General features: G+C 65.0%; 40 protein-coding genes and 3 pseudogenes. 17 read left to right on the top strand and 26 right to left on the bottom strand.

Translation table 11 applies throughout. The features are described from left to right. Positions 1–1735 precede the first annotated feature (1735 nt). Positions 1736–2649: pseudogene (locus tag ACWEJ6_RS41025) on the bottom strand (IS982 family transposase). 157 nt (positions 2650–2806) lie between these two features. On the opposite strand from ACWEJ6_RS41025, the gene ACWEJ6_RS41020 reads away from it, so the two are divergent. Further along, positions 2807–2935: a hypothetical protein gene (locus tag ACWEJ6_RS41020; RefSeq protein WP_452431003.1), complete on the top strand. Its 129-nt coding sequence runs from the start codon at positions 2807–2809 to the stop codon at positions 2933–2935. 494 nt (positions 2936–3429) lie between these two features. Here the strand turns inward: ACWEJ6_RS41020 and ACWEJ6_RS41015 are convergent, their stop codons facing one another. The 4 genes from ACWEJ6_RS41015 to ACWEJ6_RS41000 form a co-directional block, all read right to left on the bottom strand. Then, entirely contained in the window at positions 3430–3588 is a 159-nt protein-coding gene (locus ACWEJ6_RS41015) for a hypothetical protein (protein ID WP_452431001.1), read from the bottom strand. A gap of 196 nt (positions 3589–3784) precedes the next feature. Beyond that, the gene (locus tag ACWEJ6_RS41010; RefSeq protein WP_452431013.1) at positions 3785–4273 is read right to left on the bottom strand and encodes a very short patch repair endonuclease; all 489 of its coding nucleotides are present in this window, start codon (positions 4271–4273) and stop codon (positions 3785–3787) included. A gap of 323 nt (positions 4274–4596) precedes the next feature. Next, positions 4597–5904, bottom strand: coding sequence for a DNA cytosine methyltransferase (locus ACWEJ6_RS41005; protein WP_452430999.1), 1308 nt, complete (start codon positions 5902–5904; stop codon positions 4597–4599). Positions 5905–5993: 89 nt separating this feature from the next. Further along, positions 5994–6887, bottom strand: a complete 894-nt coding sequence (locus tag ACWEJ6_RS41000) for an Eco29kI family restriction endonuclease (protein ID WP_452430997.1) — start codon at positions 6885–6887, stop codon at positions 5994–5996. A 176-nt stretch (positions 6888–7063) separates the two neighbouring features. Between ACWEJ6_RS41000 and ACWEJ6_RS40995 the strand changes: the two genes are divergently transcribed. From ACWEJ6_RS40995 to ACWEJ6_RS40985, 3 genes are read left to right on the top strand one after another with little or no spacing between them, the layout of a single operon-like run. After that, positions 7064–9400 (top strand): ATP-binding protein, encoded by a 2337-nt coding sequence (locus tag ACWEJ6_RS40995; RefSeq protein ID WP_452430995.1) that lies wholly within the window; start codon positions 7064–7066, stop codon positions 9398–9400. A gap of 9 nt (positions 9401–9409) precedes the next feature. Continuing rightward, positions 9410–11071: a DEAD/DEAH box helicase family protein gene (locus ACWEJ6_RS40990; protein ID WP_452430993.1), complete on the top strand. Its 1662-nt coding sequence runs from the start codon at positions 9410–9412 to the stop codon at positions 11069–11071. Between the two features lie 2 nt (positions 11072–11073). Then, the gene (locus ACWEJ6_RS40985; RefSeq protein ID WP_452430991.1) at positions 11074–11664 is read left to right on the top strand and encodes a hypothetical protein; all 591 of its coding nucleotides are present in this window, start codon (positions 11074–11076) and stop codon (positions 11662–11664) included. Here ACWEJ6_RS40985 and ACWEJ6_RS40980 read toward each other — a convergent pair. From ACWEJ6_RS40980 to ACWEJ6_RS40970, 3 genes are read right to left on the bottom strand one after another with little or no spacing between them, the layout of a single operon-like run. Then, positions 11630–13399 (bottom strand): hypothetical protein, encoded by a 1770-nt coding sequence (locus ACWEJ6_RS40980; RefSeq protein WP_452430989.1) that lies wholly within the window; start codon positions 13397–13399, stop codon positions 11630–11632. The two genes, ACWEJ6_RS40985 and ACWEJ6_RS40980, sit on opposite strands and share 35 nt — an antisense overlap. Positions 13400–13412: 13 nt before the next feature. After that, complete coding sequence (locus ACWEJ6_RS40975) at positions 13413–16457, bottom strand: helicase-related protein (protein ID WP_452430987.1); 3045 nt, start codon at positions 16455–16457, stop codon at positions 13413–13415. Next, the gene (locus tag ACWEJ6_RS40970) at positions 16444–17346 is read right to left on the bottom strand and encodes a sigma-70 family RNA polymerase sigma factor (RefSeq protein ID WP_452430985.1); all 903 of its coding nucleotides are present in this window, start codon (positions 17344–17346) and stop codon (positions 16444–16446) included. Before ACWEJ6_RS40970 ends, ACWEJ6_RS40975 begins: the two co-directional genes overlap by 14 nt. Before the next feature lie 816 nt (positions 17347–18162). Here ACWEJ6_RS40970 and ACWEJ6_RS40965 point away from each other — a divergent pair. Next, a pseudogene (locus tag ACWEJ6_RS40965) lies at positions 18163–18837 on the top strand (glutamate--tRNA ligase); the annotation flags it as partial. Further along, positions 18831–18953: a hypothetical protein gene (locus ACWEJ6_RS40960; RefSeq protein WP_452430983.1), complete on the top strand. Its 123-nt coding sequence runs from the start codon at positions 18831–18833 to the stop codon at positions 18951–18953. The pseudogene ACWEJ6_RS40965 and the gene ACWEJ6_RS40960, both read left to right, overlap by 7 nt. A gap of 304 nt (positions 18954–19257) precedes the next feature. On the opposite strand, the gene ACWEJ6_RS40955 is transcribed toward ACWEJ6_RS40960, so the two are convergent. From ACWEJ6_RS40955 to ACWEJ6_RS40920, 8 genes are all read right to left on the bottom strand, one after another. Next, on the bottom strand, positions 19258–19914 hold the full coding sequence (locus tag ACWEJ6_RS40955) for a hypothetical protein (protein WP_452430981.1): 657 nt from the start codon (positions 19912–19914) through the stop codon (positions 19258–19260). Between the two features lie 177 nt (positions 19915–20091). Beyond that, positions 20092–20373, bottom strand: a complete 282-nt coding sequence (locus ACWEJ6_RS40950) for a hypothetical protein (protein WP_452430979.1) — start codon at positions 20371–20373, stop codon at positions 20092–20094. 309 nt (positions 20374–20682) lie between these two features. Next, positions 20683–22122, bottom strand: a complete 1440-nt coding sequence (locus ACWEJ6_RS40945) for a protein kinase domain-containing protein (protein WP_452430977.1) — start codon at positions 22120–22122, stop codon at positions 20683–20685. Positions 22123–22137: 15 nt separating this feature from the next. Continuing rightward, on the bottom strand, positions 22138–23946 hold the full coding sequence (locus ACWEJ6_RS40940; RefSeq protein ID WP_452430975.1) for an N-6 DNA methylase: 1809 nt from the start codon (positions 23944–23946) through the stop codon (positions 22138–22140). Next, complete coding sequence (locus tag ACWEJ6_RS40935) at positions 23946–24662, bottom strand: M48 family metallopeptidase (RefSeq protein ID WP_452430973.1); 717 nt, start codon at positions 24660–24662, stop codon at positions 23946–23948. Before ACWEJ6_RS40935 ends, ACWEJ6_RS40940 begins: the two co-directional genes overlap by 1 nt. 7 nt (positions 24663–24669) lie before the next feature. Continuing rightward, positions 24670–27825: a type I restriction endonuclease subunit R gene (locus ACWEJ6_RS40930; protein WP_452430971.1), complete on the bottom strand. Its 3156-nt coding sequence runs from the start codon at positions 27823–27825 to the stop codon at positions 24670–24672. A gap of 87 nt (positions 27826–27912) precedes the next feature. After that, positions 27913–29118, bottom strand: coding sequence for a restriction endonuclease subunit S (locus ACWEJ6_RS40925; protein WP_452430969.1), 1206 nt, complete (start codon positions 29116–29118; stop codon positions 27913–27915). After that, complete coding sequence (locus ACWEJ6_RS40920; protein ID WP_452430967.1) at positions 29111–31555, bottom strand: N-6 DNA methylase; 2445 nt, start codon at positions 31553–31555, stop codon at positions 29111–29113. The genes ACWEJ6_RS40925 and ACWEJ6_RS40920 overlap by 8 nt, the downstream gene beginning before the upstream one ends. Before the next feature lie 330 nt (positions 31556–31885). Between ACWEJ6_RS40920 and ACWEJ6_RS40915 the strand changes: the two genes are divergently transcribed. The 7 genes from ACWEJ6_RS40915 (at position 31886) to ACWEJ6_RS40885 (ending at position 42279) form a co-directional block, all read left to right on the top strand. Beyond that, entirely contained in the window at positions 31886–34444 is a 2559-nt protein-coding gene (locus tag ACWEJ6_RS40915; RefSeq protein WP_452430965.1) for a HelD family protein, read from the top strand. A 79-nt stretch (positions 34445–34523) separates the two neighbouring features. Then, a complete protein-coding gene (locus ACWEJ6_RS40910; protein WP_452430963.1) occupies positions 34524–35684 on the top strand; it encodes a serine/threonine-protein kinase in 1161 nt (386 codons plus the stop codon). Between the two features lie 63 nt (positions 35685–35747). Continuing rightward, the gene (locus ACWEJ6_RS40905; RefSeq protein ID WP_452430961.1) at positions 35748–36200 is read left to right on the top strand and encodes a hypothetical protein; all 453 of its coding nucleotides are present in this window, start codon (positions 35748–35750) and stop codon (positions 36198–36200) included. Between the two features lie 15 nt (positions 36201–36215). Further along, positions 36216–36665: a PASTA domain-containing protein gene (locus ACWEJ6_RS40900; RefSeq protein WP_452430959.1), complete on the top strand. Its 450-nt coding sequence runs from the start codon at positions 36216–36218 to the stop codon at positions 36663–36665. Then, a complete protein-coding gene (locus ACWEJ6_RS40895; protein WP_452430957.1) occupies positions 36665–37102 on the top strand; it encodes a hypothetical protein in 438 nt (145 codons plus the stop codon). Before ACWEJ6_RS40900 ends, ACWEJ6_RS40895 begins: the two co-directional genes overlap by 1 nt. A gap of 477 nt (positions 37103–37579) precedes the next feature. After that, positions 37580–38815, top strand: coding sequence for a metallophosphoesterase family protein (locus ACWEJ6_RS40890; protein ID WP_452430955.1), 1236 nt, complete (start codon positions 37580–37582; stop codon positions 38813–38815). Further along, positions 38812–42279, top strand: a complete 3468-nt coding sequence (locus ACWEJ6_RS40885; RefSeq protein ID WP_452430953.1) for an AAA family ATPase — start codon at positions 38812–38814, stop codon at positions 42277–42279. Before ACWEJ6_RS40890 ends, ACWEJ6_RS40885 begins: the two co-directional genes overlap by 4 nt. A 537-nt stretch (positions 42280–42816) precedes the next feature. Here ACWEJ6_RS40885 and ACWEJ6_RS40880 read toward each other — a convergent pair. From ACWEJ6_RS40880 to ACWEJ6_RS40845, 8 genes and pseudogenes are all read right to left on the bottom strand, one after another. Next, complete coding sequence (locus tag ACWEJ6_RS40880) at positions 42817–43956, bottom strand: methyltransferase domain-containing protein (protein ID WP_452430951.1); 1140 nt, start codon at positions 43954–43956, stop codon at positions 42817–42819. Next, positions 43956–44093: a hypothetical protein gene (locus ACWEJ6_RS40875; RefSeq protein ID WP_452430949.1), complete on the bottom strand. Its 138-nt coding sequence runs from the start codon at positions 44091–44093 to the stop codon at positions 43956–43958. Before ACWEJ6_RS40875 ends, ACWEJ6_RS40880 begins: the two co-directional genes overlap by 1 nt. Before the next feature lie 748 nt (positions 44094–44841). Further along, entirely contained in the window at positions 44842–45372 is a 531-nt protein-coding gene (locus tag ACWEJ6_RS40870) for a hypothetical protein (RefSeq protein ID WP_452430947.1), read from the bottom strand. 358 nt (positions 45373–45730) lie between these two features. Then, the gene (locus tag ACWEJ6_RS40865; RefSeq protein WP_452430945.1) at positions 45731–46009 is read right to left on the bottom strand and encodes a DUF6262 family protein; all 279 of its coding nucleotides are present in this window, start codon (positions 46007–46009) and stop codon (positions 45731–45733) included. Beyond that, positions 46006–46782 (bottom strand): annotated as a pseudogene (locus ACWEJ6_RS40860) (tyrosine-type recombinase/integrase); the annotation flags it as partial. The gene ACWEJ6_RS40865 and the pseudogene ACWEJ6_RS40860, both read right to left, overlap by 4 nt. Before the next feature lie 18 nt (positions 46783–46800). Then, positions 46801–47274 (bottom strand): hypothetical protein, encoded by a 474-nt coding sequence (locus ACWEJ6_RS40855; RefSeq protein WP_452430943.1) that lies wholly within the window; start codon positions 47272–47274, stop codon positions 46801–46803. 13 nt (positions 47275–47287) lie between these two features. Continuing rightward, positions 47288–48070, bottom strand: a complete 783-nt coding sequence (locus ACWEJ6_RS40850) for a transposase family protein (protein ID WP_452430941.1) — start codon at positions 48068–48070, stop codon at positions 47288–47290. A 399-nt stretch (positions 48071–48469) separates the two neighbouring features. Next, positions 48470–49057 (bottom strand): hypothetical protein, encoded by a 588-nt coding sequence (locus ACWEJ6_RS40845; protein ID WP_452430939.1) that lies wholly within the window; start codon positions 49055–49057, stop codon positions 48470–48472. Positions 49058–49708: 651 nt separating this feature from the next. On the opposite strand from ACWEJ6_RS40845, the gene ACWEJ6_RS40840 reads away from it, so the two are divergent. Then, on the top strand, positions 49709–50518 hold the full coding sequence (locus ACWEJ6_RS40840; protein WP_452430937.1) for a DUF6551 family protein: 810 nt from the start codon (positions 49709–49711) through the stop codon (positions 50516–50518). A 543-nt stretch (positions 50519–51061) separates the two neighbouring features. Here the strand turns inward: ACWEJ6_RS40840 and ACWEJ6_RS40835 are convergent. Continuing rightward, positions 51062–53209 (bottom strand): ADP-ribosylglycohydrolase family protein, encoded by a 2148-nt coding sequence (locus ACWEJ6_RS40835; protein WP_452430935.1) that lies wholly within the window; start codon positions 53207–53209, stop codon positions 51062–51064. A 22-nt stretch (positions 53210–53231) separates the two neighbouring features. Next, a complete protein-coding gene (locus ACWEJ6_RS40830) occupies positions 53232–53483 on the bottom strand; it encodes a hypothetical protein (protein WP_452431011.1) in 252 nt (83 codons plus the stop codon). A 757-nt stretch (positions 53484–54240) separates the two neighbouring features. Between ACWEJ6_RS40830 and ACWEJ6_RS40825 the strand changes: the two genes are divergently transcribed. The 3 genes from ACWEJ6_RS40825 to ACWEJ6_RS40815 all read left to right on the top strand — a co-directional run bounded on the left by ACWEJ6_RS40825 (position 54241) and on the right by ACWEJ6_RS40815 (position 56796). After that, positions 54241–54780: an NUDIX hydrolase gene (locus ACWEJ6_RS40825; RefSeq protein ID WP_452430933.1), complete on the top strand. Its 540-nt coding sequence runs from the start codon at positions 54241–54243 to the stop codon at positions 54778–54780. A 367-nt stretch (positions 54781–55147) separates the two neighbouring features. Then, positions 55148–55462, top strand: a complete 315-nt coding sequence (locus tag ACWEJ6_RS40820) for a hypothetical protein (RefSeq protein ID WP_452430931.1) — start codon at positions 55148–55150, stop codon at positions 55460–55462. Positions 55463–55779: 317 nt separating this feature from the next. Then, positions 55780–56796: an NAD-dependent epimerase/dehydratase family protein gene (locus ACWEJ6_RS40815; RefSeq protein WP_452430929.1), complete on the top strand. Its 1017-nt coding sequence runs from the start codon at positions 55780–55782 to the stop codon at positions 56794–56796. Positions 56797–57671: the final 875 nt, after the last annotated feature.

The following is a 57671-nucleotide window of genomic DNA, read 5'->3' as shown; positions in this document are numbered from 1 at the left end:
TCGCTGGCGTGCGGACTCGGTGTTCCGTTCGTCGCTGCTGAACTGCGGGTACGTGCGGCGGTCATGGGCTTGGGCGGGGTGCTGACGTCGGCCAAGGCTGAGCTGGTGTCCCGTGCGTTGGCACCTGCGGATCGTGGCGATCTGGCGTCGCCCCAAGCTGGCGGCCTGCAGCGATCCGGACCGCTGGCGGGTAGCGGCCGCCAGCACCGTCCAGCCGCAGGAGTTATTGGGCGGCGCGGTGGTGCGGGCCATCGATGAGACCCGCGTCGTCTCCTGCCACACGCGCGCGCCACCTGGATACCGCGCGCGTGCCGGCCCGAGATCGACCTTTCCGGCGAGAACGGGCCGGTCACGAGCTGCGGCCCCATCTCCAGTGCCGCCACGAACGAGTACGGCCAGCCCGGGATGAACCGCGACGCGCTCTTGGCCCGGCCGTAGCTATGGCAGAACAGCCGCTCGGCCGAGCGGGCGGCATCCGAACGCAGCCATGGAGACACGTCAACCGCCAGCACGATCCGCCCGTCCGTCCAGCGATCGCCACGGCGCGGCCGGTACGTGATCGTGTGTTGGATGACGCGGGCCAGGACTGCCCTCTGGACAAGGCGGGTGCGGCCGAGCCGACCGGCCTGCCTCACGGGCCAGCAACCAGGCCTGGACCATCGCCGTCGCAATCGGCTGCGACCTGCTGGCCTGGTTTCGCCTGCTGTGCGGCGAGAGCGAGCTGGCCATCGCCTAACCCTCCGCTCCACGCTACACGCCGCTGCAGACCAGCGCCCGCCTGTTCCACGGCCAGCGACGACGCACCATCAGGTCCCCCGCACCTGGCCCTGGGCCCACCAGGCGCGACACGCCATCGCCGCCATCCCCGCGCAGCCCGCTCCCCCTGCGCACCACACCCGCCCTTGGCCTCCCGAGGGAGAAGCCGCTGGCCCGTGGACCCAGCACCACCGGCGTGACCACCGGCCCCAGTACCCTGACAAGTGAATCGCCCCGAATTTGATGGAGACCACGTCCAGCCGTCTCGATCTTGGAGACGTCTAGACGATCGACGTCGTCGGCCATGTACGGGTATGGCGAGTGTCGAAACAGGGACGCCTGTGAGGGCCGGCCCTTGGGGTGCCGGCCCCTCACAGAGGCTCTATCGGACTCGCGCGCAGGATTTAGGGATGTAGCCGACCGTCACAGGCCATCCGAGCTCGTTCACGGCGTTGATCCTGATGGCGTGCCACTTGTAGCCAGAGCCACACGTGCCCGCGTAGCCGTTAGAGCCGTTTCCGGCGAAGAAGCCGCAGGTTGTCAGGGTGGTACCGACGGCGAGAGACCGCAGGGGCTGACTATCGTTGAACGGGAATTCCAGAACGGGGGCGTTCCTGTGGGTGATCACGATGCGGGACTTCTTGGCCACTACACGAAGGCTTGAGATCTTGATGCCCTTCTGGCCACAGACGGCTGCGGACTGAGCCTGTGTCCCCTGCGTGGTCTGTGAAGTCTGAGCGGTTGCTGGGGACGTCGCGAGTGTGAGCAACGCAACGGCCCCGGTTGCGGCCATGAGAGCCGTAGTTCTTAGCATGCGCATGTTCTCCTTGAGCTCTGCGAGATTGGATCTATCCGGCCGTACGGAGTGATCGCCGAAAGCGTTCACCGCTATAACACTTTTGGTATGGCAAGTCGGATGCGTGTAGGAGGTCTGGGAAGCCTGGACGTCTAGATGGTTGAGTCCAAGGGGTCGGGGTGATCAGTGGTTGTAGCGGGTGAGTGATCTCTTGATTGGCTGGCCGGTGTGATCGTTGTGCCAGATGGCCGCGGTCAAAGCCAGAACCTTGACAAAGACGTGGACAGTAACGCCGGCCGGGGTGCGGCCACCGTGTCGTTCGAGGTCGAGATGGCCTTTGAACGTCTGATTGATCGACTCGATGGTCTGGCGTAACGGCTTGAACAACTGCGCGGCAGCCCGCTCAGCCTCACCGGCCCCGGCCGGGCGCCGCAGCCGCACCCCGCCCTCGGCCAGCTCCCGCTCGAAGGCACGACCGTAGAACTGCCGGTCGGCGATGAGCGTCGGACGCCGATGCTCGGCCAACACCACAGGCGCGGTGGCCAGCATGCCCGGCAGCACCTCGCGCTCATCGGCCTTGTCGCCGCTCAGCGCGAACAGCACCGGCAACCCGCCCAGGGTGCACACCAGGTGCGGGCGCAGCCCCCAGAAGTAGCGGGAGTGGGAGGCGCGGTAGCCGTACTCGGCCCACCGGGCCAGCGCGCTGCGCCGCGCGGTCTCCACCGAACGACCGCACTCCACCGGAGTGGAGTCGGCCACCCACACCTCATCACTCCACAGCGAGGTTTCGCGGGCCAGGAACCGGATCACTGCCGCTACCAGGGGGATCGATTTGCGCAGCCGCTTGCCGTAGCCCGACTGCTGCGGCAGGCGGGGGAACATGCCGCGCAGTTCGGCGTTCGCGTACCGCGGCCAGCGGCGCTCGCGGTGGTAGCCCAGCAAGGCCGACAGCACCGTCAGTGTCACCAGCTCGGCGTCACTCAACCTCGGCACGATGCCCACCGGGGCCGCCACGGGGCCAGTTCCGGCGCACTCTTCAGCAGATCGTCAACCCTCACATAGAGTGCGGTTGCGAGGCTGTCCAGTTCGGTCGTCACAACCCGAGAATGGACATCCTCGCCCTATCTCCGCAGCTATGCCTTGGACTCAACCATCTAGTGGGCCTTCGCCGCCATCACCAAATCATGCGGAGCGCGAGGCCACTACGACCAGCGACGAGCCGCCGGAGACAGCCACAACGCAGCCTTAAGGAACTTGGCCAACAAGATGCTGGCCAAGCTCTGGCATTGCCCGCGCAACGGCGTGCCCTACAACGAAGCCGTCGCCTGGCCCCGGCCGCTTGAAGCGAAACCCCTGCCGCCGCTTGACATCTCACTCGCGTGAGGTGTCTACATCCGCACCTGGGACGGCCTGTTCTCCCTCGCCACCGTGATCGACTGCCACAGCAGGCGGTCCTGGGATGGGCGATGGCCACCCACTACCGCACCGACCTGATCAAGGCGCCATCCGGATGGCGTCCGGCACCGGCCCGCTCCAGCCCGACGCCATCTTCCACACCGACCGCGGCCCGAGAACCACACCTCAGATGAGTTCGGCCGCTTCCTGACCGGCCTGGGCATCCACCGCTCGGTCGGCCGGACTGGCGTCCGCTACGACAACGCGACGGCCGAATGCGATCAAGAACGAATGGCCGCACCGCTTCCTCCTCACCACCCGAGCCAAGGCCAGACGGCAGGTCACCCGCTAAATCGAAGGATTCAACAACCACCAGCGCCTAAATTCGGCGCTCGGCTATCGGCCACCCTTCGAGGTGCTCAACGAGTCCCTTTCAACCCCACCGGCCGCATGGGGTACGCCGTAAAGACGGCTGTCCGGAATCACCATGGCCTCCCCAGCGGTTCGCCTTCGTGGTCGAGCCAGGCGGCGCGGTGGGTGAGCCGGGGATGCGGTCGGTCCCAGGCGCTCGCTTCGGCCTTGCCGTGATGGGTGGTGCCGGTGATCGTGCTCACCGCAGCCTCGCGCCAGGTGTCGAACACGACAAGAGCCGGGTCGGCTAATCATGGAACAGCAGGCTCCGCTTGCAGCAGCCATGGAGAACGGCAAATTCTGGCGGCGTACCGGCAGGTGAACGAGTGTCGGCCCCCGCACGCGCGGGGAGGGTCCTCCTCCAGATGGTCGCGCGCCTGGTGTGGACGGCGTGTCCGTGGCGCGCCAAAAGTCGAGTCAAGGCTGCTACTCAGGGTCGGAGTCGATATTCCTCCGCCGGTGATGAGCGACACCGTTTGGCGAGTAGCCTCGTACAAGCTCGCCGATTCGGGCGGCAGCCTCCAGCATGTTCTCGTGCTCCCACACCCGGATGATCGTCCAGCCCGCCTCACGCAGAAGTCGGTTGGTCTCTCGGTCGCGCTCCTGATTCGTGGCGATCTTCTCTTGCCAGAAGTCGGAGTTCCTTCGCGATGGCCGGTAATGCGCTGGTTCTGGGCAGCCGTGCCAGTAGCATCCGTCCACGAAGACCGCGACTTTGGCCTTGGTGAACACCAGGTCGGCTGTGCGGCGCACATCAGCGAGTGGTCGTCGGGCGACGTGATATCGAAGCCCAAGTGCGTGCACCGCGGAGCGGAGACGAAGCTCTGGCCTCGTATCTCGATTCCGGTTGGCCCGCATCACTTCCCTTACGGCTGGAGAGGACGCCCACGACTTCTCCGAGACAGGCGGCGTCATCAGCAATCCCTTGGCTTTCGCGGCTCGCCATGCCTCGGCGAGGTTCTCAGCGCGAGTGTCGTGGTCGACCTCTCCTACATAAACGGCCGGCGACTTGCCCTTGTCGGACCACCGCAGATACGCGCGAATTCGTCGAGTCTTCGCGTACAGCTTAAGTTCTATGGACGCGCAGGCGCGGCGGCCTTCCCCAAGATCAACGTACCGAACGCTGTGTCCTCCGGCCGCGCGGTCTTGCTCGGCGGAGCGTCCTTGCCGAGTGCGAGCGCGCCCCTTCCACGCCCGCTGAGGTGGCGGCTTGTCCTTCCAGCGCCCCTCGTCAAGCCTCATCCGCGTTCCTCGGCCTCACGCAACGTTTCGCCTACGGCTTTGGCGAAGACCTCTCCGAGGCGGACCGGTACGGCGTTGCCTAGTTGCCGCATCTGCTCACCTCGAGGCCCTTCCAATGTCCAATTGTCGGGGAAGGTCATGACTCGCGCGGTCTCCCGTACCGTCATGTAGCGGTGACTTCCATCATCGAGAAGTATCACCGACTCGCCACCAGGAACCCCGTGTACGCCAGCTTTCACCGTCTTGGCTGGGCGGTCCAGTTCGTTAGGAGTGTGGCCCGGATAGATCCGGGCGCCGGGCCAGCCGATGTGATCGGTGAATTCGCCGAGGCGACGGTCCACGCGATCGAGGTACCCAACCGGTATGGGAGGTAGCGGCTTCCCGTCGTTCTCGTCGACGCCCTGGATCGCATCGCGCAGGGTCCGCCATGGCCGCAGATCATCCGCGTCAACGAGGGTGTTGGGCACGCGGGCCATGACTCGCTCACGCACCTCATCAGGAACGTCATGCCTCTTCCAGTACGTTCCATCGCGCATGGACTGGTGGAGGGCAGCCTCCGAATGGGTGGGTCGTACCCGCCGCTGAAACGCTCGCATATCGATGCTCAAGTCAGCGCGGAACGCGACGATGATGATTCGATGGCGGACCTGTGGCACACCATAGTCCGCCGCGTTGACCTGGGTCACCACCACGTGATAGCGCTGAGTCGGATCAGTATCTCCCTCAGCGAGCTTGTGACGCAGGGCGGCGTCGTGTTCCTGCCACAGCGCATCGGCCTTCCGCTCCTCGAACGGAAGTTCGAGCTCACGCAGGATGTAGTCGAAATACGGCTTGAAGGAGGGGCGGAGCAGGCCACGCACATTCTCGCAGATCACCGCTTTGGGCTTCATCTCCCGGATCGCCCGGAACATCTGGGGAAACATGTTCCGCTTGTCCTCGTCGCCCTTGGCCACACCGCCGAGGCTGAACGGTTGGCACGGAGGTCCGCCGGCCAGGACGTCCACCATGCCTTCGAGGTAGGTGAAGTCGACCTTTTGGATGTCGCCCATCGCTAGTGGAGGTCGCTCGCTCGGCCCGGGGACCCAAAGATAGTCGCTCTCCCCGTCGGCCTCCTTCTCGGCCACGTCCACGACGATCGGCTTTTCCCCATTCGAGGCGAGGGTCTCGCACGCCCGCGTGGCGAACTCGTTGAACAGCAGAGGTCGGAACCCAGCGCGACGCACGGCCATCGCCAAGCCGCCACCGCCCGCGAACAGTTCTACACCGGTACGGTCCGGGTCCGGCACTTGTGGCTGCTCAAGCATCTCCAAAGTGTACCGCGGAGTTAGGCATCTTCAAGCACTTTCGGACATTGATTCGAGATTTTAGAACCTCCACCGAGGACTGCCGGGTGTCAAGCGTCATCCCGTTCCGCGGCCAAGGTGTTACCTTCCGCTATCTCCTCGGGATCGGGTTGCGCCTCAGACAGATCCGCCGCCGCGACCCAATCCCCGTCATCGACGCGGCGTCCAAACGCCGCGTTCTCGGCGAGGAAGTCGTCAACCCGATAGACCCGAGAGCGGCGGTCCGCCGCGCCCTTCCTCGCGGGAGACCAGATCATGTTCGCCCTCAGGCCATGCAGCCGCCGAAGTCGGGACTCCCGTTCCGGGTCGTCCTCGCCCCGCAGCGCGATGGAGATCCCCGCGAGGATCCGCTCCTCCATCTCAGCGCGAGTGAACCGCCTGTTACACCAAAGAGTGGCGGCGCGCGGACGACCCGGGTGGATCGAGTCCCAGATGGACCGAGCGTTGGTACGCGCACTGCCCGCTGGGTTCGCGCCGAATCCTGGCATCAAGGTGTTCCACAACACCGGCGCGTAGGCTCTGAGCAGCGCCCGTTCCCCCAGGACGATCCACACGTCGTCGAGAGGAAGCACCCGGACGTCGAAGTCGGCGACGGAGAGGTCGCCATGAGGTTCGGACGCTTCCGAGATGCTCATCCGATGTTTGCCGGCGATGCGGTCAAAGAGGGCTGGCTTGGCCTCATCGGGCGGATCGCCATAGCTGCTGTTGCCCGCCTCCGCCTTGCCGACGTAGACAGGGACGTCCTTGTTCCTCAGCTCCGCGTAGATCGGGTGATCTCCGGTGTAGTACAGCGCGTAGAGCCCCGCGCCAGGGAATTCGGCCAGGGACTCCAGGGGCACCCGAGAGCAATCGTCCACAGCCTCACGGAGGTTGCGGCTCAACTGATCAAGGCTCAGGGGGTCGAACTTCCCGCGGGCGACGTGAGCTAAGCGAGGAATGGACATATCGAGAGGCTACCGAGGATCTTCGGTAGCGGGCTCGACGATGAAGGATCTCAGGAACGCTCGGCAGGGCCGTTTCTGTCGCAGCCCGTAGCTAGGCTGAGAATCCTGGCGCGGCCGCACACAGTAGGCGCGTCTGACCGGACGTCGAAGCCGACCCACCCCAGAAGGAGAACGACGTGTCGCTCGAAGCCAATGTGCGGCCGCATGGAAGGATCTTGTCCGTCCTGGGGGACATCGAGTTCTCCCAGTGGCAGTGCCTGGCCGAGTTGATCGACAACTCCTTCGACGACTTCTTGGCCCAAGAACCGGACTCGCGCGCCGGCGAGCGACCTACCGTCACCGTGTCTTTGCCCGGACGGACCAGTGACGTGCGTACCGCCGAGGTGTGGATTCGCGACAACGGCCGTGGCATGGATCTCGAAACGCTGACCAACGCGGTGCGCGCGGGATGGACGAGCAACAGCAGGTACGGCTCGCTCGGCCTGTACGGGATGGGCTTCAACATCGCCACAGCCCGCCTTGGCCGACTCACCACCATCAAGACCACCCGCGCGGGCGACCCATCGTGGACGGTCATCACCCTGGACCTAGAGCAGTTGGCTGGCGGCGATGACTATCGGGTGCCGGTCCGGCACGAGCCGAAGGACGACATCAACGAACACGGCACCCAGATCGTGATCAGTAGGCTGAAGTCGGATCAGTGGGAAGCGCTCTCCAGGCAGGAGAGCAAGATCCGTGAACAGCTCGGCGACGTCTACAGCTACTTGCTCCGCGAACACGGCTTCGTCATCACGGTGAACCGCAAGAGGGTCGCCCCGAGGGTGCCATGCGTATGGGATGAGTCCCGGACCGTCACGCGAAGCGGTGCTGACATCCCGGCGATAATCAAGATCGATCGCCAGCTCCCGCCCGCCAAAGCATGCAGGGACTGTGGGCGCTGGAACAAAGAGTGGGTCGAGGAGTGCGACGATTGCCAGAGCGGAAGGCTTGATCTGCGGGAACGCCGGATCTGGGGATGGATTGGCGTGCAGCGCTACCTGCACAAGACCGACTACGGCATCGACTTCCTTCGAAACGGCCGCAAGATCCTCATTCGAAGCAAGCGTTTGTTCTACTGGGAGGATCCAGACACTCTCGAGCAGGATCTGGAGTATCCGATCGACTCCCAGCGCCATCGCGGTCGCTTCGTGGGCGAGATCCACTGTGATCACGTACAGGTCAACTACCAAAAGAACGCCTTCGAATACGACAGCCCCGAGTGGCGCATGATCATCCGCTCGCTTCGAGGAGACAGCCCGCTCCGCGAGAAGATCGCCAAACGGCTGGGGCTCCCCCAGAACGAGAGCCCGCTCGCCAAGCTCTACACGGGATATCGCCGCGAGGACCCCGGACTGAACTATCTGGTCCCCGGCGACGGCCGACAGGCGCTGTTCGACAAAGCCGTCGAGTGGGCGAGGAAATTCCGCGATGGTCACCCCGACTATCAGACGGACCAAATCTGGTACGACGCCGCCTACCAACACGATCACCCCGTTGTACCCGAGCCCGCTGGCGACCCCGAGGATGTCTTCGGCGAAATGGGCCTCGACGACCCAGTCACCTTTGATCCCGAAGATCAGAGGGGATCTGCTCCCGGCGGATCCACCACGCCTACAGCCGCTCCCCCGCCGGCCCCGTCGGATCCCGTGGAGACCCTCGATCAGCGACTGGCGCGATACCGCGACAACGCGGCTCAAATAGTCGACCTAGCGGGTCGCTACGAGGCACCCGAGCTCGGATACGTCGAGCTGACAGCATGGGCTGTGCGCGAGCGTGAACTCACCGACCCCGCCGGCAACCCAGTTCCAGCCTTTCGGCAGATGGCACGTGCCCCCAGGCTAGAGATCTTCATCGCGGCCAACCACCCGTTGCTCACCGACTACGGCATCGAGATGCGAGATATCGCCATGATCGAGGTCGCGGAGTACATGCGGGTGCGAGGCGCGCCCACCGGCCGGGACCCCAAACCACTCTCCGCCGCGCTCTTCGAGATCAAGAGCAGGGCGGTCGATCAGAAGGTCACCCCAGACGTTCTCGCCAACCGCGCGAGCAGACTTCTCGACCGCTTGCGTGACGCGATGCAGCGGGAGATCAAGGGAGCGCCTTCGGCGTACTGGGACATGCTCCAGGAGTCGGAGCGGACGCTGGCACAGCGGCGTTTCGCGGTCGAGGCGGGCGACGCCGCCTGGGAAACGGTCGTCGAGTCCGGCGATTTCGTCCTCTACCTGCCCGCCAGCGGGCTGGTCCGCCTTCTTGAGAGGCGTCCCGAGGCGTTCCTGGACGGCAAGGTCTTCAAGCGCGCGTACGTCAATCTCACCGACGATATCTCGCGCTCACTCATCGTCTCGCGGTTGGTGGGCTACGTGAGCGACCTGGCGCTCATGGAACGCCAGCCCCGGCTCGGCACCATCGAACTCCAGCGCGTACGGCTGAGCTGTCTGCTGGTCGAAGCCGATCTCGCTGACGCGGAGTGAGGGCTCGCGATGACCGGTTTCCTCGACCCGCCGTTTTTGCTGGAGCTTGGCCCCCATCAGTTCCCCAGACAGGTCGAACGCCTGATGTGGCACCTCGGTTTCGCTGACGTCGCGAACATCGACGGCTCTGGCGACGAGGGCGGCGACCTCCTTGGCAGGCGAGGCACCCAGACCTGGGTTCTGCAGTGCAAGTGGAAGAAGAACGGCGCTGTCGGCGCGAGCGCTATCGACGAGGTGGCGCGCGCCCGCGACACCTACCGCGCGACCAAGGCCGCGGTCGTCACCAATACCCGGATCAGCGCCGACGCTATCCGCCGGGTTGATCAGCTCGCCCTTCTCGCGCCACGGATCAATCTATGGTCCGGGCTTACCCTGCATCAGGCCTTCGCGAAGGTTCCCGACCGCTTCAGCGAAGTACGTCTTCGGCCGTACCAAGCCGACGCCTGCCAAGGGCTGAACCAGTCTCTCGAGGAGACATCTCGCGCGCTGCTCATCCTCGCCACTGGCATGGGCAAGACCGTGGTCAGCGGGGAGGTCATCAACCAGCACCTCCAACGGTTTCCCGATGACCAAGTGCTGGTCGTCGCCCATACCAAGGACTTGGTGGACCAGTTGGAGCGAGCGCTGTGGAGACACCTGCCCAAGAGCGTGAAGACGAGACTGCTCACCGGCGAGGAGCGTCCAGATGATCTTACCGGGGCGACCTTCGCGACGCTCGCCAGCGCGCTCTACGCGGTGCGGCGTGGATATCGTCCAGCCCTAGTCGTGGTGGACGAGTGTCACCACGTCGGGGAAAACGGTCAGTACGGTGAGCTGCTGGACAGCCTCACTGACTCCCGACAACTTGGCGTCACCGCGACTCCCTGGCGCGGAGATGAGTACGACATCACCCAGCGGTTCGGGGAGGCCTCGTTCACTTGCGGCGTCGAGGAAGGCATGCGTCAGGGCTACCTGGCCCAGGTGGACTACCGCCTGTTCGTCGACAACATCGACTGGGACGCCGTCCGCGAGGCAAGCCGCAACGAGTACAGCGTCGGGGATCTCAACTCCAAGCTCTTCTTGCCTCAGCGCGATGAGGCGATCCGCGACGAGCTGGCGTCGGTTTGGGGCGGTGTTCCTCGGCCTCGCGCGCTCGTCTTCTGCCGTACCATCGAACACGCCGAGCGCCTAGCCGATCTGCTACGCCGGAACGCCCCGTGGCCCAATGTCTTGGCCATCCACGCCGCTCTGCCCAAACGTGAACGACAGACTCGCCTGCTGGCCTTTAGATCGGGTCAAGTGCCCATCCTCACCTCGGTCGACATCCTCAACGAGGGCGTGGACGTTCCCGATGTCAATATCCTCTGTTTCGCTCGCGTCACACACAGCCGGCGTATCTTCGTCCAGCAGCTCGGGCGAGGACTTCGGCTACGGGAGGGCAAGGAACGGGTGGTCGTGCTCGACTTCGTCAGCGACCTGCGGCGCATCGCCGCAGCGCTCAACCTCCGGCGCGAGCTCGAAGCCGATGACATCGAGGTGCTCGCGGACTTCGCCCGCTCCTCCATCGAGTTCTCCGATCAGCGCGTCGACTCACTCATGAACGAATGGATCAAGGACGCCGCGTCCTTGGAGACCGCGTACGATGACGCTCGCCTCCAGTTTCCTGATCCGTTCATCCCCCCGGGTTGGTAGCCATGTCCGAGATTCCAGAAGTGATCCGCGAGCACGTCATCACCGAGCTCTACCGCCAGGCGGACGAGCTGAACTGGGAACTTCTCTCAGCCAGCGAGAAGAAGCGCCAGTACCAGAAGTGGATCGAGGACTCTCGTGTGGGCGGGATCCTGCGTGAGTTCTTCGACGACCACCGGATGGGGACGTGGATCAAGGACACCCCGATGAAGGAGTACGCCCGCGCGCAGGAGGGCTTTGGCAGCACCGCGAAGTACGCGCGCAGCCGGTTCCCCGGCCCGGATGTCCTGATCGGGCAGGCCCTTGGTCCCGAATGGATCGTTGTCCCCAACAGCGTGGACGATAAGCCCATGCACTGCCTGGCCGCGGCTAGAGCATCAACGCGTTATGTGTGCTGGGGACGCCCCAACACCTTCAGAGACCTGATCTGGGCGGCCCTGAACAAGGCGATCACCATGTCGGAGAGACCGCTGGTGATCGTCACGGAGCAGGATGGGATCAGCGTGTCGGCGACCGAAAGGGCGACTCAGGCCGCGATCGCCGAGCATTGCGGCCTCGATCTCACCTACATCCACCGTCGTCTCCAGCGGATTTGACCGGCGCGGCGAGGTAGCCGGAAGAACCGAAGAGCACCTTGCGGTCCAGGAAACGGTTGAAGTGGTCGCAGGTTGGCTCGCCAAGATGCATGCAGGCGTGGCAGGCGCCACCGTTGCGTTCACAGGCGGGGTCTAGCGGGCATCGAGATTCGGCGTGGACGAGGGTGTTCAGGAAGTGATGGAGGTCGTTCTCGAAGACGGCTTGGAGGCCGCCAAGGACGAAGTCTCCGCGGGTGGCGGCGAAAATGAAGAATGTCAGGTGGCGAGGTACGAGGTACTCTCCGAGACCCTCGCGATCGACGCCGGCGAAGACGGAGAGTTGGCGTATGACCCGGTGGGAGTAGGAATGAACGAGGGCTAGGAGATCCTCGCCCAAGGAGGGCACTTCTTCCGGCTGGGTGAAGCGGCTTGGAACCTTCGCCGAGGCCGCGATCGCCTCCCGAATGGCGCGCCCTCCTGTGGCGGAAGGGATGTCATGACCACGCGCGAGGAGCCATCGGTACACTCGCGCGGCGTCGAGTTGGAACATGAGAGCTTCCGCTTGCTGGAGGTCGGCGTAGACGCGATAGCTCGAACCCGCGCCGTGGAACCGACTGAGGCGGGCGGAACCAGGATCCATGCCTCCTCGTGTGAACCCGTACACGGCCTTGAGCACCGGAAACCGGTCAATCAGGTCTACGCCGGTGAGGCCGGCTCGGTTCATCGAGACGGGGTAGTCATGCTCCAACAGCTTCCGGTGGGACGACGTGGTCTTGGCGGTGATCAGGTCTGTGACCAAAGCTCGCGACTCGCTCGTGGCGAGCGCGATGTCGACGGCCTCGCGCTCCGCGGCATCGATGAGTTCACTGGGTGCGCCTGCCAGCAGGCCCAAGGTGTCCTCTGAGGCGAGATGCCCTTCCTTGTTCGCGACCTCGGCCATTTTCTCCGCGACGGCGCGGGGGATGCCTTGGGCCATCAGCGCGTCCACGATGGAGGATTCAGTAGCTCTGTTGATGTCGGGTGAACCCTCGAAGCCGCTGAGTGCCCAGATCAAGGATCTACGCTTGCCTCCACCAGCGATGATCTTTCGCATCCTCTCCCGGCTGGGAGGGTTGATCAGCACGAAGGTCTGGGGAGAGTAGACGCTCGCGGCTCGATGGACGTTGTACGTGATGTTCTTGCCGTTCTTACGGTCGGAGTAGGACTTCCCGCACGGGCAGGCGCGGTGCCCGAAGCCTCTCCGCAGGACGTTCTCGCATACTGGACAGTCGAATGTTATCTTCGCGGCCTCGATACTGGACTGGTGACGCATTCTGGTCTCGCCGTGCGTCGGGCAACGGGGGATGATCGGAGCCTCCAGACGGCCGCATTCGTGGAAGCCGACGAAATGGAGCTGTCGGAGCGAATCATGCCCGGCCCCGCACGCCTTCGGCCTCTTGCCGGTCTCCACTCTTCGGCAGACTTGGCATACCCAGACCTCCGGGAAACGTTCGACCCGAACTCCTTGCTTGGGATTGACACGCACGACCTCGATTTCCGTGCCCGCCCACAAGGACTTCACAACCCCGGGGTCCAGTCCGCCGGCGACCCAGCCGCTCATCTCGTCGATCAGGCGTTGGCGGACCATGCTGTCCTCTACATCGATTGTGATGGCGCCTTTCCATTCGGCCGACTTCCAGATGCCTCCGCGCAGGTCCGCGGTCTGCTCGGGGAGTAGACCATAAAGGACCTGGGATCCACTGCGCTGGTCTTTCATCAGGGTGAACCTCCTAGTCGTCGCTTACGGGTATCTGCGCCTCGACATCGCGCAAGGACCGCATGGGCTTTCGTCCCTGGTCGAAGAGTTCGTTGGGAAACCTAGCTCCGAATCCGTGATCCTCCAGTCGCATGAAGTAGGCGTTGAGTTGCTGTTGGATGTCGGCGAAAGCCATGTGCTGGGTTTCGTCGATACCCAGAGCGATCGCGCAGGCGAGGGCCTCCCCTTCGCTTCCGATGCCGGTCATGGCGAAGTACTTGCGGAGCAGGTCGACCGTTGTGAGGCGTTGAGCGGGGGATTTGGGCTCGTGGATGAAAAGCCTGCGGGACTCGATGGCCGCTGGAGTGGTCAGCTGCAGGACCCGTCGGCTCGAACGGGTGACGGGAATGGGCTCGACGAAGCGGTCTCCTTGGTGGATGAAAGGGCCGAAGTGGGAGTAGACGGTCGCGTCGCGCTCTCGGCCGATCTTATGGATGACGTACACGAGGCCGGGGTGCGAGCGTCCAACGCGGGCGGTGGCCTGGATGAACTCGGCGGTCGTCAGCGGGACGCCGAGCACGGTCATGATGTTCAACCGATTGATGTCCACGCCGTGCGACATCATGGAAGAGGCCGTGACGGTGTGGATGCGTTCCGCGAAGTTGGGTTCGGGATTCTGCAGCCTCTCTAGCGCTTCTCGGACCTCGTCGAAGGCCGCCTGTCCTGTGAGGGCGACAACGTTCAAGGGTTCGACAGGGACCTGAGTCCCCAGCGAACGCCGCGCCGCCTCGACGTCCCGAACGGTATTGCCGTAGATGACGTTTGTCCCGTAGAGGTCGAGGAGCTCCGGCGCGTAGAGGGTGGGTACGCCCACCTCGCCACAGACCACTTCGGGGTCCTCGAGAAGCCGACGGACAGACTGTTGGAGGATGGTCGTCGTCCGGTCCGAGACCCACTCCAGCGTCACTCCGCGCGGCCACACAGCGACGAAACGACGCAGGAGGTTGTCGGTCTCCCTGCTCCAAAAGGACTCGCCCGCTGAAGGTCCGGGCACCGGGAAGACGCGGCCTTCTCGCTGGTAGAGGACATCGACCTGCCGCTCGTATCCCGTAAGGGTCGCGGACGAGGCGATGATCTTGGGACGCGTGCCGGTCAGTTCCAACTGCAGAAAGTCCAAGAGCGACTCGTAATGCGAGTCGACCGCGCCGAGGGAGTCGCGCAGAAGGTGCAACTCGTCCTGTAGACGAAAAGACGGCGCGAATCGCTTCCGGTCATGAGCGCTGATCGGCTCCACCGTCGCCTGACAGTCGGGCACCAGGCAGCCGTTGGGCCGACTAGACCGCTTGGCGTACGTATAGCCGTGCATCCGCTCGGCGCAACGCCCGGAAGGACCTTCGACGAACCCTCGCATGTTCGCCTGCATGGCGATCAGGGACGCCTTGTCGAGTGTTCCGATGACGACCGTGGGAAGGAAGCGGTAGATCTCCTGGTCCACGATGAAGAGGGGGAGCGGGTCACCCTTCATCGGGCAATCATCGGCCAAGCAGATGTGTCGCAACGTCCAGTTACCACGGTGGAACTTGGTGATGACCTGCTTTGACTGGCAGAACGGGCAAACGCTAAGGATTCGGTAACGCTCCGGCATGCCGTCGTCGTCGACATCGATCGGGTTGCTCTCCGTTGGAGCCTTGGGGATCTCGTTGGGAGTGGCGCCGGCTCCTACGAAGTACCCAAGGGAGATCGGAGCGCCTCTCACCTGCTCCTCGCGTCGGACCAGCTCGGCGGCGGCCAGGGCGTCGGCGAAGCGCTGGGTCTGCTGGAGGGACAGCATCCGGAGCGGGAACCGGCTCCACGCGCTGATGCCCGTCACCTTGCCTCGGAGCCTGTCGTAGAAGGCGGTCAGTACGAGGAGACCTAGGTAGGTCTCGGTCTTGCCGCCTCCCGTGGCGAACCAGACGGTCTCCACGAAATCCCCATCAGGACCAACGTCGCTGAAGCTGGGAAGAACGGACAGGATGAAGCCGAGCTGGAACGGGCGCCAGCGGTCATAGGCTCCGTGAGAGGCCTTGTCCATCGCGAGGTTCATGAGAGAGAACGCGCGCAGGAGCTTCACGTCCCGCTGGAGAGCGTCAAGACCTCGTCGAAGCCGGGAAAGCTCCTCCTGATGATCCTCGGCGGCGGCTCGTGCCTCCTCTAACATCTCCGGGTTCCACGCCTCCGCGGCTTGCCGCTCCTCCAACCGTTGGTTCGACCAGTGGACCTCGCCCCAGCGACGATACGCCTCGATGAGTTCCGCCACCTTCGAGACCGGATCGGCCGCTAGTCCTCGAAAAGTGAGGTCCAACCGGTCTGGAGATGTCCCGTCGAAGGTGTACTCGGGGCGGCGCCGTTCGACGACCAAGGTATCCGTCGTCCTCAGAGCGCCCGCGGTCGTGACCTCGACTCCGCAGTTGATGCCGAGAGCGGGCATCCGTCGGTCGTAGCGGAAGCTATCCGGCAGGGACTCCAGAATGAAAGGTGCCGTCTCCAGGCCAGTGACCTCGATCTCGACTTCGAACAGATGCCGTTCGCCTCGGGGGCGGGCGGTCTCCGGGGTGATGTTGACGAGCTCGATCACGAGCTCTGGCGCCCCGCGCCAGGAATCGTCAGTCACACGCACTTGGGCCATGAGGCCGTTGGCTCCCGCTGCCGCTAGGGCGTTGGAGATCGAACCTGTCCCGAATCTCTCCGCCTCGGCGTTGGGCCTCACCTCTACGGGGACCATGACATCGATCCGTTCGGTCTTAGTCCAGAGGTCGTCCTTGGAGTCGACACAGTTCCACGCCGCGGCTTTCACGCGGACGTTGAACGACCAGGGGCCGACCGAGGTGGGCCGCACACGCATGCCCACCGCGCAGGGGTCCATGCGGCGCTCTCGCTTCATGCCCTGAGCGGTCTCCGTCTCGGGAGCCACCCGACCGAGCCAGAACCGGCCGGCGGGGCTGGTGTCGAGAGTGAAGAGATCGTCGCCTCGGCCAACCACAGTGACCTGATCGTCGAGCCAGGTCACGAAGCGCCGATAGGCTTCAGGCCGCTCCATGTAGACCCTCCTTGAAGTCGCGAGCGAGTTGCACGAGAACCGCGTCGGACCGGATGCGTTCCTTCACCTTCTTCTCAAGCTGGCGAACCCGTTCACGCGAGATGCCGAACTCCTGTCCCAGCTGCTCCAGGGTCATCTCCTCGTGCCCGTTGAACCCGCACCGGCCTTCGAGTATCCGCAGGAACCGTCGGTCATATCCAGAAGCGATGAACTCAATCCGCTTGTGAATGGCGTTACGCATTTCGATTTCGATCACCTTGTCTTCCACGGAATCCGTGAGGCTGTGCAAGACAAGCTCCCCGAGGGAAGTCAGCTCCCCTCCCTCGGTATTGAGGGGGGCGTCGAGGTGGACGACTGGCGCCGCGTAATCCATGATCGCTTTGATGGTGCCGGCACTCTTTCCCAACGCGGTGGCGATTTCCAGGATCGTCGGGGCTGTTCCGTTGCGAACCTCGAAACCCCGAGCGTAGCGGCGGATCTCATTGACCTGCTCCCAGACATGGACGGGGAGTCGGATGGCGGTACTCTGATTACATATCGCCCTGGAGATGGTTTGCTTGGCCCACCATGTGGCATATGTGGAGAATTTGTAACCGAGTTGAGGGTCGAATTTCACGGCAGCTCGATCGAGGCCAAATATTCCTTCTTGAATTAGATCGTCAAGTTCGAGGTCTCCTGCCGACGGGAGAAAGCCCCTGGCTATACTGATCGCCAGTCGAACATTGCTAGCGATCAAATACTGGCGAGCTCGGTCTCCATCCGTGATCAGTTCGTCGAGCCGGCCAGTCGACTCCCCCGCCTCACGAGCCTCCCTCGCGCGTATTCCCATTTGAATACGGCGCGCCAGTTCAACCTCATCTTCAGCGTTGAGGATTCGATGCGCGCCCATCCGAGTCGGAATCTCGGAGTTAAGCCGCAGGCCGCGACGCCCGGGGCCGTCGACTGGGGGCTTCGCGCCGGCGAAAGAGGAAGATCGCGGAGTCTCTTCGCCGTCTTCTAGAACCTCCCGCTTGGCGAGAGCGTCGATAAGCCGAGCGGTGTCCTCAGGACTAAGGCCTCGGCGACCAGCGACACTGACAGCGTGACCGCGAGAGATTCGGCCCATCCGCTCCGAATCTTCGATCAGTACCTCGAGGCACCGCGCGAATGGCCCGACTTTGTCCACGGAAAATCTCCACGCCAACCGTCGCCAACGAAGAAGTGTGCCCGTTCCCACGAACTGGAGCGGATTGGATCGTAATGAGTTACCGGGCAGAAGGTCAAGAGCCACAGAAAAGGGTCTAGATTGTACATGAATTGGACATGAAGAGATAGTTGTCCGATTCATTGACGCGCCTCTTTTCGCTGGATACGCTCATCCGCGAGCGGCGTTAATGTAAGTGAACTCATCGGGTACCCGCCAGACTGGCGTTCTTGCATCAGCTGGTACTCGCCACCGCCATGATCCCCTTCGTCAGGAGGGGGCACATGGCGGCGACTCGACCGCTCGCCGATCCCGGTGTCGTCGTGCGGGACGTGGTTGTCCACCTCGATGTCGCCAGCCCGAAACGTACGTGTCGCATCAGGTTCTGGACGCGCCACTGGACATGGCGCGTTCAGGCGCCCGCTCACCGCGGACGGAGTTCCCGCTTGTCCGCATGGAGTCATGGTTCTCAGCAGCGGAAATCTTCCTAAACTCCCGCGGTCCAGTAGGTAGGGTTACCGCGTGTCTGGGTCTCTGGTTCGCGTGCGTTTCGCGCCTTCTCCTACTGGAATGTTCCATGTGGGTGGCGCGCGGTCGGCTCTGTACAACTGGGCGGTGGCGCGACAATCGGGGGGTACGTTCGTGCTCCGCATCGAGGACACCGACACAGCCCGTAATCGGCCGGAGTGGACCCAGGGCATCATCGACGCCCTGGCGGCGATAGGGATCAGTACCGCCGATCCTGCCTTCGAGGGGCCGTACTTCCAGTCCGACAACGCCGAGCGGCACCAGGAAGCGGCCCTGCGGCTGTACGCGGCCGGGCGGGCGTACTACTGCGACTGCACCCGTGAGCAGCTCAAGGAGCGGACCGGGTCCGAGCATCTGGGTTATGACGGGTTCTGCCGTGAGCGCGGGCTGGAGCTCGCCGAGGGACGGGCGCTGCGGTTCCGTACACCGGACGAGGGCGAGACCGTGGTGGAGGATCTCGTCCGCGGCAAGCCGATCTTCCCCAACAGCGCGATCGAGGACTTCGTGATCGCCCGGGGCGACGGATCGCCGGTGTTCCTGCTGGCCAACGTGGTCGATGACCTGGATGAGGGCATCACGCGGGTGGTCCGGGGCGAGGAACACCTGTCGAACACGCCCAAACAGCAGCTGCTGTGGGAAGCGCTGGGCGCCAGGCCACCGGTATGGGCGTCGCGGTCACGGGCCGGACAGTCGGACTGCCACTGTTTGAGTCCCTTGAACTCCTAGGCCGCGATCGGACACTGGCACGCCTCGATGCTGCCCTGCTGCGACTGTCCGAACTCTAGGTGACCGTCGCCAGCAGGGTGCTCCACTCTCGCTGGAAGTAGTTGAGGTTGTAGTGGGCGAGAGCGTCGTGGGCGAGTTTCATGTCCTCCGGTGGTACCGCGGCGCGCTCGTGTAGCCGCTGCGCGAGTCGTGAAGATCGGGGGTGGGCTGGCCCGTCAGCTCGGTGAGGTCGCCCAGGCCGGCGATCGGCTGGAGGAGACACGTCAGGCCAGCCAGGAGCGCCTCAGCAGCGCAGCGGCTCCAGCCTTCGGCTGTCTCAGGAACGAACACGCCGACGTCGCGGGCGCGTAGCAGGCGGAGGTACTACTGGCGGGGCAGGTCGAAGTGCGGGCCGAGGCGGCCGATGGTGTTGCCGCCGGTAGTGATCACGTGCAGCCGTCGGTCCCGCTCGGTGGCCATGGTGATGAGGTGGCTGCCTTTCCCATGTACCGCCTTACCGGCGTAGACCAGTAGGCCGTCACGTGGCAGATCATTTTCGGCTCGGCATTCCTCCTTGTCCCCGCCGCGAAGGAGTTGTAGATGACGTGCACCTTGTCCACGCCGCGGGCTCGGAGGAAGCGGGCCCAGTTGGGTGCGACGTACACGACGGCCGCGCACTGTGGCAGGACACTGAAGAGCCTGCTGCCACAACTGGGGCTGGATCGGGGCGGAGTCGTGCTGGAAGGGCTCGTAGTGGTGAAATACGAAGATCGTCTGGGCTCTCCTCTCGGGGGTGAAGAGCGGCAGGCTGAGGTCGCCCCAGACGAAAGCACCAGGCGTGTCACGCAGGGTTCGGACCTGCGGGGTGATGGCGGCCATGTGCCGCCGCACCGTTCGCCAGATGCGAGTCCGGTCAGCGCGCTTGGAGTCCGGCACCGTCCGCCAGGTGATCTCCTCGCTGGTCAGCCGCTGAAGCATCCGCAGGTAGACACGGCCTCCGGTGTGGCCGGTGGGGGCCAGGAAGTGGACGATGCGCGTCATGCGGGTGTTCATCCCGCTGGTCCGGTAGTGGTCGTACTCGTACCTCTCTGGGAGCACCTCGTACGCGGCCTCAGTTCGGAGCCTTCCGGCTGAGCCGCCTGGGCGAGTGGGAGGTAGAAGTGTGTCAGAGATGCGATAAACCGCTGGTGGCGTGCGGTATCTGGAGAATGGCGAAGGTCAGAGGGTGTGGATGCGGTCGGCGAACCGGATGACCAGCCCGTTCGAGCTCAGTCTTCTCACCTTGGTGCGCCAGACGGCTTCGTTCGTAGGCTGCCTCGAACGGCCTTCGAGGCGGTGGTCGGGCGTCATCGCCCGTAGCTCCTGAATGAAGAAGCGACCCAGGCGGCTGGCGATGTCGGGCTCGGAACTCGGCGCTACCTCGAGGGCATTATGCGGCAGGCCGAGGATCAGTGTTTCGGGGTGAGACGCGCGGAGCTCGTCGCGCGGGATGGCTCCCACGGTAAGAGGGTGCTCCATGTAGGCGAGGCCCTGATCGCGTATCCGTCCTTCGTAAACAGCGAGAGAGAGGGCGCCTGCGGCCAGGGCCTGGCCGTGATGTTCGGCGGGCCAGGTGTGCGCGGTTCCGAAAATGAGTCGTGGGCAGCACGTGCGACGCCATCTACAAGGAGCCTGATTGCCTCAAGCTGGTCGTTGTCCAGGAGAGTCTCAACAATTAGCCAGACAGCCATCGACTGAGCTGTTCTACCGCGCAGCCAGCCGAGGCTGTCAGGCGACGGCTGATGAGGAGCTGAGCCGACCTACAGATCATCACGTTGCTGTGAGCAGTTGCCGCACGCGCTCGGTCGCCGCATGCTCGACGCCATAAATTCGTTCAAGATCGGCCAGTAGTGCGCTGAGGGTACGCCGAGCCCGATCCAAGAGGCGGGCGCTCAACTCCAGCTCGCCGATCTGGCGCCTGAGCTCCAGGGCTTGCGGGTCATCTTCTTCTGGGACATCGGCCAGCAGCGTCGTCAAGAGGTGCAGTGCCAGGTCAGCATCGCCTAGGTGAGCGTGACATGTGGCCTCCTGGAGCCGGTAGTGGAGCGCCTGCCCCGGCTCGCTCGACGCCGCCAACTCGCTGAATCCCTGCGCTGCTCGTCGGTAGTCACCCGCGCCCATATAGGCCTCGGCCAGTTGTTCCCGCAGTCCGGGCGCGTCGGGCGTACGGGCGAGGGCCTCCTCCAGCATCGAGGTGGCTTCGGTGTACCGGGACTCCCTGATCAGAGTTTGAGCGTTGCGGCGAGCACGACGAGCGTCGCCGAGGCTGAAATCGTCTCGGACGGCGCGGGATTCTGTCGCCCGCGGTGCGGGGCCGGTCATGGTGGTGCGGCTCAGGGCGCGGGCGTAGAGTGTCAAGGGGCTTGGGAGGGTATCGGTCATGTCGCCCAGCGGCGCGGTGCCGGAGAGGTACGGCATGAGCCGCTCGTGCACTTCGCGAACGCTGCCAGGTCTGTCCGCCGGGTTCTTCTCCACCATGGCCATCAGCAGCTCGTCCAGCCCACGTGGAATGTCAGCCCGGTGCCGTCCGGCCGGCACCGGGGACGTAGTGACGTGCTGGGTCTTCACGCTGTAGTCGTTGGGCCCAGTGAACAGTGGGTGGCCGGTGGCCGCCTCGTAGAGTACGCAGCCCATGGAGTAGACGTCGGCGTGCTTCGTACTCCGCTTGCCTTCGACCTGCTCGGGAGACATGTACGCGGCAGTGCCGAGCTGCTGTCCGGTCTGGGTGAGCATCGTCATGTCCGCGTCATGGATGAACGCCAGGCCGAAGTCCAGGACCCGAATCGAACCGTCTCGGCAAAGCATGAGATTGGACGGTTTCAGGTCCCGGTGCAGGATGCCCTGCTCATGAGCGGCCTCCAGGACCGTCGCTATCTGGGCGCCGATGGACGCCACCCAGCCGATGGAGAGCGGCGCGTGCTCGGCGATGACGTCGTGGAGACCGTTCCCGTCGATGAACTGCATGACCATGTAGTGGCGGCCGTCGACCGTTCCGAAGTCATACAGAGCAGGAACACCCGGGTGAGCGAGGCTGGACAGCGCCTTGGCCTCCCGGGTGAACCTCTGGTGCAGCTCCTCATCGGGGAGAAGGACGAACTTGATCGCCACTCGTCGGTCGAGCACGATGTCGTCGGCGCCCCACACCTCACCCATTCCACCGCAGCCGAGCCTGAGCGGGTCGAGCCGATAGCGGCCGAGAAAGTGGGACACCAGGCCTCCCGGGGGTTACTCCGGGGTCAGGCTCCCGTCGAGAAGCCCGTCGATCCCGGCGACAACAAGATTATCGCTGATCTCCCGCAACGCTCTTACTGTGTCCTCAAGCGCGAGAAGTTGAGCGAACGACTCTCCGTACCGGCGCTGTTCCTCGATCGGAAGTCTGGGGAGCGACGCCCGCCGTGGATCCCTCCTGACGGCCGAGCTGTGACGGCTCCCCGTGGTGCCTTCGGCACGTAGGCAGCCGGCCAGAAAGTAGGGGTCAAGACGTTCCGGATCGGTTCGGAAAAGCAAAAGCTGCGAACCGAGTACGGCACCCGCTTGGGTCATCACCCGTGGCAACGCGCCACTGGAAAGAAGCAGGGAGGCGATCACGTCGCCCTTCTGGACGCGGACAAGACCTGAAGTGTCTTGAGTACGGCCGCTGGGCTCTCGGTTGAGCAAGAGGTCCTTCGCCGTGAGCAGGGGAAGGTCACCGCCCTCCGGAAGTTTGAGCGGGCCTTGCATGATGGTGACGACTCCTGCCCGAGCCAGCTCACCGAGGTTGGTCATGACAAGGTCTCGGCGGGGTTTCGCCGCGATCCGAGGAAGCCTGAGTTCCTTCACCACTGATGACAGGCGGTCACTTATCGCGGGGTATCCGGAAGTGGGCTCCTGCGTCACTACTCGATGGCTCGTGGTCAGATCGACCTCTTCATCGAGAAGATCGATGATGCGTACCACCCGGCTGTTCTCCGGCAGCTCCGCCTTCTCGCAGTAGGCCCGCCATGCCGTCTCGGCCAGAGTCAGGTCCTCGCCCGCGTTGACCATCAGCACGTCCGACGGCGGCTCATCCCCCTCGACAGGTTTGCGGAGCACCCACAGGTCGGGTGGGCCGCTGGACGCGGGAGCGGCGCCGGGAAAGAGGCTGATGATGGCTCGCAAGGTTCCAGCTCTCAGCAGATTTCCTCGGATTCGCCGGCCGGGACGGCGATTGGCGGCCACACTCGGCATCATGATCACGACGAGCCCGCCTGGCTTCACATGCGCCAGGCAGTGTTGCATCCAGGCGAGTTCGGACTCGCCGCGCGGTGGCAGTCCGAATTCCCAACGTGGATCGCTGGTCAGCTCCTCGTATCCCCAGCCGCGCTCGTTGAACGGCGGATTGCACACCACGGCGTCGAACTGAACGCCGGCGAAGGCATCGGCGCGTAGCGAGTCACCGGCTTCGATCCGCGCCTCATAGCCATGAAGTCGGAGCCGGACGCTGGTCAATCGTGCGGCGTTCTCATTCAGCTCCTGGCCCGCTACCTGGCTGCCACGGGTTTCCAGCAATATCGTGCCGATTCCACAGGCCGGGTCGAGTACCGTGCCGCCCTCCGTACCACCGATCGTGGTTATCAGCCTTGCCACTGCTGGCGGAGTGGCCAGCAGGCGACGGGAATGGAGATCGACGTAGCGTTCGCAGATCCCGTCGAACGCGGCGACCGCGCCCTCCGCCTGCCCGATTTCGCGGGCCTCCCTGGCCAGGGCATCGTCAAGCTCGGCGCTCTCCCCCAGCAGAACCGCACCGACCTCGGCCACTACCTCACCTAGACGCAGATCGTCAGTGCTGCTGCGCAAGCGCTGCCAGAACCGTTCCAGCGGCGACACTTCGACATAACGATCATGATCACGGAGCCACTGTTCCACCTCGCTCAGGGAGAAGGCAGGACTTGAGGCAGTGCCGCCCACAGGTTGGGGAAAGTCGTCGAACCGCTTGCGCCAGTTGCTCACCGCGGCCCGGCCGACGTCGGCCATCCGTGCGATGTCAACGGCATTGACCAGGACGTCGTCTTGCATCAGAGCCCCTCCTCCGGCAACCAAAGCTCATTTCCGGCACGGCGGAGCCGCTCGCGATAATCCTCATGCCCTGGCAGCGCCCGCTCTACGGCGCTCCAGAACTCGGACCCGTGATCAGGCCTCTGAATATGCGCAAGCTCGTGAACAAGCACGTAGTCAATCAGGCTCGGCGGCAATTGCATGGTCGCCCAGTGAATGTTGACATGCCCGTCCCGCGAACACGATCCCCATCTGTAACCGAGCGGTCGGACGCGCAATCCGCTCACCTCGACACCGAGCCGCGTCGCCCATGGACGCATCCGTTTCGACAGCCAGGGGTGACCGACGCGGCGATACCAGCCGACGAGTTCCTTCACGCTGCCTCCTCTGGGCAGCTCCAGACGCCCCCGGATGAGCCGCACCTCGCCGGCGTCCACCAGGCGCAAGCGATAGGAACGGCCCAAATAGCGGAATCCCTCGCCGGTGACGAACTCTTTGGCGGGTGGGGCGTCGCCCAGCTCCCGCTTCTCCGCGAGCTTGCCGTACAGCCAGGGTCTCTTGGCCTCCACCACCTTGGTCAACTCGTACTTCGACAGCTGGGGTGGGACGACCGCGGTAATCGAGGCGTCCCGCTCGACGGTCAGGCGCACGCTCTTGCGCCGATCGCTCACCGAGACGGCGACCTCCAGGTCGCCGACTCGCAGGACTCCCGGTATTTCACTCACGGTCACCAGCATGCCAGGGTCAGGCTTTGGGGATCGTCGCGTGGTTGTTCTTGACGGCGTCCCGGGCCTTGTCCGCCACCTTCTCCAGCTGATGGACATCGCCGAGGTCAGCGGTCACGAGGATCTCGAAGATCTCGTCGCGGAAGTCGGCGACGTCGGGACGCTTGTCCCAGAAGCCGTGCCGGTGGATGGTCCGGCCCGCCAGCCGGATGATCTTCCGGGTGGCCTTGACGAACCGCTGGTCTTCCAAGTCCGCGTCGGAGGTGGCCAGCTCCTGAAGCAGGACGCCATAAAGAGCGAATTCGGCGGGGCTGAACTCGTGGGGGTTGTCCCGCCGGTCCTCCACCACGTCGGACATCAGGTCCTTGAACGCCAGCAACTGGGCGTCCCAGTCGTCCTTGAGCTCGGTCAGGATCTGTTCCAGTCGCTCGCTCAGCAGCTGGTAGCGGGCCGGGTCCTGGCCGGCGTGGACGGTGATGTGATGCCGGATGGCGTTCTCCATCTCCGACGCCTTGGCCCGCGAGCCGCCGATCATCGCCTCAACCTGTTCGGCGAAGTTCGTCGCGGTCAGTGCGATGGGCGGCAGCTGCTGCTCGATGCCAAGCGAGGTGATGTGCTCGTCGATGAGCAGCTTGATCTTCTGTCCGTACGCGTCGGGATCGAACTCGCCGCCGTCGACCCGGTAGCGCCGGTTCGCGGTGAGCCTGATGACCGCGAAGTGCTTGGCGTCGGCCAGGTAGGGTGTTGCCGCCGGGTCGGGCAGCACCGTGTTGATCGTCCGGGAGAAGCGGGCCAGCTCGACGCCGAACCGGTCACGCAGTTGCGGATCCGCCAGCTCCTGCACGCAGCCTTCGACGTCGGTGTAGTCGCGGAACATCATCCGGAGCCGCTGCCGGCGCGGCTCCAGCTTTCCGATCTCCGTCTTCAAATCGCGCAGTGCGCCCGAGACGTCGTGGCTCTCGTCAGTCTCGAATTCCTCGTCGGCGTAGATACGCAGCGCCTCTACCAGGTTCTGGGCCACGCCGCGGTAGTCCACGACGTACCCGAAGGGCTTGTTGCCGGCCGTACGGTTCACCCGCGCCACGGCCTGGAGCAGGTCGTGCATCTCCAGCTTCCGGTCGAGGTACATCACCTGCTCGATCGGCGCGTCGAACCCGGTCAGCAGCATCGACTTCACGATGACGAAGGCGATGTCGTTCTCCCCGAACGGCCGGGTGAACCCCTCGATCCGGGTTCTCTGCTTGGCCTCGTCGGTCCACTCGGTGTAGCGGTCCTCGTGTTCGGTGTCTCCCTTGGAGATCACCGGCACGAAGTCCATCCGCTTCAACAGGTCGAGCTGCTTGTGGGCCTTCGCGAGCTGGGCTTGGCGCGGCTTCAGCTCCTCGATGCTCCGCGTCAGCAGGTGCGGCGGAAGCTTCTCGATGTCGCGGACCAGCTCGTCGCGGGCCTCCATGAGCGCTTCCCGATAGCGTACGGTCGTCTCCCGGTCATAGGCGACCACCTGAGCCTTGAAGCCTTCGGGCAGCACCTTGTCCACGTAGTGTCGGAGCATGTGCTTGGCCTTGACGTCAACCAGCTTCCGCGCCGCCGACACGTTGCCCTTGGTGGCCCAGCGAGCCTGCAGTTGCAGGCGTTCCTCGTCGGTCAGCTCCTCGAACTCCTCTTCGAAGAGCTCGTCCATGTCCTGGCCGTTCTGCAGCGCGCCCTTGACCTTGACGCCCTCGTAGAGGATCGGCACGATCACGCCGTCCTCCTCGGCTTCGCGGAGGCGGTAGGTGTCGATGAACGGTCCGAACAGCTCCACGCTGGTCTTGCGCTGTCCCCGCTTCTTCATGATCGGGGTTCCTGTGAAGCCGATCCTGGCGGCGTTAGGCATGGCCTGGCGGAGGTTTGCGCCAAGTGCGGCGGTGTGCGAGCGGTGCACCTCGTCGATCAGTACGACGATCGACTCGTCGGTGTTGATCTCGCCCAGCTCCATGCGGTCCTTGGGCTGGCCGCTCTGGTTTTTCTGGATCATGACGAAGACCAGCCCGGGGCCCTTGCGGCCGAGCAGGGTCCTGGCGCGTGCCGTGTTCTTGGCGACGTCGACCTTCTCGTTGCTGAGCGCCATCGTCTCGGTGAGCTGGTCCTGCAACTGGGTACGGTCGGTGACCACCACGACCTTGTAGTGCGCCAGCCCGTCCAGCGACCGCAGCCGCCGTACCAGGAAGGTCATGGTGAGGCTCTTGCCCGACCCCTGGGTGTGCCAGATGATGCCACCGCGATGCCCCGGCTCGCCCGTCAACAGCCGCTCGACCGCACGCTCGACCGCCCGGAACTGCTGATAGCGGGGGGCGACCTTGATGGTGACGCCCTCGTCAGTGGTCATGAAGGTGACGAAGTTGTGGACAATGTTCAGCAGGTTGTCCGGCTCCAGCACGCCGGCCACCAGGATTTCCTGCTTGCTCAGCTGCCCTTCCGCCTTGCCCAGCCGGTCGGCGAGCTGCTTCTTCGTCATGGGGTACGGATCACGCCACGGTACGTAGTGTTCGAGCTTGGCGGTTAACGTCCCGAGCCTGGCGTCCTCACCGCTCGTCGCGACCGTCAGCTGCACCGGCCGGAACAGTCCGGTACGGCTGTCGCGGTAGCGACGAAGCTGGATCACGGCCTTGTCCAGATTGCTCTCGGTGGTCTTCTTGCACTCCATGACGACCAGGGGGATGCCGTTTACGAAGAGGACGACGTCCGGGACGATCTGCTTGTGGCCGCCGGTGCCCGGGATGTCCACCCGGAACTGGTTGATCGCGGTGAACTCGTTGTTGCCTGGACGGTTCTTCCAGTCGATGTAGTGCACGGTCCGGGATTTGCCGGTCGTCGGGTCTTCGATCGGGATGCCGTTGATCAGCAGAGCTGTGACCTGCTTGTTGGCTTCCAGCAGGTTGGTCGTGGGGATCCGGATGATGGCGTTGACCGCCTGGCTCACCTTGCGCTCATCCAGCCAGGTGCCGTTGATCCGCTCGATGGCGTCACGCAGCTTGTCTTCGAGAATCGTCTCGTCGAAGCTGCCCCGGTCCGACATCTTCGGGTAGAGCGGAATCACCGCTCCATGCTCGGCTCCCGCCCGATGTTCCCAACCCATATCCTTGAGCTGTTCGATGAGCGGCTTCTCGACGAGCAAATATTCGTAGTCGGTCACCGTCCGACTCCCCTCGCTAACTCCGCTAACAACGCCATCACCAGCATTCGCTCAAACACGAAGTCGGCTTGCTTCCTCCCCTCCGAGTTAAAGGTTTTCCAGTACGGATTCCGCTGCCTCGACCCGCACCCGACCGGCCAGCAGGTCTTCCACGAGCCCTTGTTTGAGAAGTGCGAGCTTGTCGCGCTCCTGCTTGCGAAGTTCGATTCCCTCCTGACTCGCATTTACGATTTTCAGGATCCGATCCTGTTCGGCGAGCGATGGAATCGACACAAGCAGGCGCTGAACTTCTGATCCGCTGATCTTCCCCATGCTCTCAGAGGTTCCTTGAGCGATCGCTTGGATTCGACGGCGAATGTCGTCGCTACGGAGGTGCAGCTCCAGATATTCCGTGCGGCATGTCGGAAGTGGCGTGAGCTTCATCATGAGGTCTGGATAAATGCACGGTTTGCCAACATCTCGGTACACGCCGGCGAGTCCAACAAGTTCCCTGGTGTTGGCCCTACTCATCAACAGATCGCCGTCGTTGACCATCGCCGAGGCGTTACGCCCGTCTCGCGCTGGCACGTTTTTGAGCTGCCGGGGCTGAAACCCTTCAGGCGTGAGGCAACCTAGACCCAATGCCACGAGGCCGGTCCACTCGTCGACTTCCTTTGGAGAGTAGCCGTTCTTTGGTGGCCGATCCAGATACGAACTCAACGGCATCGTCTTCGCTTCCGCTGACCTCATCAGGCTCTCGCTCAATCCATGATGGCTGGAACGAAGATTGCCGATCACCGTCTCGATGGCAGAGATCTGAAGGTGGAGCGCGTCGAGAATATCCGCGATTCGACGTTGCTCGCCTAGTGGCGGGACATCAAATTCTATTGACGCGAAGGCCGAGTATCGCAAGTTCCAGGTGTCACTTACCAAGCCCTGCGATAGACGATAGAATTTAGCGATCGAGTTCGGCGACTTGAAGAGATATGCCAGGAACCGTGTTTCCACTTCCCCGATCGGCTCGCAGACCGTGTAAGCAGGACTGACGATCCCTTGAAAGCTGGATCTGCCAGATACCCCTTGCCACATACGCATCGTATTATAGACGATGTCGTTTGGCTGGACGCGCCAGTAACTACTCTTATCGTCGTTGGAGTTGTCCCTCCTACCAACTTCCTCCTGTCGAATGACTCCGCGAGTTTGAGTGACTGAAAGAAGCAACTCCTTTCCAGTAGCCCGCTCATTACGACGCCTGAGCAGCGTTCGCAAGGGCAGTCGCGTCCACCCGGGGGGAAGGTTGTACGAGTCACGCATAGCCGAGCTCCTTGAGGTAAGAGTCGAGGTGGGCAGCAGCCGCCTCACGCTGAGCCTCAAGGGCGCGGAGGGTCACCGCGTATTTGTCGGCCCAAGCACGGAACGCGTTCTCGAAAAGCCGGTAGGCGGCGACCGTACGGGTATCCAAGCGGGACGAGATCTGTAGCCGTAGCACATCGAGAACGAGATTACGGCGGCCAGAGGCGTCCAGGGCGCCGGCGGTCATGCGGAGACGGGGCAGGAAGTGGTCCTCCAGCGCGCCGACCTTCTTCCTGGCGGCGGCTGTCCGAGCCTTGAGCGCCTTAAGCTCGGCCTCGGAGAGTTGGTCCTCGGCGGGCTCGTCGGCTTCCTCGTCCTCCTCCAATGGCTTGGCGGTGGCAGCCTTGAGCTGGGCGTTCAGCTCGGCGTAGGCGGTCTCGGCCTCTTCGAGTTCGGCCAGATAGTCGGGGATCAGTGCGGGGACGACGCGGTGGTCGCGGGCCTTGCGTTTCTCAGCGGCGATCTTCTGTTTGTCCCAGTACTCGACGTCCTCCTCTTCCAGTGCGAAGGCGGACTCGATGGTGGTGAGCCAGCCTTCCACCACGCCCTCGAACCCATTCAGGCCGAGGGTCTTGATGTCGTACTGGGCCTCGCCCCACCAGGCCGCCACGACGCCGGCCAGTTCGAACCGGTCGAGCATGTTCAGGGGCAGCAGTTCGGTCACGAAGGAGTCGAGCAGCTCGGCACGTACTTCCATCACCTTGCGCGTGCTGGGCAGTTCGACGAGGCGCTTACTGTGGCGGCTCCACCACTCGTCGAAAGCCTCGCGCAGGCGGGCCACGGCAGGTTCGGCGAGAGCGGGAAGACGAGCAGCGGTGGCCTGCCAGCCCTCGGGCAGGAAGTCGAAGTAGCCGGCGTCGCGCTCGGCGAAGAGCGTCACCGGGTCGATACCGAAGGCCTGGAACAGCCCCGCCTTGGCCTCGACCTCGGTCTTGGGTACGCCGCCATGCAGGTGGGCGCGGACGTCCTGCGGCTCGGGCGGCGGCGTGTTGTCGACGTAGCGGCGGATGTTGAGGTTGAAGTCGTTCTCGCCGAGCTCCTCGACGTCGACGACCCGCGCGAACCCGGGGATGTCCTCATACGCCTCGTATGCCGCGACGATCTTCTCGGCGTGCTGCGGGTCGAGGTAGTTCTGGGCGCGGCCGGCGGTGAACTCACGGTCGGCGTTGATGAAGAGCACCTTGCCGCGCCGTTCGGCCGGGCGCGGGTCGGTGCCGCGCAGGACGAGGACGCAGGCGGGGATGCCGGTGCCGTAGAAGAGGTTGGGGGCCAGGCCGATGACCGCCTCCAGACGATCCTCCTGGATGATGCCCTCGCGGATGTCCTTCTCCTTGCCGCCGCGGAACAGCACGCCGTGGGGCATGACGGTGGCTCCGATGCCGTCGGGGGTCAGCACCGCCAGGACGTGCTGGGCGAACATGAGGTCCGCCTTCTTCCCGGTCTCGGGCGCATAGCCGTACTTGAAGCGTTCCTTGTGCTTCATCTCGGCCGAGGAGTAGTTGAGGGAGAAGGGCGGATTGGTGAGCACCCGGTCGAAACGCATCAGCTCGCCGCCCTTGAGGTGCCGGGGCTCGGCGAGGGTGTCGTCGTTCTCCAGCTGGGCGTTGAGGACGCCGTGGAGGATCATGTTCATCTTCGACACCGCCCAGGTGCCGCCGTTGTACTCCTGCCCGGCCAACGTCAGGTCGCGGGAGTCGAGGCCGTGCTCGTCGATGTACTCCTTGGCGTGGATGAGCATGCCGCCCGAGCCGGCGCACGGATCGTACACGGCCATGCCCGGCCTGGGCTTGACCAGGCGGACCATCATGCGGACGACACCACGCGGCGTGTAGAACTCGCCGCCCTTCTTGCCGGCGGAGTCGGCGAACTGGGCGATCAGGTATTCGTAGGCCGCGCCGAGCAGGTCGGGGAACTCGAAGTCCTCGTTGCGGAGCCGTACGCGGGAGAAGTGGTCGACGAGCTGCTGCAGCCGCTTGTCCGGGATCGTGGACTGGCCGACCTTGCGGGTGAAGTCGATGTGCTCCAGGACGCCTTCGAGGGCGGCGGCGTTCTCTTCCTCCAGGGCGCCGAGCGCCTTGTTGAGCATGTCGCCGACGTTCTTCTTGCGCGACTCGTCCTTGATGTGGCTCCAGCGGGCTTCCGGGGGCACGTAGAACTTGTCACCACGGTAGAAGCCGCGCACCTCAGCCAGCTGCTCGGCTTCCTCGGGGCTCTTGCCCTCAGCCATCCTTTTCTCGACGACCTCGCTGCGGACCACATCGAACTGGTCGGAGGCCCGCTTCAGGAAGAGCATCCCGAAGATGTACTCCTTGAACTCCGAGGCGTCCATCTTGCCGCGGAGGATGTCGGCCGCGCCGAACAGGTGCCGCTCAAGCTGCGGCAACGTCAACTTCGCCACGTGGTGGCCTCTCTGGATCGGTCGGTCTGCGTCGGGGGTGCCGAGGCCAGTCTCCCAGTGGCCGTGGGTCTCCGCAGTTCGTCCGGGCTACAGGCATGAGCAGTGTTTGTGGACCAGACCCTAGAAGCTGTTTAGCGTTTCCGTCAACACCTAGAACTTTATTTGTGTACCCACCTCACAGTCGACTATGCTTCATCTCGGAAGATGCCCGAGACTGCCGCCAGTGCCGCACCTAGTGACATGGACCACAAAGACTGATAGATCGATTCGACATGCCGGGCGTTGGACCGCTCCCAACGCCCGGCATCGACTGCTTCCCCCGGAGGTCACGTGAGCACGGTCGATCGAAATGCGGTGATCGCTGAGGAACAGCTGGCGGTGGATCACATCTACGACTGCATCGATCAGGACCGGAAGGGCATCGAAAGCTTCCGGTCGAGCAGCCTCGGGGATTGCCCGGACGCGGGACTGTCCTCTCATCCGGACCTGCCGAAGGAGTACGGACGCCGTGAGGATCTCGGCCGCCATCCCCTCGTGATCGCCCGGATCGACCTCCTTGACGACCCCGACGACAGGCTCACCTGGTACATCGGGCGCGCCACCGTACGAGACCGCCAGGGCGAGCTGGCGTTGGTGAAGTGGACGAACAAGGCGGCGACCGCCTGGCGCTTGGCCACTCCTGAAGATCCGGCGAATGTACGGCGACAGCGTCAGCTTCGCTGCGACGGCCCCAAGGTTCTCGACTACGGCGACACCGAGATCCAGATAATCAACGCCAAAGGGGAAACCGTCCCAGCTCCGGTCGTCGACGACGAGCCCGACTTGTTCCTCCTCGCCGACCTCGATCTTGCTCGCGACGGCGTCATGCGTGACATCGTCGAAACGATCCAGCGCCACCAGCTGCGCCTGGTCGCCGACGAACGAAAAGGTGTGCTCGTCATCCAGGGTGGTCCGGGCACCGGCAAGACCGCGGTCGGCCTCCACCGCGTCACCTGGTTGCTGGACAATGAGCACTTCACCCCTGACCAGGTGCTCGTCGTCGGCCCCCACAAGGCGTTCCTTCAGTACGTTCGTGACGTCCTGCCCCGGATGGGCAGCCGCGGTGTGGCGACCGTGGACATCACCGAGCTCTGGCCGGGGGACGTCCGGGGAATCGATGAGGTCACCACCCGCCTGGTCAAGTCGGACGACCGGATGGCCAGGGTGCTGCACAACGCGGTCGAGAACCTCATTCGAGAAGATCTCGCCACCGAGGAGGGCTTCAACTTCCGCGGTGCGCGGCTGGAGATCGACAGGGCCGAGCTCCTCCGGCTGGCCTCGGCGGCTCGTGCGGCAAGGGGTTCCTACCAGGTGCGCCGCCGCCGCTTCATCGACACTGTCATCGACTGGTTGCTGACCCAGTACGCCGAGGCGACTCGGGTCAAGAAGACCGACGACCGGCTCCGTACCCAACTGGAGAAGGTCGCGGCCGTATCTACGCTCATCAATCGCGTCTGGCCGTCGTCCAGCGCCGAGCAGATCTACCGGCAACTGCTCGCCGACAAGGACAGCCTCGCGGCCGCGGCCTTCGGGGTGCTCACCCTCGACGAGCAGGCCGCGCTTGTCCGCCCTCAGGCGAAACGAGTCGCGGACGAACCCTGGTCGGCCGAGGACCTCGTCTGCCTGGGGGAGCTCCGATGGCTCCTGACCGGGGAGGACGAACGGCGCTACCAGCACCTGGTCATCGACGAGGCCCAGGACCTGACGCCCATGCAGGCCAAGTCGCTGGCCCGCTGGTGCCCGTCCGGCTCGATGACGGTACTTGGAGACCTGGCGCAGAGCACTGGAATCCGCCAGTACGACGTCTGGGAGCGCCTGGCCGACATCCTGGCCGGCGCCGAAGGCTGGCACATCGCCGAACTCGGCATCGGCTACCGGGTGCCGGCCGACGTCATGAGCTTCGCCGCGATGCTGGGCACGAAGATCTCGCCCTCCACGACGATCCCGACCTCGGTGCGACCGTCGTCACCGGGCAGTTTGGAGATTCTCCCGGTCTCCCGGCAGCGCATCATCACCGAGACGGTCGCGAGGGCCCAGCGGCTGGCCATCAAGGACGGCGACCAGGCACGTTCCGTCGCGGTCCTGACTCCGGCGCGGGACGCGTTCCATGACGAACTCGCCCAGCGGATCGCCGCTTCCCAGGAGTCGGCGTTGCCGGGAATGGGACAGAGAATCACCGTCATGCCCGCGCACATGGCGAAGGGTCTGGAGTTCGACCACGTCGTGGTGGTAGAACCGCATCTGTTCGCTGAACTGAGTTCGACGGGGCTTCGGCAGCTTTACGTCGCTCTGACCCGGTGCACGCAGTCCCTGACGGTGTTCCATTCGTCCCCTCTGCCCGCCGAACTAGGCGGGCCTGTCAAGGCGCCTGTGACCGAGATCAAGAGGACTGACGCTGCCCCTTCGTCCCGGGATGAGTGGTTCGCCGATGGGGACGAGTTTCGAGCCTTCCTCAAGGAGCAGGCGGCGGCGAGCCGGAAGCAACCAGCACACGCCCGTCTCAAGCACATGCTTGCAGCCGAGTTGTACGGCAATGAACGCGAGCCCCTGCTGGATACCGAGTACGCCGACATCATCTGTGAGGACGAGCGCGGGCTCGGGTTCTACGTGATCTCAGCGCAGAACGTCGACACCTATGCCGAACTCCGTGCCGTGGCGCCCAAGCTCCTGGAAGCCGAATGGGCTAGCGGCAAATACAAGGAGATCGACCGCCTCTTCCTCGTCCTGCCGAAGGAGCCGCGGGACCTGTGGGCGGTCGACATCATCAAGACGCTCTTCGAAGTCTCGGTCATCTGGAAGACCGACACGGGCTGGGCCGGTCCGTCCGTGGAGGCTGCTCTGGGGCAGTGACGGGGGACCCGCCCGACCATGATGATGGCTCCTCGCGAATGCAGATCTTGCTGCGGATTGCCTACATATCATGCGGTTCATGACTGCCAGGCCCGATGGGGCCGCCCTCCAGACACTCCTGCGTCAGAGCCTGGCCTGGGCACTGCTACCGGTCTGCTGCTGCGGCGGGTTACCGATCCCGTTCATGATCGGATATGCCGCCGACCGGCTCCGCAACACAACATTGTGGATCTTCGCGGCGGCGTATCTCGCGGTCGAGGGAGCGGTGTTCGCGGCCTCGTGGGCCCTCGAGAACGTACCGAAGGAGGATGCTCGCTGGACCCTCACGTCGGTGATCTGGATGGGCACCTTTCTCGGCGGTGCGGCGCACCTCTTCGTCCTGGCTAAGCGGGTCCTGCCACAGAAGATCCCGCCCGCAGCGACCGTTCCGAGAACCTGGCCCGGACCGGTGACGCCGAGCGGGTCATCAGGGCCGGCGCAGGCGTGGGTGGGGCCGTACGCACTCCTCGCCAAGATCGGCCAAGGGGGGCAGGGCGAGGTCTACCTGGCTCGCTCTCCGGACGGCGGGCGGGTCGCCGTCAAGCTGTTGCACGCACGAGTGTCCTTCACTGAACGGGACGACTTCCTTACCGAGGCCAGCGCGGCTCGCCGGGTGCCGGGATTCGCGACCGCGCGGGTGATCGACGTGGGCGTCCACGACAGCAGGCCGTACATCGTCAGCGAGTACGTTCAGGGGCCCTCGCTCGACCAGCTCATCCGTCGCGAGGGCCCGCGTTCTCCTGACAGCCTGGTTCGGCTCGCCATCGCCACAGCCGCTGCCCTCAACGGGATCCACCAGGCGGGCATCGTCCACCGGGACTTCAAGCCGGCCAACGTCCTGCTCGCTCCCGACGGCCCGCGGGTGATCGACTTCGGGATCGCACGTGCCGTCGGACGGCTCACCACGTCGGGGGACGCCAAGGGCGCACCGGCCTTCATGTCGCCCGAACAGGTCGAAGGCCGCCAGGCAAGTCCGGCCTCGGACATCTTCAGCTGGGGCTCGACGATGTACTTCGCGGCGATCGGTCGCCCGGCCTTCGACGGTCCGTCCGTCTGGGCCGTTGAGAATCAGATCATCAACTTCGACCCGGACCTCCGCATGGTTCCTTCGCCTCTTCGCGAGCTCGTCCAGCAGGCCATGCGCAAGACCCCGCATGAACGCCCAGCGGCATCACAACTGCTCCTACTGCTGTCACGATAAAAATGCTTGCATACTGAGTTCACAGGCTCTACTCTTCTTGTACAAGAGGTGCGAGGAGCTGTGATGCGTACTCTGCGAGCAGGACGAGCCATCCACTTACTGGACATCGAGAACCTGGCTGCATCGCCGTCGCCCACCGCGACGGAGATCGCCGACACCATGTCGGATTACCTGTACCGGGTGCCGGTTGGCGCCCTGGACCAGTTCGTCGTCGGGGTCAACCCCCGATCGCTGGCCGAGGTGGGCCGCGTAATCCACGGCGCTCAGATCCTCACCCGCTCCGGACGGGACGGCGCCGACAGCGTGCTCGCCGAGACGGCCATCAACGACCGGATCGACCTCCGGTTCGAGCGAGTGGTCATCGGCTCCGGCGACGGCTACTTCGCAGACCTCGCCGCCTGGCTGACCGCTCACGACGTGCGGGTCACGGTGGTTTCCCGCACCGGCCTGCTCAGCTGGCGCCTCTACGTCGCGGTCAGCGACATCACTTACCTTGACGCGGCGCTGGCCGCCTGATTCCAGGGAATCCCCATGACCTACCAGCCACCCATGCCACCTCCCGCGCGTCGCGGGTTCTCCGGCCCCGCGGTCGCACTGATCGCCGTTCTCGCCTTGGGCGCGGGTTGTGTCGGTGGCGTGGCCGTAGGAAGTGTCGGCAACACGCCGACCCCGACCACGTCCCCCACCAAGACCGCCGCCGCGGAGGCGCTGCAGGACACTTCTCTTCCTCCTGCCGAGGATGAGAAGGGCCGTCTGGTGAAGCTGCCCGACTTCAAGGGACAGAACGCCGCGATCGCCCGTCAGTGGCTGGTGGACCGGGGATGGAACGAGTTCAGCGACATCAAGCTCGGCTCGCGGGATCAATACGACACGATGGTTCTCCTGCCGGAGAACTGGACGGTGACCAAGCAGTCCCACAAGGCCGGCACCAAGGTCAAGGTTGGCACCACCATCGTGCTCACCTGCACGAAGGCATCCTGATGGCCGCGCTCATCCTCAACCGACAAAGGCTCCTCGCCAGTCGGGATGCCCTCGACTGGGCGGCCGCCGGCCTACCGTACATCGGCGCACTACTGGTCGAGCTGGAAGACGAGTCCTGGTACGTCCAGGTAGCGAAGATCGCGAGGGCAGATCACTACTTGATGGAGCATCGAGCGGGAGAGGCCAGGCGGCACGTATGGGCCATCGCCCGCTCTCGTGCTGACCTGGTCCGTGCGCTGCTCGGCTTCGCACAACGCGATGAGACATGGATGACCGGATTCCAGTGGGAGGCGCTGGAGTTCGATGAACAGACGCGCTATGTACGGCTACCGCCGCTTCATCCCATGTCATCCAGATCTGGGCTGACCGTCGACGGTTTCGACAGCCCGTCCACAGTGTCGGACGACGAGCACGACGCTCTGCGCAACGAATTCTGATAGGAACAACCGTCCTTGGACGGCACGCGCACGACGTTGCGGCTGTCGCGCTCGTGTGGGCCATCGCCGTTGACGGGCATGCTGTCGCACAGGCCGGGTGACGGTGCGTCAGGTGGACACTGCGCCAGCCCGGTATGCCCAAGCGGTCAGAGCCGGACTGCGAGATCGGGATCGATGAGATCCGTCGGGCCCAACCCTGCCGGCAGCACCATCCGGGCATCGGCACATACCGGCTGATCGCCGATCGGGGACACGTCGACCTTCATCGACCTGACCGACGGACAGGGGCTTCTGCGTCAGGTCGAGGGCCGCGACTCGAGCCTGGTGGCCATCACCACGGCAGGACGAGGACCTCATATTTCACCTAGTCACGCCTCATTGGAACGTAACCATCAATATCCCCTATCGCCCCACCTCCACCTTACGCACACGTCATCATCAATGATCAAAGGATCAACCGGTTCCGGAGGAGAACGCGTGAAACTGATCCACGCCGCCGACCTTCACATCGACAGCCCGCTTCGCGGCCTGTCGATGTATGAGGGCGCACCGGCCGAGGAACTGCGCACCGCCTCTCGGCGGGCGTTGGAGAACCTCGTCCAGCTTGCGATCTCGGAGTCGGTCGACGGTGTCCTCCTCGCCGGCGACATCCATGACGGCGACTGGCCTGACTTCCAGACCGGGCTGTTCTTCGGCAAGCAGATGTCACTCCTGCGTGCGCAGGGCATCGCCGTCTACCTCGTTTCAGGGAACCACGATGCGCAGAACAAGATGACCCGGCGGTTGCCGCTGCCGGACAACGTGCGCATGCTCGACGTCGAAGTGCCGGAGACCGTACGCGACGAGAAGGTCGGGCTGGCGGTGCACGGGCAGGGTTTCCCGCGTTGGGACATCACCGACAACCTCGCCCTCGGTTACCCCCCTCCTTGCCGGGACCTCTTCAACGTCGGGCTCCTGCACACCGCGCTGAATGGTCGCGACGGCCACAACAAGTACGCCCCCTGCACAGTGGATCACCTCATGGGGAAGGGATACGACTACTGGGCGCTCGGCCACGTACACAACCGGGAAGTCGTCCAGGAGGACCCGTGGATCGTCTTCCCCGGTAACATCCAGGGCCGCCACGCCCGCGAGACGGGCCCGAAGGGCTGCACCCTGGTCACGGTGGGCGACGACCTCCGCGTCCGCTCGGCCGTCCATCATGACCTGGACGTGGCGCGCTGGGAGCATCTGCGCATCGACGTCTCCGGGGCCGGAGACCTCGATGCCGTCGCGGATCTGGTGCAGGTCCGACTCAAAGGCTTGCCCTCCGGCAAGCTCCAAGCCGTACGGGTCAGTCTTGTCGGCCGCAGCAGCGCTCACCTCCGACTGTGGAACGGACGGCACCAGTTCGTCAACGAGGTCCGTTCGATCGCCAACGACCTCGGCGATCTGTGGGTGGAAAAGGTGCGCATCGAGACCCGGCTGCCTGAAACGCCCGGTGAAGGCATCGTAGGGCTGCTCGCCGATCTCCGGCGTACGGCAGCGACGCTCCGCTCAGACACCGCCGCGCTGCACCGGCTGGTCACCGAAGACCCTCTCTACCCTCAGCTGCCTCTGGACGTGCACAACGAGGACCGAATCCGTCCCGATGACCCGGACTGGCTGCAGCGCCTCGGCGACGACGCCATCGACCTGTTGGAATCCATGCTCACGGAGGGACGGACCCGATGAGAGTCGACCGGCTGGACCTGATCGCGTTCGGCCCCTTCAGCGGAATGGTGCTGGATCTGTCGGCACCCGGCATCCACGTGATCGCCGGGCCGAACGAGGCCGGCAAGTCGACCGCGTTGCACGCGCTCGACCAGCTCTTCTACGGCATAGACGAACGATCGCGCTACGACTTCGTCCATGACAAGGCCGCACTACGGCTCGGTGGGCTGGTGCGAGGCTCAGAGGGCCACGCGTTGGAGTTCATCAGAGTCAAGGCGCGCAAGACGCCGCTCCGCCGCATCGACGGAGAGCCGCTGGACCAGTCGGTGTTGAACACCATGCTGGGAGGCATCGACCGGTCGACCTTCACGTCAGTGTTCGCCCTGGATAGTGGCGAACTGCGGCGGGGAGGCGAGGCGCTGGCCAGCGGAGGCGGAGACTTCAAACAGGCACTGGCCGCCACCCGGTCGGGAGGCCGCCTGTCCGACGCGCTGCGTACGATCGAGGTACGTCTGGGCGATCTGTACAAGCGGCGGGGCCATAACCCCCGGATCAACGTGCTCCTCACCGAGCTGAAGGAGGCGCAGAACCGGGTCCGTGCGGCGACTCTCCGCCCGCAGGAGTACCTCGACAGGCAGCAGGAGGTCAAGGACGCCGAGCAGGCCCTCAAGACGCTCACCAGGGAATTGGAGCAGTTCAGGAGCGAGCAATCTCGTGTGGAGCGGCTTGTCCAGGCGGTCCCGGCACTCAACCGACAAGCCACCCTGCTGGCCGACCTCAAGACTCTGGAAGCCGACGGGATGATCACCCCGCCGGAGGTCGCCGTACGCCTTCCCCAGTTGCGAGAGGACCTGCGGCTGGCGGAGAGCAAGCTGGCTGACGCGCAGCGGCGCCTCGACGGCGTCGTGGGCGAGCTGAACCAACTGGTCGTCGACGACGACCTCCTTGCAGCCCAAGATTCCATCGACATCCTCTACCAGGACCGCAAGGCGGCTCTGGCTGCAGCCGAACGGCTCACGAGCTCCTCCGACACCGTCAAAGATCTCCGCGACCAAGCTCTCTCCACCCTCACCCAGGTCCATGTGGACGCAACGCTGGACGACACCAGCCTCTACAAGGTGCCCAAGTCGGTGCGGAAGCGCATCCAGGACTTGCACGACCAGCGCACCGCCATCGAAGCGGCTCTGACGCGAGATCGTAAGGCGGTGGACCAGCGCCGGCGTAGCCTGGAGGCGGCGGAGAAGCGGCTCAGCAAGCTCGCCGGGCTCGAGGAGACGAAGCCTCTCCACGCCGCGCTCAACGCCGTCCCCCACGACCTGCTCACCCGCCTGGCCACTGCCGACGAAGACATCCGGCGCCTGGACGGCACGCTAGAGCGGCTCCTACTGGCGCTGCGAATCCCAGCGCAGCAGGTCGACGGGATGGCCGTGCCCACCCGGACCGAGATCGACGAGCACGTCGAGGCACGCAAGGACTTGAAGCGGGAGGGACGCGAGCTGGCCAAGCAGCGGAAGGCGCTGATCACCGGACTGGAGGAAAAGCGTCTCAACCTGGCAACCCTGCTGAGTGGTGACCCGCCCCCCACGGAAGTAGAGCTCGGGGAGGCCAGGAGCGTCCGGCAGGAGCTCTGGCTCGTGATCCTCGACGGGCAGCACGACCGGGCTGGGGATTTCGAGCTGGCCATCGACCGCGCCGATCAGATCGCCGACCGGATGCGCCGAGACGCGTCTCGTATCGCCGACCGCTACCGGCTGGAGCTCGAGATCGGCAATGACGAGAAGGCGCTGATCTCGCTTGACGAGGAGCGGGTTGCCCAGGACGACCGGGCCGACCACTTGGACGCGGAGTGGGACCGCCTGTGGGAAAGGTTCCCTTGCCTTGGCCCTGCCCCCAAGTCCGGTGCCGCCATGTCCATATTGGACAGTGTCGACAAACTCCGAGGGAGCCTCGGGGAGCTGGGTGACGCCCGAGCCCGTCTCTCCGCCTTGCGAGAGCAGGCCGCTCTGCACATCGCACGGCTCCGTGACGTCCTGAGATCGCCGGAAGAAGTTCCGTCCCTCGGGGCAGAGAACGCCTTGGCAGAGCTTCCGGAGCTGCGCGAGGTTGCCGAGCAGCGGCTGGCCCAGCAGGACGAGCTGGCACGTACGCACGATGCATGCGAAGCTCAGCTTCTCGCGGCGCGCGAGGAGCTGGCTGCCGCCGAAGCCGAAGTCACCGAGCACGAACGGAACCTGGCCGGCTGGGAGACCACCTGGCACAAGCTGCTCGAACAGGCGAAACTACCCACAGGTCGGGACACCGCCACCGCCCTCACCGATCTGGAGCGGCTCGGGCAAGTCGCCACATGGGCGTCGGAGGCGGCCAAGAACGAGCGTGACTCCGAGAAGGCCGCCACCACGCTTGAGCAGTTCCACTCACTGCTGGCCACCACCGCCTCCGCCTGCGGTCGTGCGATGCCAGCTGGCGAGGTCGAACGTCACCAGTTTGTCGGGACTCTTTACCGGCAGGCCGAGAAGAACCGTTCCGCTGCGGACCGGCGAGTCGTTCTTCTCAGCGATCAGGCCGACCTGAGTGCCACGGCCCGTGACCTTGAAGAGGCGCTTCAGGACCTGCGTACCGAACTCGCGCAGCTCTGCGAAAGGGCAGGCGTGGACGATATTGACGCCTTGAGGGAAGCCGTACAGCGGACTGAGTCCCACACGAGGCTCAAGGAGGCACTCGCGCAGGTCACGGCAGCGCTTCCCGCTGACGCGGAAACGCTCGTGGCGGAGATTCCCGAGACCGACGAGGACTTGCTCAAGGCTCGGCTTCTCACCCTCACCGAACGCGTTACCAGCCTCGACGACCAACGGACCCATCAGTCACAGCTTCTCGGCGAGAAGAAGACGGAGTTCGCCCGCTTCGATGGTTCCGCCGCCGCCACTCGAGCAGCCGCGAGTGCGGAGACCACCGCGGCCGCGCTTCTGGAGGAGAGTGAGGAGTACCTTCGCCTGCAGGTCGCCCGGAACATCATCCTGACCTGCATGGAAGAGTATCGGCAGGCGCAGCAGGACCCGGTGCTCGCGCGGGCGAGCCAGCTGTTCGAGCATCTGACGCTCGGCGGCTACGGCGGGCTGGAGCTCGACGAGGACGGGGACTCACCGATTGTGCTGGCGCGACGCGGCGCCGAGCGGCTGCCCGCCGACCGGCTCAGCGAGGGCACCCGCGACCAGCTCTACCTGGCGCTGCGGATGGCGTCCTTGGAGCGCTACGCCGAGGAGGATCGCACGCTTCCGTTCGTCGTCGACGACATCTTTATGACCTTCGACGACCAGCGAACCCGTGCCGCCTTGGAAGTGTTGGACGAGATGGCCGACAGGTTCCAGATGATCGTCTTCACCCACCACGACCATCTGACCGAACTTGCTCAAGCAGAACTTCCCACGGGCCGTGTGCACGTCCACCAACTGCCACGGTTCGCCTCCACCATGACCGCTACGCGTTGAGGATCCGTGAACGCTTAGAGCCGGGGGGCGCTCGCTGTACGCCGCAGCCGCAGCCGGTCTGCCCCCCTCGCCGACAGCGGCAACGGCCGCGCCGGAATCGGCATCCACACGCCGATCAGGCGGCCCGAAGGAAACCAGATCCTCAGCCCCGACAACCGCACCTATAACCGGCCCCTACGAAGCCTGCGCTGTCTCGGCGAGTGCGGCTTCGCCCTGCTCAAAGCCGCTGGCGGACCCACCAGCACATCCCCCTCAGCCCTAGCCGAATCGGCGACCTCGCTCGCGCGGCACTTGTCCTCACCCACGTCGAGCGCAACTACCTGCCGGAAATTCGCTGATATCACGTCCGTGAGCCCTTTCATTCTATTTCCGCAGGTCAGGAGCAGCGGCTGGCGACGGTGGCCTGCGGCCAGGTCCAGACCCTCGGCAGCTGAACCGGGGCGGTAGATGCGCCACCAGTCCTGCTCAGGGAAGCTGGGCAGGGAGGATGAACACGGCTCAGTGTCCCTTCGGGAGGGCGAGGTCCGCGTTGTCGTCTCAGCCGATTACGTTGTCCGGGGAGTCCAGCCAGATGTACTGGCCTTCGGGGTCTACCGTGAGGCCGAACCGGCTCCGATCGGGCTCACCCCATGACACCCAGCGGAAGTAGGCGTCCGTCATCTCGTCCCACAGGGGCCGGTCACCCACTTGATAGACCAGGTGATCGAGCTGCCCGTATCGGTGCACTGCCGCGGCCCAACAACCTGGGTCCTCCGGGTCGAGCACGTACACCACGAACCGCTCCTCCTCCCGACTGACATGCGAACGCAGTCCCGTCAGGGCCGACATGGCCAGGCCCGCGCCCGACGGCGCCAGCCCGATCGTTCGCGGATGAACCCGTGTCGGCTGGTACTGTCCGCTGCCGTCGTCCGGGACGTGGCTAATCCCTCGCTGGGCGCGCAGCGGCATGTAGCTGGCGTAGCCGGGAAAGCGCCCTACTGCGCCGCTGTCCGGCGTCACGACCAGCCGCAGCGCGAACTCATCGCCCACACCGGGTGAGAACGGTGCCACGATGACGCCTCCGGGCCGGGCCTGCTCCACCCACGCGTACGGCACCGTCGTGATCGCACAGGTGACGTGCACCCGGTCGAACAGGGCCCCCCACGAGCAGCCCGCCGTCCCGTCGCCCACGACGAGATGCGGCTGGACGCCGGCGGCGGCCAGGTGCTTGGCGGCCTGCTCGGCGACGACCGGATCGACCTCAATCGAGGTCACCTTACCGTGCTCACCGATCACGTGGGAGATAAGGGCAGCCGTCCAGCCGGTGCCCGTCCCGATCTCCAGCACCTGGTCGCCGGGTTCGGGGTCCAGGAGGTGCAGGAACTCGGCGACGGTGCTCGGCGCCGACGAGGAGGACGTGTAAGCGCCCGTGCCGGTACGGATATCGGTGCCGCCGTCGTCGAGCTGCGTGATGATGGGGTTCGGCGAGTAGACCTGTGCCCACCAGGTGCCGGGGTCGGCGTCCCGGTCGATGACGGTGGTCTGACCGTCGTTTCCTGTGGCGGCGAGTGCGACTGATGGGATGAACAGGTGGCGCGGCACGGCACGGAAGGCGTTGACCACCCAGGTGGGGGCGTAGTCCAGGCCGGCGACGTAGGCGGCCAGGCGCTCGATTCGCTGAGCGGTCGTGTCCGCCACTACTTCTTGCCGCCCTTCCCGTCCTTGCCGTCGCCGTGCCGACCTTGGGACTCTCGGTTGCCGTCAGGGGTGATGGCGCTGGGGTCGGGCTTGAAGGGCTGCTCTTGAGGGCTGTTGGGGTTTTTGCGGTCGCCCATTTCAGCATCTCCTCACCTGCGTTGATGGCTCATGGTGACCATATGGCTACCGTCGTGCCTCGGCAATGGCGGGTGCCAGCATTGGCACCTCGTAGGTAGGACGTCCTCGCCGAGGTTGCCACCTGTTCCTCGTGATCGCGCGTCGGGCGTGTGCCTGTCACCTTGGCGCTAAGTATCCACATGCTCGCTTATCGCTACAATAAGTGACTGATTGTCTCTCTGTAGTTTGATGGATGGAACGGGCATATCACCCCCCCGCGTCGCATAGCCGTGATTGCCGCAGCCCTCCTCGCCACCTCCATTGCCGTCCCGGCCACCTCAGCCACGGCCGCCGCCACTCACGCCCAACGTCTGGGGCCGCTGCTCTCCGATGCCGTAGCGGAGCTTCCAGGGGCGGACGAGCGACGTGAAGGCCACGTCAGGACGAAATTCCGGCACTGGATCGACGAAGACCATGACTCATGTTCCACAGAGGCAGAGGTCCTGATCGACGAGGCCATCCAACCTCCCGAGATCGGCGACGGCTGGCGACTGTCGGGAGGCCGGTGATACTCCTACTACGACGATCGATATGTGGATGTCGCGACGGGCCTCGACGTGGAGGATCTCGTATCTGCACCTACAGCGAGCTGAGAGCGGCGAAAGCCAAGGCCCAGCCGTCCACGGCATGGTGCCCACAGGGCCCGTCGTGAAGCTCATGTGGCCACCGCTCCTGACATCTGACTTGTGAGCGGCGGCCCGGGCTTGGCTACCAGTACTCGGTGATACTGCCGTCGGCGTTGATCTCCTCGCGGACTGTCGCCGCGTGACGTTTCCAGACCGGCATTTCCGCTTCGGCAGTCGCACGGAGCCAGTCAGTGAAGGAGGCATGGCTGCGCACGGGAACGTCGCCGTTCATGCCCTCCGAGTACGACCAGACCTCGGGGTCGGGCCCGGTGCCTCGCATGAACTCGAACTGGTAGCCCTGATGCATGGTGAAGACGCGGTCGGTCGGATCGAAGCGGAAGGGCGAGTCGTTCTCCTCCAGTAGCTCGCGGGCAGCCTCTCCCAGTCCGAGAGCACGGGGGTGGTACACGTCTTCCCCGCGCATGAAGCGCCCGGCCCCACCGCCTATCAGGGACAGGAACTCTCGGTAGGCATCTGCCATCGGAGCCTGCTGATCACGCTCGATCTCCAGTACAGCCTCGGCCGACAGCCTCTGAAGCTGCTCGGGGCGGGCTGTCGTGCCGTCCGTGATGGCATCGACGACCGCACGGACCCGCTGCGCCGCGGTCAGCATGCCGGGTTCGTTCCAGGCTGCCGGCCACCGCTCCGCCTGCGACGGTACGGCTGAGTTCGCTTCGCGGCGTCGCTTTCACCACATCCGGTACGCCTACCCTTTCGATAATCAACAAGACTGCGAGCCGACCTGGCCCAATCCAACGGTCTCACTGACGCGGTCGCTCTCAAACAGGCTGGCTTGACGGCTTGACCTCATGCGCTGTGTACCAGGGCGTGCGGTTTTCTCGGTACGTCAGGCCTCTTAGCGGGCCAAGCGCCTTTGTTGCTCCAGGTTCTCCCCTGAGCTACTTGCAAGGACTTTCGAAGGCTCTCAACTGCTGCCCGGTGTTCCTGCTGCTGACGTGTGAGGCGTGCGCTCAGTGCCCGCACGGCCGCCGAAAGCGATCCGCCGTCGGAAGAGTCTGCCGACTCGTCATAGTTGGCCCCGCCTTGGCGCGGTGCCGTTCAATCTGGGTACGGAGTTCCGGGCTGCGGGAGAGGAAGTCGGTGCTCACTCCGGCCCGGCGGGCCACGGCGGTGAAGCTGATGGACTTGCCTGCCTTGGCCAGCTCGGCGAGGGCGGCGCGGGCGCGCTTGCCCGCTTCCTCGGTCCGCGCGCGGGTGGCCCGGCGGAGGTGTTCGGGCAGGGCGGTCATGCGGTGGGCTCCTGTGGTTGGGGGCGGTCGGGCGAGCCCGCGCCGCGGACGGCGCGGAGGCGGCCGTCCTCGTGGACGGCGATCTGGTCCAGGGCGACCAGGACCTTGGTCAGGGCTCGGGTCTCGGTGAGTCGGCCGGCGAGCCAGATCTTGTCCTCGCCCATCGGCTCGCCGTGGCGGGCGGTGAACTGAGCTTGGCGGCGGGAGATGAGGCCGTCCGTCTGCGCGAGCCGCTGTTGGAGCTCGTCGCGGTGGCTGGCGTCGGTGACGAACTTGTCACAGGTCAGGCAGGCGTTTCCCTTGGCGCAGACCTGGCGGGGCGGCAGCATGCACCAGCCGTTTGGCAGCACTCGGTCGGCCCGTTGGTCGAAGTGGAGCATGTCGTAGAGGTCGCTGGGGTCCACCTCGGCGGTCCGGCCGTCGGCGGTCACCTTCTTGTAGCGGAGGAACTCGCGCTCGGCGGTGACGGCGAGGGTCTTGGCGTAGCGCATGGTCATGGTCAGGGTGACATGGCCCAGATAGCGCATAACGACGTGGATGGGGACGCCGGCGTTGATCAGGTCGGTCGCCCGGGTGTGCCGGAAGGTGTGTGTCCTGGAGATCTTGACCGCGCGGCCGACGCTGTCGTTGATGGCCAGTTTCTCCGTGAGCGTGGCGAGTCGTTTTTGGAACGTCGCCGAGGCGTAGGGCCGCAGTCCCAGCCGGTTGTTCTTGGTCCGCAGGAACAGGTAGCGCGGGTTCGTTCCCTCCGGAGCGCCGTGGGATGCGATGAATTCACGAGCCCACTGCTGCTAGAGGCGGACAATGTCGACGATCTCCTGGTCCACGGGGATCGTCGGCGGATCGTCGCTGACGATCTTCGTCTGCTGATAGCTGAGCCGCGCCACGAAGCCGTCCGGCTCTTTGCCGTCTTCCCTCCTCGTCTTCAGCAGCGGCAGCAGCGGTTCGAAGTCCATCATCAGGACCTCGTTCATGCGTCGGCCGGTGCGGAGCAACAGCATCAGTGCGTGGAATGCCTGTCTGTCATCGAGGCCGTCTTCGTCCTTGGGGGCCGCGAGCACGCCGGAGCCTGCCGCGATCCTGCTGATGACCTCGTCCTCGAGGGCTAGGTCGTCAGCGAGTTGATTGGTGAGTCGAGGCTTGTCCTCGAGCCGGAACAGCACCGTGTGCCGCAGGCCGAGACCGGCCCAGCGCCGGTCTCGGAGAACCGAGGCCGCCTCGGCACGGTTGTCGTACATCCAGCGGTAGAAGGCCTCGATGGTCACCAGTGAGCACTTTTCATCCTGAGTAGCGGCCTTCTTCGGTGAGTTGCAAGACGAGGATGGCCTGCACGATCGTGGTGGCGCGGTGCGGGCAGCAGCGCAGCCGGGTCAGGATCTTCCAGGTCTTCAAGGTGGCAACGGCGCGTTCGCCGCAGGCGCGGATGCGAGCGTGCGCGCGGTTGACCGAGCGCTGGTGACGCGATAGCGGTGGCCGCGGTCGATGGCCTTTGAATGGCGTGCGGATGCTGCCGCCGGCGCCTTGATATCCCTTGTCGGCGAAGGTCTTCACCCCCGCGGCGGTCAGCGCGTCGATCAGGCCGGTGGCGCGTGCCGCGGTCAGGTCATGCGTGGCGCCGGGCATCGCAGGTGAGGCCCACACGAGTCGGCCGGCCGGATCGGCCAGGACCTGCGCGTTGACGCCGTGGCGTCGGTGTTTGCCGGAGTAGTACGGCCGTTCGTCGGCCAGCCGGTCGATCGGGATCAGGGTGCCGTCCAGGATGGCGTAGGCCAGTCGGCCGGCGCGTAAGACGGCAGTGTGGACATCGTCGGCGAGCATGGCGAGTAGGTCGACCGCCTCGCGGACGTAGCGCCAGGCGGTGCTGGTGCCGATGGCGAAGCCCGCGGCCAGACGCGCGTAAGTGTCGCCATTGCGCAGATGGGCCAGGACCAGCAGGGCTTGCCGGGACGGGTCCAGGCGCCGCCACCGGCAGCGGCGCTCGGCACGCCGGGTGCGAAGCAGCTCGGCCAAGCGGGTCAGGGTGTGATTGGACAGCGGAATCGCGGCAGGGTAAGACAGCAACGAGGCTCTCCGGTAGAGGCATCGGATCTTGGTCGACTGCTGTCTTACCGAGAGCCTCTTCTCATGCCAACCGGTCCCAGCGCCGCCCCCCTGCTGACCTGCGCGATCAGGTTGGAAAAGCCTCAGTGGACCTCGCCGGCTGTTCCCGGAGAGTCTGCCTCCTTTGTCGGACCGGTCATCGCGGTGTGGCTGTTGAGCGACTCCACGAACCCGAGTAGCCACGGCCGCAGCTTCTCCGGCGAGTCCACGTGTTGGGGTCGGCGCAACCCGCCTCGTCGAGGTACCGCTGGAGCCACTTGAGATGGTCCAGCCGGCTCTTCACCGACGACCACAGGTACCGCTCCGTCGAGAGCTGAACCGACGGCTACCACTTGGCGGCCTCGCGGAACCAGTCCGTGGTCAGTTGGCTGAAGTGGCAACTGCGCGGCCCTGCGGCTCATGCTCACGCTGGGGGATGCGCCCGTCCAACGCCGGGTTCCAGACGTTCAGGCGCCACCACTCGCCACCGTGGTACGCGTGGGCGAGACGGTCTTGCGGGTGCTTGAGTCCGTTCTCGACCCATGTCGGCAGGTAGGCGTTGGTGGTGGTGTTCGTGCGCATCAACGCGCCGCGAACCTCCTTGCCCCATTCCTCGTGTGTCAGAGCCGTGAGCGAACGTGCCGCCTGCGCCGCCGGAGTGCCGTGCGCGACCGCGAGGACCAGTCCACGCCGCAACTCTCCCAAGCGCTGGGTGTTGACGCTGTACCCGTCGACGACCTGCTGGTGGATGCACCAGGCCAGATCCCACAGCATCGGTTCCGGCAGCCCGCGCAGGCTCAGGGACTGCGTGACCCAGCCCCGACTTTTGTTGATCGTTCGCCTCGTGAACGCTTCCCCGTAGTCCACGGGCATGTTGGCGGAGTCGAAGCGATCCCGCCGGTGAGTTTCCGGAAGACTCTCGTAGAGCTGCCTCGCCCGTTTCTCGCTGAACAGGTCGGCGATCGGCAACCGAGGGTGGCTGGCGAAGATGGACCCTGTGGCCTGCGATGAGGCCTGGACCTCCGGCAGCTGAGCCGGACCGGTAGATGCGCCATCAATCCTGCTCCGGAGAGCTGGGCTAGGAGGATGACAGAGGCTCAGTCTGGCCACATAGGTCAGCGTTGAACGCGACAAATCGACGGCAGCGCGATGGAGCAGCGCGTTCGAAACCCCTGGTTGCGACGGATGAATTGTGGTGACTAATCCGCCTACCAGGGGTTTCTCTATGCCATCAGCCGAACTCTCAGCTCGCGATCACGCTGTGGCAACAGAGAGCCTTTTTTCATCATATTTTCGCAGGTCAGGAGTGGCGGCTGGCGAAGATGGACCCTGTGGCCTGCGGCCAGGCCCAGACCTCCGGCAGCTGAACTAGGTGGGTAGATGCGCCATCAGTCCTGCTCAAGGGAGCTGGGCAGGGAGGATGAAAAAGGCTCAGAGTACCCAACGGAGGATGAAATGGATTTCATGGTATCCCGGTCGGGTAACGGCCGAGAGGTGGCCGGCAGGCAAATGGGAAAACGTTAGATGTTGCCCTGATTTTGTAGTAATCTTGACGGCACGTCGCATCCCTTCACTGGCAATTTGCCAACATCCTAAGCGCGACGCAGAAACGGCAGAGGTATGCCCAAGAAATACCCGTACCAACTCCCGCAGCACAAAGTCATTCACGGGGTCAGCATCCCTGTTGAAGATCTCAAGATCGACGACAAGGCCCAGCGCACGCTGAACGAGCCGCGTGCGATGGGTATCGCGAAGAACCTCGTTCCTGAGGCACTCGGAACCATTGTCGTCTCACAGCGGTCGAATGGAGATCGTTACATCGTCGACGGCATGCACCGTTGGCACGCCGCCAAGCTCTCTGGCATTCCCGCTCTCATCGCCGAGGTGCACCATGACCTCGATCAGATGGGAGAGGCCGTGCTGTTCCTGATCAAGAACCGCGAGTCGAGCAAGCCGAGGCCTCTCGATGAGTACAGGATCGGCCTGACCGCCGGACTACCCCTCTTCGTCGACACGGAGGACGCGCTGACGAGGCGCAACCTGTCCATGGGCTCCTCCGGGACAAACACCGTGGGCGCGGTTGCGGGCGTGCTCCGCATCACCGATCAATACGGGCCCGAGATCCTGGAGCGCTCCCTCAAGGTCGCTGAGGACGCTTGGGGGCGGACGAAGGACACCTGGGATGGAATGCTCCTCGGTGGCATCGGCATGTTCCTGGGGCGGCACGGCGATCACGTGGACGACAAGGCTCTTGCCGAGAAGATCGGAAAGAAGGACCCCGCGTTCCGATGGCGCGCCAACATCACCGCCCTCGCGTCCGCGGGTGGTACGCAGCACAGCGGAACGGGGTCGAGAGTGAGCACGTGCTACCAGCTCATTCTCGCCGAGTGGAACAGGGGCAAGCGGGCTGAGAACCGGATCTCCGCCTGATCTATCCGCCAACTCAAAGCTGAGGGTCTGGGAGATTCCCGGGCCCTCAGCTGTATCTCAGCGACTACATACCCCCAACGCCCATCCCATCTGTCGTCCCACTGGTGACAGTGGTCATCTCCATCCGGCTGACGGAGCCGCGCCAGTCCGGCCATGACCTCCTCGATCCCATCACCAGGAGCATGCCGGGCACCGGCCAACCGGCGCACATCGCGCTTTTCCCTCTCATCGCGCGGCCCACGCCAGCAGTGGGTTCGGCATGACGGAAGCCTTCCGGCCATGAGAATCCGCCCGCTCAAGGCTCTCGGCCAGGGCCACCCACACTCCCTGAGGAACGCAGCACTAGCCTGAGACAGTTGGGAGGGCGCCCGACCGAGCGGAGATGCCAGGCGGCGGGGTTGGAGGCGGGGTCCTCATCATGTCGCTCGGCCAACCCCGTAACAGGTCCTGTGCGGTCGACGGCTCCGCGGACTGAACGTCGCGGATCCGGTCGGCATCGCGATGGGCCACGTGGTCGGCGCATCTTGGTGGCGTCTCCTCGATTTATCGCCCATACCTGGCGATACGTAGCCCGTGAAGCCGTCCGACCAAGCCGGCGGGGTGGTCGAAGTCCACGACCGAGAGCCAGGCCAGGCCGTCAAGTTCGTCTGGAGCCATCGCACCACGGATTCCGCCGACAAGTGCGGCGACCGTGTCGGTGTCACCACCGAGGAGGACGGATTGACGCAGCGCCGCCGCCAGGTCGCGTGTCGTTCTCAAGATGTGCACGACGGCGGCGACTGTCTCCAGTGCGTCGAGGCTGATTCCCTCGGCGGGAGGGGTCCAGGCGCCGGTGAGGGCCGCGCGGACGGCGGTGGGTTCTCCGTAGCGACCGGCGACCCAGTCAGCCTCCATCTCGGCGGCACGCAAAATCGTGGCGAGCGTTACACCCTCGATCGCCCAGGCGGCCATGGCGGCGACAAGGCAGGCCGCGGCGATCGCCTCCGGCGCACGGTGGGTGCCAATCGCTAGTTCCTCCACCAGTTGACGGCGTAGGTCGGCATCGGTGGCAGGGGTGGTCCAGCCGACGGGGAGCATGCGCATGGCCGCGCCGTTGGTGGCGCGCTCGCCGGGGATCGGCTCAGGTAGAGCGCCGGTCTCACGAAAACGGTCGAGGGCGCGGCGGGTGGTCGGACCGATGCCGCGGATCTCGTCCTCCGCGGCGGCGAGCCGACCCATGAACGTTTGGGCGGTGGGGCTCCCGTTGGTGTCGGCCAAGAGCTCACTCACCAGGAGCATTTGGGCCGTGTCGTCGGAGGTGGAGCCGCGCGGCCAACCTCCCGCCGGGGTCGGGAACTCGGTGATCCGTCCATCGTCGATCGCGTCCGGGCCGGAGCCCTCCCAGGGGACGCCCAGCGCGTCGCCCGCGGCGAACGCTGTCATCGCCCGTCCGATGCGCTCGGCCGAGGGGGGCCGGATCTCTGGGCAGCGCGCGTAGAGGCTGCGGAAGTTGTCGCTCTCGATCTTTCGCCGAGCGCGGTCGACTAGCTCCAGCCAGGCGCGCTGGTCGCCACGAGCTCGGCGCACCCGAGCTTGGGTGATCCAAGCGTGGACGATGTCGTAGGGGATATTGGCGGTTTCGAATCCGGCGAGCGCCTCGGCCGCCAACCGGTCGGCGTCGTCCAATCGGCCGGCCAGCGTGGCGGCTTCAGCGCGGCCCCGGGTTACCTTGGCGTACAGCAAGGTATCCCCCAGGTCACGGGCGAGCGCGGCCGACTCGATGAATCGTTCCTCCGCTTCGGTCACGTCGCCGCTCCGAAGCGCCACCTGCCCTAACCCGTTGAGGCTGTGGGCGACGCCTCGGATGTCAGCGATCTCACGGCGAATGCGCAGCGCTTCCACGTGGCCTCGCAGCGCATCCCCGACTTCGCCTTCCGCCTCGGCGACGGCGCCCTCTTCCTGGCGCAACCCGGCCTCGGCCTGACGATCCCGGTCAGCCTCAGGGACAGTGTCCAGCCTCCGCGCCGCTAGCGTGAGCTGCCGCTTGGCCGCTTCGATCTCCCCGGAGAAAAGCTCGATGGACGCCAGGCGCGAGTGCCACAACACGGCGGTGTTGGCGTCCCCATCGGCACCGATGATCGCGAGGCCTTCGCGGCATACCCGCCTGCCGGCGTCAAACCGGCCGAGGTAAAGCAGCATGGTGGCCGAGAGCATCAGGAACGGCAGACGGGCGGTCCCATCCGGACTGGCGGCCAGCGCCTGGTCGGCGTGCCGCTTGGCGGCCTCGAAGTCGCCCCGCGCGAAGGCCAGCTCGCCCTTCAGCAGGCGGGTCCGGGCAGCCTCCCCGGGGAGCGCGCGCAGCCGTTCCTCAGCCTGGCTCCATCGCGCGAGGGCGATCTCGGCCCGTGCCGCCTGAAAGTCGCAAGTCTCGGCGGCCTGGGGGGAGGGCATGTTCAGGTCGCTGAGCACGCTCAGCAGGGATCCGCACAGATCGAACCGGCTGAGGGCCAGCACACGATCCATCTCGGTGAGCCAGAGCTCCACGCCCGCTGCCGGGTCGAGCTGGGCGCGATGGTAGATGTGCTCTATCCGTCCTGTGAACTCATTTGGTCGCGACACCGCTTCATAGTAGGCAGTGAGCGCCTCGTGGGCCGGAATATGGACTAGGGCGATGTTCGCGATGGCCTGGCGTGGCGATTGGCGGAGCGTCACTTGTATCCGGGACGAGACAGGGCTAAGCGCCCGCTATGAGCTGATCCGAAACCGAAGGTTCAGTGACGTGATCCCATCGAGTTGCCGCGAGGTAGCTGTGCTCGAAATGGGTGAGGACAAGCGCGGCATGGGCGATGTCGCCGATTTTTCTGGGGCTGGCGGTGGTGTGCTGGAGGGTCCGCCAGCAGCCTTTGAGCTGGGCGAACCCACGTTCGCCGAGACAGTGCGGGGCGCGTGGGAGCCGGCTTTGGGTGCGTTTGTCCGGGTTGAGGATCTGGTTTCCTTCGGGCTGCCTGATCGGCGTAATGAATGCCGATTCCGGCGCCGTCGGAGCCGCTATCGGCGAGGGTGGTCAGGCCGGCTGCGGCTGCGGCGTACAGAGCGCCGGGCACGCGCGAGCGGCGGTCAGATCGTGGACTGAGCCCGGCCTCGACATCGGCGATCCATTCAGCCTGGGCGCGGTCCAGGGCCTCGTGCGGATCAGGGGCTTCAGCTGTGAGGGCGTCGATCCCCTCGGCGATGTAAACGGTAAGCCGTGGCCCGGGAGACGCGTTGATCGCGGCCGTCCTTCGCCACGCGTGGTGCCGAAGGACGCGTCCGCGCTGGCAAGAACCCCGGCCTTCGTGACTTCCCCTACGCAATCTCACACAGAATCGAATTTGGCTGAGGATCGCTACCTCGGCCTGAAGCCTGCTGACATGGACGCAGATGCCTGGCGTTGTGAGTCCCGCGGGCCATTGACATGGGATACTGTCAAAGTGTTCCCTTCGATGATTCGAAAGGCGTGTTCATGACGGGCGCCATCGTGCGCCGCATGCGTTTCACGTCGGGATGGGCAACGAGCTATAAGCGCACGACACCAGTGAGCCCTTTCATCCTATCGTCACAGGTCAGGAGCGGTGGCTAACGAAGATGGACCTGTGGCTCGCGACGAGGCCCGGACCTCCGGCAGTGGAGCCGGACTGGTAGATGCGCCATCACTCCCGCTCAGGCTAGTCGGGTAAGGACGGTGAAAAAGGCTCAGTCGTCCGATGTCGGCCGCCGATTCAGATGCGAGACTTGGAGGAAAGATGAGTGGGTATCACTATTTTTACGAGCACCGAGAAGCGAACTTCGCCGGCCCAGTACAAGAAGAGGTACCCGGTGGGGCGCATCTGACATTTGACGTGATCCTCCATCGCGGTTCGAGCGTGTTTGCTCTTCGACGTCCTAACGGACTCCATGATGGACCGAAGAACGCCCTCTACTTTCCTCACGGCCTTATCCGCTTCGGTGAAACCGTCGATGAGTGCGCGGCGCGTCTTGCGTATGAGCAGGCGGGTGTGCGAGTGATCAGTACTCGCCTCTACACCATGCCGACATGGGTTGATGACAATAACCATTGGCATATTTGCCTTAATGTTGTAGCACGGATCGAAAGCGCGCCTCTCCCGTCAGAAGAGGTGTCTCAAGTGGTGATCATTCGCGGTAAGGATTTCCCTGATGAATTCGCCTGGTGGACCAGGGAACAAATGGGAGCTCTACTAGAATTTGTCCAAGGTATGGCTGCCGGTTCGGAGATTTCGACGTAGAGATCAATACATGTATTCAACGAGGTGATCTCGGAAAAATAATTCGGGTGGTTGGGGGTCTTTGGGAAGCCTGTGGTGATGTTTCGGGCCTTCCGGAAGAAGTCGTCGAAGGCCGGAGACAGGCGTGGAGCCTCCGGTAGATGAGTTCTCACCACAAGAACGCCCAAGGCTGGAAGGCTCCACGTGATTGCTCATCGTGCCATGCTCGACGTCTCCCGCGCGCTGGTTCGCCACGTTGCCCGACCGCTGAAGGATGAACGTCGCCGGCTCGGCACTCCGAAAGGCGGTCGCGCCCTGACTCCGTCCTGGCAGGCGGTGCTGGTCCCGCGCTGGTTCCGGGGCGAGAGCGACATCTCCAAGCTCGGCCGTGATCATCGCGTCTCCCGCGCCACGGCCTACCGTCACATCGCCGAAGGCATCGACGTCCTGGCAGCTCAAGCACCTGATCCACGCGAGGCTCTGGACCGCGCATGCCGACGGGCTGGCCTACGTCATCCTCGACGGCCCCCTGATCGCCACCGATCGCCGCGCCGCGCCGATCATCAGCGTCAAGGGCGAGCTCATCGACGCCTGGTACTCCGGCGAGGCCCACCAACACGCCGTCAACCCGCGAGCTCTCTCGGCGCCCAGCGGACTTCCCCTGCGGATCACCCAGGTCGAGCCGGGCTCGGCCACGATCTGACCGCCGCCCGCACACACGTCCTGGGCACACCGCACGTCCGCGCGATTATGGCCGCAGCGCCCCTGACCCGAGGGACGTGACAGCCGAGTGAGCAATCGGACCTGGCCACTCGCTGGGCCGAGGCCATCGCATGAACGGCCTGGTGCCCATGGAGGGCCTCTGTGACCAGCATTCACCGGCAAGGGATGAACAGGCGTAGTTCTCACCGCCGTCTACAGCCTGTCGCGGATCTCGACGAGTATTGATCAACGAGGGTTCCGTCTTCTTCGTGCCGTGCCCCTTCCCCAGCCTTGGCCTCCTGCGTCAGGATCGTGGCCATGCGACTGCTGATCCTTGGGGGCACATGGTTCCTAGGCCGCGCCGTAGCCGAGGAGGCTCTCAACCGCGACCACAATGTGCTGAGCTTCAGCCGAGGCAAGTCCGGCCGTGCCGTACCCGGCGTCGCCCCGCACCACGGCGATCGCATCAGCGACCGAGACATGGCGACTCTGGCGGCCACGGGCCCGTGGGACGCGGTGATCGACACCAGCGGCACGACACCAGAGTTGGTCGAGCGGTCGGTCCGGTTCCTAGCCGCCCGCGTCGAGCAGTACGTGTACGTCTCCACCGTCAACGTCTATGAGGGATGGCCGACCGAGCCCCTGAATGATGAGTCGGTCGTCCGCGCGTACACGCCGTACGGGCCGCCCGGCGAGTTCGGCCCCGACCAGTATGGTCGCGAGAAGGCTGGATGTGAGCGGGCCGTCACCACGGTGTTCGGCGAGCGGGCCACGCTGCTTCGGCCGAGTGTCATCATCGGCCCCCATGAATATGTGGGGCGTATCCCGTGGTGGCTGCGCCGCGTCGCCGAGGGCGGTCATGTGCTCGCGCCTGGTAGTCCCGGCTGGCCCATTCAGCCGATCGATGTGCGCGATGTCGCCCGGTTCGTCGTCGACACCGTCGAGCGGCGTCTGACAGGCTCGTACAACGTGGCCGCGCCGATCGGGCACGCCACGTTCGGTGATCTGCTAGATGCCTGCCGGCGAGTCACCGGCGATCGGGCCGTGCTGGAATGGGTTCCTCACGACTTTCTCATCGCGCGGGGCGTGCGCGAGTGGACGGAGCTGCCGCTGTGGCGCCCGTACGCGGGGACGTGGCGGGTGGAGGCGGCTCGTGCGCGCGCCGCCGGGCTCGTCTGCCGCCCACTCGCCGATACGGTGGCCGACACCTGGGAGTGGCTGTGCGAGGGCCCGCTGCTTGACCACGAGCGGGGGGCTGAGCTGGGGATATCCCGGGAGCGGGAGGCGGCCATTCTGCGCGCTTGGGTCAAGCAGTGTGCCGCCGATGGCCCCTGAAGGGGGCAGTGCGAGCAGTGGGGCCTTCCATGAACGCGGTCATGTTCGAGCCGACGGCGCGCGCTGGTCGCGTTCGCTGACACGACCACGCTCGCTCCCGCGAGGCCTTGTGTTGGTGTCCGGGCGAGAGCGTGCGCGTGTTCGCGGGGAGGTTCAGGGCATCATTCATCGCGCTTGGGGCGTCGATCAGATCAACGAGGGTGACGAAGGCGCGGTTCGGCCGGGCCGGTCTTCGCGATCGGCATCAGTCGCGCGCTGACAGGCAGACGCCTGCGGTTCTACCAGCCGCCTGTGCTCGATGGAGCCCGGGCACCGTCTCCGGATTCGCCGCCTCACCCGCCGCGGTCGCTGGCGGGCTCCTCATCGGCGCGCTCGCCCGGCCGCTCGCCCGGCCGCCGTCTTCGGCGCTCGCCCGGCCGCCGTCTTCGGCGCCGCCGCGCCGTTTCCTGATCATCTGGGCCATCCGAGGCGAGTGCGTCTTCGGTCACTCACGCCACCGCGCCGCCCACTGGCTTTCATCCGTCCTCACGGCGGCCTCCGCCCGGCCCGCGCTCGCTTCGCGTTCACCTCGCGCCCACCCCGTGCCCACCCGCGCCCACCCCGGGCGCGGCCCTCCGCGCGGCCCCTCTAGGTCGACCGCGCCGCCGGTTGAGTCGGCTCCTTCTCCCGGCGGCGACGCTCGGTTTCCGCACGTGCGGCCCGCCACGCCGCGTTCGGCCCAGACGGAGGTGTCGTGGACACCGCCTCCACCGGGTGAGCGTCGTCCATGGCCGCTTGACGCGGCTCCGGGGTCTCAAGCCTGCCGGCGGCGGCCGCCATCCGCGCCCACTCCTGCCGTCGCGCGACCTGTTCGGCACGCCGGGCGGCGTCCGCGG

Source organism: Nonomuraea sp. NPDC004702, assembly GCF_053601695.1.
Note: the sequence above shows the minus strand (reverse complement) of the source record. Positions and strands in the feature narration are given on the sequence as shown.

What these genes read in the sequence shown, in the direction of transcription:
- ACWEJ6_RS41010 (WP_452431013.1), bottom strand. Translation starts at nt 4,273, where the DNA reads ATGACGCCGCCTGTCTCGGAGAAGTCGTGGGCGTCCTCTCCAGCCGTA.
- ACWEJ6_RS41005 (WP_452430999.1), bottom strand. Translation starts at nt 5,904, where the DNA reads ATGCTTGAGCAGCCACAAGTGCCGGACCCGGACCGTACCGGTGTAGAA.
- ACWEJ6_RS41000 (WP_452430997.1), bottom strand. Translation starts at nt 6,887, where the DNA reads ATGTCCATTCCTCGCTTAGCTCACGTCGCCCGCGGGAAGTTCGACCCC.
- ACWEJ6_RS40990 (WP_452430993.1), top strand. Translation starts at nt 9,410, where the DNA reads ATGACCGGTTTCCTCGACCCGCCGTTTTTGCTGGAGCTTGGCCCCCAT.
- ACWEJ6_RS40985 (WP_452430991.1), top strand. Translation starts at nt 11,074, where the DNA reads ATGTCCGAGATTCCAGAAGTGATCCGCGAGCACGTCATCACCGAGCTC.
- ACWEJ6_RS40980 (WP_452430989.1), bottom strand. Translation starts at nt 13,399, where the DNA reads ATGAAAGACCAGCGCAGTGGATCCCAGGTCCTTTATGGTCTACTCCCC.
- ACWEJ6_RS40975 (WP_452430987.1), bottom strand. Translation starts at nt 16,457, where the DNA reads ATGGAGCGGCCTGAAGCCTATCGGCGCTTCGTGACCTGGCTCGACGAT.
- ACWEJ6_RS40970 (WP_452430985.1), bottom strand. Translation starts at nt 17,346, where the DNA reads ATGGGCGCGCATCGAATCCTCAACGCTGAAGATGAGGTTGAACTGGCG.
- ACWEJ6_RS40960 (WP_452430983.1), top strand. Translation starts at nt 18,831, where the DNA reads ATGGGCGTCGCGGTCACGGGCCGGACAGTCGGACTGCCACTGTTTGAG.
- ACWEJ6_RS40955 (WP_452430981.1), bottom strand. Translation starts at nt 19,914, where the DNA reads ATGACGCGCATCGTCCACTTCCTGGCCCCCACCGGCCACACCGGAGGC.
- ACWEJ6_RS40940 (WP_452430975.1), bottom strand. Translation starts at nt 23,946, where the DNA reads ATGCAAGACGACGTCCTGGTCAATGCCGTTGACATCGCACGGATGGCC.
- ACWEJ6_RS40935 (WP_452430973.1), bottom strand. Translation starts at nt 24,662, where the DNA reads ATGCTGGTGACCGTGAGTGAAATACCGGGAGTCCTGCGAGTCGGCGAC.
- ACWEJ6_RS40925 (WP_452430969.1), bottom strand. Translation starts at nt 29,118, where the DNA reads ATGCGTGACTCGTACAACCTTCCCCCCGGGTGGACGCGACTGCCCTTG.
- ACWEJ6_RS40910 (WP_452430963.1), top strand. Translation starts at nt 34,524, where the DNA reads ATGACTGCCAGGCCCGATGGGGCCGCCCTCCAGACACTCCTGCGTCAG.
- ACWEJ6_RS40905 (WP_452430961.1), top strand. Translation starts at nt 35,748, where the DNA reads ATGCGTACTCTGCGAGCAGGACGAGCCATCCACTTACTGGACATCGAG.
- ACWEJ6_RS40900 (WP_452430959.1), top strand. Translation starts at nt 36,216, where the DNA reads ATGACCTACCAGCCACCCATGCCACCTCCCGCGCGTCGCGGGTTCTCC.
- ACWEJ6_RS40895 (WP_452430957.1), top strand. Translation starts at nt 36,665, where the DNA reads ATGGCCGCGCTCATCCTCAACCGACAAAGGCTCCTCGCCAGTCGGGAT.
- ACWEJ6_RS40885 (WP_452430953.1), top strand. Translation starts at nt 38,812, where the DNA reads ATGAGAGTCGACCGGCTGGACCTGATCGCGTTCGGCCCCTTCAGCGGA.
- ACWEJ6_RS40875 (WP_452430949.1), bottom strand. Translation starts at nt 44,093, where the DNA reads ATGGGCGACCGCAAAAACCCCAACAGCCCTCAAGAGCAGCCCTTCAAG.
- ACWEJ6_RS40870 (WP_452430947.1), bottom strand. Translation starts at nt 45,372, where the DNA reads ATGCTGACCGCGGCGCAGCGGGTCCGTGCGGTCGTCGATGCCATCACG.
- ACWEJ6_RS40865 (WP_452430945.1), bottom strand. Translation starts at nt 46,009, where the DNA reads ATGACCGCCCTGCCCGAACACCTCCGCCGGGCCACCCGCGCGCGGACC.
- ACWEJ6_RS40840 (WP_452430937.1), top strand. Translation starts at nt 49,709, where the DNA reads ATGCCCAAGAAATACCCGTACCAACTCCCGCAGCACAAAGTCATTCAC.
- ACWEJ6_RS40825 (WP_452430933.1), top strand. Translation starts at nt 54,241, where the DNA reads ATGTCGGCCGCCGATTCAGATGCGAGACTTGGAGGAAAGATGAGTGGG.
- ACWEJ6_RS40815 (WP_452430929.1), top strand. Translation starts at nt 55,780, where the DNA reads ATGCGACTGCTGATCCTTGGGGGCACATGGTTCCTAGGCCGCGCCGTA.